We start from the raw sequence: 47,461 nt of genomic DNA, 5'->3' as shown, positions 1-47,461 counted from the left end.
GGAGACGTCGAGCAAAGACGGTGGTATTCCGAAAACAACAAACCCCGGCTAAATAACCGGGGTTTGTCAGCAGTCTGGGCTCCCTGGTGGGAGCCCCTTTTTTGTATGGCGGTGGGCCAGGGATTCGAACCCCGGGAGGATCTCTCCTCAACGGTTTTCAAGAACAACGGCAGACACCACTATATGACACTATGCACTATAAATACAGGGTTTTTCGTCGATGCGGTCCGTGTCAGTTTTGCCCATTTTGTGCATTGGTGAGGGGTGTTGTGTGCCCAGACTGTGCCATGCCATGCCATGCCATGCCATGCCGACGGTGCTAAATACCGTCGACGTACCTTGTGCGTCTGTTGCATAAAGTGTAAGACGGGGTTATTGTAATTCTCACGCGCCGTTCATGGTGCGTCAGACAGCCCCATCGTCAAACCTTCAAAACAGCCAGGCCGTATGCCATACAAGCCAACTGAACTTGCTTCAGGCGGCCTCGGCATCGGCAGATAGCACTGAGGTCCTCTGAAGTCATTGAGGACCGAAAAATGGAATCAGCACCTCATGCAGACAACCAGGCTCTGGCCGGCGTTGTGCTGCAACTCGTCCGGGCCCTGGGCCTGAACCCCTCCGAACTGGCTGAAGCGGCCAATGATCCGCTGGCCAACGTTCCAGACGTCACATTCGTTTCAGTTTCTGAAGCCCTGGCGGTGCACCCGGATGTTTATAAGAACATGAATTCCCTACGGTGGCAGCTACGAAACCGTGAGCACAATGGCTTGCTGGCTTGCGGGGCGGTCACGGAACACTACAACCGGGCTCCCCGTCGAAAAGTGAAAGGCGACCGCCGGCCTACGCTGCACATTCATCACCGCCAGTGGGTAGCCCACCAGCGCGGACTGACCGGCAAATAAAAAAGGCGACTCGTGATTACGCACGAAGTCGCCTTATAGGAGGACACCAGTTGAGGAAGCTGGATTTCTCCGGAATGTAAACGACCTGTGCGTGTCGCGCCAGTCGCCTCCAGAGAGGAATTTGGAGGCAACACCATGCAATACAAAACTACCGACGAAGTCGGCGACCACCTGATTGACGTCATTTGGTACAACCCCTGCGCCCTCTGGGTGGAAATCACGTTTAGCGGTAGCGGGGAGGTCCGCTGGTGCGCTATACACGAGCAAGAGGGCCTAGCCTACGTCTACCACGAAACGGGTGGCCCAGAGGGCGGGACTTCCGTTACCCCAGTTCCTGTTATCGCCCTGCTGAACGGACCAGACGGAGAACTGTACCGCACGATGCTGGAATTCTACCGCCGGGTAGAGGCAGACCGGCTCGAGTCAGATCGGGGGGCTGCGTAATGAATCAACCAGAAAAGACCCGCGCCGACATCGAGCGCGACGTTGCCGAGTACCTAGCTGGAGGAGGGCGGGTCACCCCTGTCGCCCCTGGCGTCACTGGCGAGGACTTCTCCCGGCACCTGACCCAGGCCGAGCGCCGGCAGAAGCAGAAGCGGCGCACTACCGCGACCATGGAGTCACGGAGGGCCGGCAAATGACTGACCGGCAAATTGAGACAGTCGGCGACTTCCTGGGGTATATCAGACCAGTCGGAGGTATCCATGTCTGCAGTATCGATCCCGCTGGGGGCTCACCTCGCGGGAGGGTGTTCGATATGCCCCGGCATGCCGCTAACGCAGCCAGGTGGGTAGAGAAGGAGAATAACCGGGGGCGGAATTGTTACTACACCCTGAACGAAGTGAAGGCGAACAACGCACCCTATGACCTCGCTAAGCCAGACAAGGGCGACATTGTTGCCCTAGCTGGTTTCCATACAGATGTGGACCCGGTCGGGGAGGGGGACTATAACGCCCGCAGGGCGCGTCTGCTGAACGGCACTCGGGACAGGGTGCTTGCGACCGAGCCCACCCTGGTGGTGGACTCGGGGAACGGGCTCCAACCAGTTTATCTATTGGACAAACCATGGCCGATAGATCGCCTCGACGAGGTCGAGTCACAGAACCGCGGTTTGTTGGATCGGTTCGAGGGTGATGTCGGCACCTGGGCTGCAGATCGGTTGCTCCGTGTCCCCTTCACTGTCAACTACAGCAGCCCCAAGAAGGTCCAGAAAGGCTATCCAGAGCAGACTCAGGCCACAGTAGTGCATGTGGGCGCCAGGCGGGCCGATGCTACTGGGCTGCCCCCACCTAAAGCGCAGAAGCCGGATAAACAGCACGACACGGTCAAGGCACCAAAGGAGATTCCCGAGGCGAAACAGGCCAAGCTGCTGGAGCGGTTCAACGACTACGCCCTGGTAGGAAACGCCCAGCTGCGGGACCGGTATGAGTACGCCGCCGAAGATGGCCTGGCGGACACCAGTCGCTCGGGGTTCGACCGGTCTATCGCCCTGATGTTGAAGGCGGAGGGCTTTACCTACAACGAGTTCTGTTTTCTGGTGCAGGAGCAACCGCCAGAGGTTTCAGCATTCCCGGACAAGGCTGCAGACGGTGACTGGCGGTATTTCCATCGAGCGTACTATCGCGATGTCGACGAAACGATGGAGCCTTCGGACCAGCCTGGGCTCAAGGTCACCGCTTGGGACAGTGTCCCCGACATCGAGCCGCCCCTCGTGCTGGTTGAGTCCACCCTGACGGTGCCCGCCACCTCCCTGTTGATAGCCGAGCCGAACACCGGTAAGTCAGCTATGGCGCTGGACATGGCCGTAGCGATTGCGTCCGGGGCCGACTGGAACCGAAAGCGGGTTATGCAGGCTGGGGTGCTGTACGTCGCGGTGGAGGCCGAGGCGTCGATTGTGCAGCGTATACGGCCATACCAGGCCGAGCTCAAGGGCCTGCCGTTCCATGTAGTGGGGGCCCAGAGTTTCGACCTCTCCACGGCTGCGGGGCGGGAGCAGGTTCTGGGGCTGGTTCTGGCCGCGGTCGAGCCCTTGCCCGACCCTGTCCGGTTTATCGTGATCGATACGTTGTCAGATGCGGCTCCTGCGGTCGACGAGAACGCCCCGGAATTCGGCGCGGTGGTGCAGTGGGGGCGTCGACTGGCGGAGCAGCTCGACTGCCATGTGATGTTCGCACACCACAAGGCCAAACACTCCCAGGGGAGTCGTGGTCACACCTCAGTACCTGCCAAGGCTGACACTATTATCGAGCTGTACATGGACAACAGCGGCGTTGCTACCGCGACCTACACCAAGCAGCGCGACCTGCCGAGCCGGGGGCTCACATTCAAATTCGGGTTTGATTCAGTCGATACAGGCCAGCTCGATAACCTGGGCCACCCGGTCACTGTTCCGAGGATCCACTACAACGAGATGGACCTGGCACCGGGTGGGCCCGACCCGGTCGAAGAGGCCGAGCAGACACGCTTCGCAATACTCGACGAATTCGAAAAGGCGGGCCGGCACATCGGCCGTGACAAGGCCATGAAGCGGTTGAAGCGTGACGGGCTCCCGACATTCCGCGCAGAGGATTACTCGCCGCGCCTGGAAGCCTATGCAGCCGAGGGCTGGCTGGAAGGGAAACCCGGTCAATTCCAGATCACGGAGATGGGCACCCAGTGGTTGGGGAAAAACCGCGACAGACTCGAGTTCGACCTGTTCCGGTAGACCTGTTCCGGGGAACAGGTGACCTGTTCCGCCCATGATCCAGAGTACCCCGAGACCTGACCTGTTCCCCTTAGCGTCTGACTAAGGGGGAACAGGTCGGTCCCTCTCCAAATTGGGAACAGTTTTTCGGAACAGGTCGGCGCGGCTGGGCCGTGGATTCCGCCCCGTGGGCGCTGGCTGCGGCCGCCAGTTTCTACTAGACAACTAGCTGCGGTGGGTTTACATACGGGGAGCCAGGAGGAGTTGACCCATGCCTGGCGATCCCGCAACTGTACAACGCGCACCTGATGGCAAGCTGCTACCCGGCAGCAAGCTCGGTGGTGGTCGGCCCAAAGGTGCCCGCGCCCAGTTCACCGAGCAGTTCATCGCCGACTTCCGTGACGTCTGGCAGCAGCATGGCCTGGACGCCCTCAAGAAGGTGGCGAAGAAGCAGCCCCTGCAGCTGATCAAGGCCGCCGTGGCCCTCCAACCCAAGAATATCGACCTCGAGGTCAGCCCGTCCGAGGGCGGCCTGGTGATCAACCTGATGGGCATGCGCCACCCGCTCCAGACCCCGCTGGAGGGTGAATATTCAGAGGTAACGGTTGATCAAACCGTTGAGACCGACCCGTCAGCACTGGAAAAACATGAGTCTGAGGCCCTGTATTGGCACATTCCGGGCACAAACAGCCCTGAAAAGGTGTCGGCGGACACGTCCGGACACGTCCAGGCGGACACCCCGCCGAAGCCCACTAAACCCCGCGCCCGGGCGAGGAAACCGCAATGACCTGGACCGTGAAAACGGATCTCGGCTTCTGGCGCAACTTCAAGATCTGCGTGGATGGCACCAACTACTTCTTGGCCTGGAGCCGAGCCGGGCGCCGGTTCGCGGTGAACCACGACTTGCGCAGGCTGCAGCGTGACCACGCCGCCATTCTCGCCCAGTTGGGCAAGCGGCTACTCGCCGACCCCGACGCCCCCGTGGGCCCCGACTACAAACCCGACCCTCGGCCCCGTAGGCCCAAACGTATCCGCAAGCCACGGACACGACCGGACGCGTCTGTGGACGCGGCGGAGGAGCTATACCTATGACCCACCACAACGACCTACACTTCAAGGCCAACACAGGCTGCCCCTATTGCGCCAGGTCCTCACGCGCCGGCGGGGCGCCTGGTGGTGATCCCCACCAGGCTGTCCTGGTGGTTCCTTACGTTCAATTTCTAATGAGCTTGACGCGCGTCTTAATAGAGCAAATTGAAGCTATGACGAGCAGGCACACCGGCAACATACAAAATCTCATCTGGTACACCTCTGGAACGGGACGTTGGGTTATCTGGTCAGCCAATGGACTATTTCGATTGGAAGACATATCGGGAGTTGCGTACTTAGGCTGTGGCCGATGGAGCGGACGGCGGAGTTGGGGGCCGCGGTGATAGACTTACCATAGGTGTTCCATGAATTAGCCCAGTAAACACGCCTCTCGAGGTCTCGTACCTAATTTTCTTTCGCTCACTTGTAGTGAAGTTGAAGTGGTCTGGCCTATCGAAAAATTTCAAGTTTCGTCAGGGCCCTTAACCACAACGGTGTGGTCCTGCCCGCATGCCTCACACCGGTATGTGGCCTCCATGTCCAGGAGAACGCCCCGCTGCACTCGGGCGCCCACCACCTCGATCTCCTCCCCGAGGCAGGGGTTGTACAGGGTCAGCACTTCCGGTTCAGACTCCTTTGTTTTCGACATGATTTTTTCCCCAATTCAGATCGAGCGGTAATAAACTTGTTTAAGTTCAGACGTTTCTAATTGTCAGTGAAAATTACCCCGATTCATGTGCCCCTCAGTATGGTTAAACTCGAGCTCAAAGAGGGTGACGCCGCGAAGGCGTTCAGGCCCCGGGAGATTCCGTAGGCTCCAGACTGCCCAAGCTGATCAGGTCATCGACCAGCGAAACCGGCAACCCCGCGTTTTCGGTAAATTCCCGCAGCTCGTCCTCGGGGAACGAGTCAACATCCATTGATGCCAGCGACTGGAACAAGTCCCAACCGGGGTGGTTGGAAGGCGGTGTGGAAGCCAGTATGTACTCGGTCATTTTCTCCACTATTGCGTCACAGGCCCAGCAGCTCGGCGGCGGAAAACTCACTGACGTCGACCTCGGCGCCACACTGCTGGCACCGGATCTCGATGATGTCGAAACCAATGTCCGAATCCTTATTCGGAGCCACCTTGGCCTTCATCTTACCTGGGCACTCCTGGCAATCGAACTCGACCTGTTTCGCCTCGAAAATGTTCACGGAATTTCCCCCAAACTGAACCTCATGTTCACACAGATCGACCTGATGTAAGCCGAGCAGTGCTGTTCATCGCGATTTCGCGGAAGGGTTGCCCGTTCGAATCCAATTTTGATACATGCCCAGTGACTCTTCGTAGAGGATAATTATGGCCTCGGTAATTCGCGCATTGAGATGGTCGTGGCCGCCATCTTGATCGTGGCTTGAAAAATTTCCGAAGAGCTGTAGAGATTCGAGGCAAAGTTTAAACACATCTGGGACATTACTATCTTTGACTGGTTTCATTAGGTCGTTCAGGAGCATTTTGTTTGCGGGCTTGCCTCGTTCTTCCAAGCCGACAGTTCGATAGAGGTGCTTTCCTAATGCCTCCGCACCCCTGCGCATACTTGCTATGGCGGTAACATTATCACTCTGAGCGAGGTAATTCCGTGCTCTATCCAGCTCCATAGCGGCGTTTCGAATTTCCGGCAAATGCTCGATGCTTTGATCTTGAGATTTGTTTCCAGAAACAGGGTTTTTAGGTGGGCTTTCTCCGCGATTTTTAACCTCAACTATTGCATCGGCGATAAGTTGTACAAATTCCTTTCTGGCTCCAAATTCCGCTGTTGCAAGGAAAGCCTCGATGGATCCTGGTGTAGCTGCGTCCACAGCGTCAGAAATCGCTTTCTTTGTCTGTACTGTAGTGGCGTTGTCAAAAAGGATCGCTTCCAAGGTCGGAAGTGCTTCGAGTGACCCGACATCACGTACGGCTTCTGCTATGTGGACTCTTCTGGGTTCTCCGTCCGTATTAGAGTATTTATACAAGTCCTCAAGTAACCTAACCTCTATTTCTGGATCAGGATATCGCGATCTATAGAGGTCAACTAATTCCCACATACTAGATAGAATCTCGTCTCTTTTGAGTTCGTACAGTGACGGAGATTGAGTATGACTTAACAACTGTACAACGTACTTCAATACGATATGCTCTCCCTTCTTGATTTTCTCCTCAACAATAATTTCGACGTCGTGAATGATGGAATTATGCGCGAAAACTTTGTCCCAGATGTCCGGGAGGTAAAGCTCTTGGCTATTCCTGAACTTAAAGAGGATTGAATTCTCTTCAGGTGTTTTTTGCATAAATTGAGCCTCCTAACCGTGGTTTATGTGAGGGATAGAGTGTGAGCTAGTGATGTAGTCGTGGATTGTATGCGAGCCTACGCAACACGGCCAATTTACGGCGTTTCTACTACCGCAGGTTAGAGCTGAAAAAATCACATTCTCAAAAAATTGGCGCCGAGGGCCTCCTGCACGGGGATGAGACCATCAGTAGAACGTTTAAATCCGCAGCAGAAGTGAATATAAGATTCATAATCTTCTGTCGTGACTTAGGTGATTATGACGCCATCTGCCACAGATCCTGAAAAGGACCGCCCACCAGGCTGATCGTTTTTTGTACAATTTTGAGGATGACGTCCTTGATAGCATAATAGCGCCACCCTCAATGATGAATTGATCACTTACGCTATTCACAAGGTAGACCTGTAGCCCATGTTTGAGCAAACCTTCAAAGCCATCGACGACGTCCTCCGGAAAGACGCCGGCTGCTCCAGCGAACTCGACTACGCCGAGCAGACAAGCTGGATGCTGTTCCTGAAATACCTCGACGACCTGGAGCACGAACGCAGCCTCGAAGCCGAACTGATGGATGAGGACTACCAGTACATAATCGATCCTGAACATCGCTGGAGTGCCTGGGCTGCCCCGAAGGACGAGAGCGGCAACTTTGACCACAACAATGCCCTAACTGGCTCCGACCTGATCGATTATGTCGATGGCGAACTGTTCCCCTACCTGAAGAACTTCAAAAAGGCCGCCGAAAGCCCGGACACCATCGAATACAAAATCGGTGAAATCTTCGGCGAAATCAAAAACAAGATCCAGAGCGGCTACTCCCTGCGCGACGCCTTGGAAAAGGTCGACGAACTGCGCTTTCGTTCCCAGGAAGAGAAGCACGAACTCAGCCACCTATACGAGACCAAAATTAAGAACATGGGCAACGCCGGGCGCAATGGTGGCGAATACTACACTCCCCGGCCCCTGATCCGCGCCATGATCGACGTCATCCAGCCCAAAATCGGCGAGACCATCTACGACGGCGCCGCAGGCTCAGCCGGTTTCCTCTGCGAAGCCTATGACTACCTCAGGCAGGGCGGCAGACAGAAGAAGCAACTCTCCACCAAGGATCTCAAAACCCTGCAGGAGCGCACCTTCTACGCCAAGGAGAAGAAATCCCTGGCCTACGTCATCGCCATCATGAACATGATCCTGCATGGTATCGAGACCCCCAACGTCATCCACACCAACACTCTGGCGGAAAACCTGCAGGACATACAGCCCAGCAACCAGCACGACATCATCCTGGCCAATCCCCCCTTTGGCGGCAAAGAACGCAAAGAGGTGCAGCAGAACTTCCCCATTAGAACTGGGGAAACCGCCTTCCTGTTTCTGCAGCACTTCATGAAGACTCTCAAACCTGGTGGTCGCGCCGCCATCGTTATCAAGAATACCTTTTTAAGTAATGCAGACACCGCCGCCATTGCCCTCAGAAAAGAGTTACTGCAGAACCACAACCTGCACACAGTTCTCGACTGCCCCGCCAAAACCTTCCTTGGTGCGGGGGTAAAGACAGTGGTGCTGTTCTTTACCAAAGGCGAGCCGACGCACAAGGTCTGGTACTACCAGCTCGACCCCGGCCGCAGCTTGGGTAAAACCAATGCGCTCAATGACAACGACCTTCAAGAATTTGTCGAGCTGCAGAAAGGCTTTAAGGAATCCGACAAATCCTGGTCGCTCAATGTGGCGGATCTGGATCAGGCCACTTGGGATCTGTCGGTGAAAAATCCTAATGCCAAGGAAGAGACTGAGCTTCGCGAGCCGAAAGACATCATTGCTGAAATTATTGCGCTGGATAAAGAAAGTGAGTCGATTCTGGCTAAGGTTCAGGAGCTGGTGTGATGTTTGGATGGCGCACTGAAAAGCTCACCAATATCACTACAAAAATTGGAAGTGGAGCTACCCCTAAAGGCGGAAAGAAAAGCTATAAGTCTGAGGGAATATCGTTAATAAGAAGCATGAACGTCCATGATGGTGTATTTAAATATGACGATTTGGCGCGCATTGATGATGATCAGGCGGACAAGCTCTCAAATGTGGTTGTTGAGCCGCACGATGTGCTGCTCAACATCACGGGAGCATCAATCGCACGATGTTGTGTAGTTCCCGACGAAACTTTGCCAGCTCGAGTGAATCAACATGTCTCCATTTTGAGACCTGATCCAGATCTTATCGATAGCAAGTTTCTTGGGTACATACTCATATCGCCGATATACAAAAAGCAGCTGTTGACCTCAGGAGATAAAGCTGGCGCTACGCGAGAGGCTTTGACCAAAACACAGCTTCAGAATTTCGAAATCTCATTTCCCTCAATACAAGAACAAAAACACATCGTCACCATCCTCGACCAGGCCTTTGCCGACATCGACAGAGCCCGCGCCTTAACCGAAAAAAACCTCAAAAACGCCCGCGAATTGTTCGAAAGCTATTTGCAGCAGGTGTTTGGCCAGAGCGGGGAGGGTTGGAACACATCAAAATTGAAGTCAATTACTTCCAAAATTGGTAGCGGTGCGACACCCAAAGGAGGAAAAGCTGCTTATAAAGTAGAGGGGATTTCGCTTATTCGAAGCATGAACGTTTATGATCGACGATTTTTGGAGAAGGACTTGGCCTTTATCGATGATGACCAGGCGGAAAAGCTTAGCAATGTTATCGTTGAAAAAAATGATGTTCTATTGAATATCACAGGTGCCTCTGTAGCTCGTTGTGCGTTGGCGCCCGAGGAGTTCCTTCCAGCTAGAGTAAATCAACATGTATCTATCATTCGTGTTAACCAAGAAGAGCTATTGCCTGCTTTTTTAAATTACGCATTAACGTCAAAATTTTATAAAGATCAGTTGTTAGGAATTGGTGAGTCGGGCTCAACGCGGCAGGCGATTACTAAAAAGCAAATAGAGGAATTTGAAGTCTCATATCCATTATCCCTAGATCAACAAACTAGGTTCATACAGCAGTTAGAGCTCTTAGAGAGCCACGTAAAAGAAGTACAGTGTATCTACGAGAAGAAGCTACATTCGTTGGATGAGCTGAAAAAGTCGATTCTTCAAATGGCTTTTATTGGTGAGCTGACAAAGGATAGCAAAGAGGCAGCTGCCTAATGACGCAGGGAAGCCGCAACGAAGCCGATACCCGCGCCGAACTGATTGACCCCAAGTTGATTGGAGCGGGCTGGGGCAAGGTGGAAAACAGCTATATCCGACGCGAGGTCAGTATTACCCAGGGCAGGATTATTGGCGGCGGCAAACGCGCTTCGGCATTGAGCAGCGACTATGTGCTGGAATATCAGGGCCGTAAGCTGGCGGCGATTGAGGCCAAAAAAGAGAGCCTGAGTTATACCGAGGGGGTGCGTCAGGCCAAGGATTACGCTCAGCGCCTGCAGTGCCGTTTCGGCTACGCCACCAACGGCCATGACATCTACCAGGTGGATATGCTCACCGGCGAGGAAAAGCTGGTCGAGCAGTTTCTTAGTCCGGATCAACTCTGGCAACTGACCTTTGATCTCACCCAGAAGTCCGGCGGTGAACGACCCGAGCCCGACTTTGCGGCTGTCTGGCGCGAGCGTTTCGCCCAGATCCCTTTTGAGTGCAAAGGAGACTGGCAGCCGCGCTACTATCAGGAAAACGCCATCAACAATGCCCTGGAGGCCATCGCACAGGGCAAGCAGCGTATTCTGTTAACCTTGGCCACCGGCACAGGCAAAACCTGTATCGCCTTTCAGACCGCCTGGAAGCTGTTCCACAGCCGCTGGAGCTTGAGCGCACAGAAAGAGCCATCCGCTGCGAAAAAACGCCCGCGCACCCTGTTCCTAGCCGACCGCAACGTCTTGGCCAATCAGGCCTTTAACGACTTCGGCCCCTTCGGTGAAGATGCCATCGTGCGCTTAGAGCCCGGGGAGATCAAAAAGAAAGGCGCCGTGCCCAAGAATGCCAGCGTCTTCTTTACCATCTTCCAGACCTTCATGTCCGGCACCGATGAAGCCGGAAACCCCTCGCCATACTTCGGCGATTACCCCGAAGATTTCTTCGACTTTATCGTAATCGACGAATGCCACCGGGGCGGCGCCAACGACGAAAGCGCCTGGCGGGATATTCTCAACTACTTCTCCCCGGCCGTACAGCTGGGTCTGACCGCCACCCCCAAGCGCACTGTCAACGCAGACACCTATTCCTACTTCGGCGAACCGGTCTACAGTTACGCGCTCAAAGACGGCATCAACGACGGCTTTCTAACACCGTTCAAGGTGCTGCCAATCGTCGGCACTATGGATGAATACATCTACACCCCTGGTGATGGAGTGGTCGTCAAAGGCGAACCCGAGCAGGGCCGCGTCTACAAGGAGGGCGACTTCAACCGCATCATAACCATCCCCGAGCGCGAAAAAATGCGGGTGCGCTATTGGATGGATCTATTTAACCCCAAAGAAAAGACTCTAGTGTTCTGTGCTACCCAGGAGCACGCGGGCACAGTTCGGGACTTTATCAACCAGTATGCGGTGGAGAAGGGCTGGACTGCTAACCCTAGTTACTGCGTTCGGGTTACCGCCAATGATGGCGTTGGCGGCGAGAACGACCTGAAGACCTTTCAGGACAACGAAAAGACCATACCCACCATCCTTACTACCTCCCGCAAGCTCTCTACCGGTGTGGATGCCCGCAACGTACGGAACATCGTCCTAATGCGTCCCTGCAACAACATGATCGAGTTCAAACAGATCATCGGACGCGGCACTCGTATGTACGACGGCAAGGATTATTTCACCATCTACGATTTCGTCAAAGCCCACTACAACTTTGCCGACCCCGAATGGGATGGTGAGCCTCTGGAGCCCCAGGTTTGTGAGAAGTGTGGCAATACCCCCTGTAGCTGTGAAAAAGGTGGAGGCGCAGAACCCGGCATCTGTGGGTTATGTGGCCATAATCCCTGCACGTGTGAGAGACCCGAACCGGAGCCCTGTACCGAATGTGGGCAGCGCCCCTGTGTATGCGAGAAAAAGGTTGTTATTACCTTGTCTGATGGCAGGGCTCGCCAGATCAAGCACATTTCTTCAGCGATGTACTGGAGCCCAGAAGGAAAGCCAATCACCGCTAAGGAGTTCGTGGAGCGCATGTTCGACGACCTGCCGCACTTTTTTGCTGACGAGGAGCAACTTAGACAGATATGGAGTGATCCCACCACGCGTGAAAGGCTTCTCGAAGATCTCGCAGAGGCAGGCTATGACAACGAAAAGTTGGACAGCATGAAAGACCTGATTGACGCAAAAGAGAGCGATGTATATGACGTCCTCGCGTTTGTGGCCTATGCGGCAAAAACCTGTACCAGGAAAGAACGAGTGGAAAGGGCACATCCTAGTTTGGCGGTAGGCTACCCCGACTATAAGCAACGAGAGTTTATCGATTTTATTCTAGAGAGGTATCTTGAAGACGGTGTGCAGGAACTGGCCGCGGGAAAACTGATAAGCCTAATAGAGCTGAAATACAACACAATAAGTGATGCTGCCACTGAATTAGGTCCTCCTTCAGCAATCAGGGAAACGTTCGTTGGCTTTCAGAGATACTTGTACGAACCACTATAGGTACCTACTCTGACATGAAGCTTATAGTCGGATTGAAGGAGTGTTCGTGACAACAAAAGACTTTTTCTTTGGGTATTGGTGGCACCCTGCCCACCGATTAAACCGGTTATCCTATGCACTCAAGATTTGGCCACTCCTGATTTTTTTTAGTCGTTCTGATTTTGACCTTTGAGGCTGCGTTGTTAAAGCTTGATGGCGTAGTTTCAGCGCTTATAGCATCTATGTCAGCCTTTGCTTTCTTATTGCTGCTTATACTCAGTTGGAGGATCAGTTTTTGGCGCTGCAAAGATATGAATCCGGGCTGGGAAACCACATCATTTGGTTTTTGGTAGTTGCGTTGCAAGCAGTGTCTTCAGTAATTCCTGGCGCTGGATATCTCATAATGCAGCTTTGGCCCCCAGGCTCCGTCAAAATGACAGAAGACCTGGAATCCCGGGCCCAAGAAAATGGCTAGTTAGTAGGCGAGGGCTCCCATACTATACGGCCTAGATTCAGGGCTGTAGCGTGGAAATCAGAACGCAGTACATTTACCTCTACCTTAATTCATTGGATGAATGTTATATTCATGTTGAATTCGTTGAGTGAATTTTGATGGCTGCAGTCCGCATCAACTATCAGGCCCAAGGATGCCAGATCCTCCGCTTCCACGAATCCAGCGCCTTCTTCCGCACCATCATCGGTCCGCTGGGCTCTGGTAAGACCCACAGCTGCATCATCGAGGTACTGCTGCAGGTCTTGCACCAGACACCCGACCGTAACCGCGTGAGGCGCTCCCGGGTGGCGGTGGTCAGGAATACCTACATCGACCTGATGAACACGATCACGAAGGACTTCCGCGAGATCGTGGAGCAGGCTGATCTCGGCACCTTCAAAGCCTCAACACCTCCCAGCTGGTCCGCCATCTTCCCCCTGGACGACGGCACCACCGTGGACGCCGAGGTGATCTTCATGGCATTCGATGGCCCGGAGGATCAACGCAAGGCCCGGGGTCTGCAATTGTCCGGCCTTTACGCCAATGAGCTGAAGGAACTGTCGAAGGACAACCTGGACCTACTGCTCTCCCGTGTTGGGCGCTACCCGGCACCGGCCCAGGTGCCCAACGCCAAGCACTTTGTAATCGCCGACTCCAACGCCCCCGACCGCGACCACTGGCTGGCAAAGCTGGTTTTCGACGAGAAGCCGAAGGACTACGCTTTCTTCATCCAGCCCCCGGCGGTGCGGAAAGTAAACGGCGCGTGGCAGGCATGCCCCGATGCCGAGAATGTGCACAACTTGCCCCACGGCTACTACGACCGCCTGACCCAGGCGAAGAAGGACAGCTGGATCAGGCAGAACCTCGCTAACGAGTTCGTCTTCCACTCCGACGGCAGGCCAGTCCATCCGGACTTTAGCGAGCACACCCACGTTGGGGAGTTCACCTTGGACCCACGCCTGCCGTTGTCGGTGGGCATCGACTTTGGACGCACACCCGCGGCGACCCTCGGCCAGAAGCAGCACAACGGCCGCTGGCTGATCTGGCAGGAGCTGGTGACCGAGAACATGAGTGCCTTGCGGTTCGGTGAGCTGCTCAAAAAGATGATCGGCGGGGACGAGCTGCTCAGGAATTACCAGGTGGAATTTACCGGCGACCCCGCTGGCAACCAGCAGGCCCAGACCCGCGACGAGACCCCGTTCGACATGCTGCGGGCTAGCGGCATCTATGCGATCCCCGCGCCCTCGAACGACTTCGAGCAGCGAACCACGGCGCTCGATGTACAGCTGACGAAGCTGGTGGCCGGTGACCCTGCCATCCTGATCCATCCGCGCTGTAAGACCCTGATCAAGGGCCTATCGGGTGCGTATCAGTTCAAGCGGGTGAAGGTGGCGGGTGACGAACGTTACCAGGATAAGCCCGACAAGGGCCCCACCTCACACGTCTGTGAGTCCCTGCACTACATGCTGACCGGGGCGGGGGAGGGCTGGCTCCACGATCCCGCCATGGTGGCGGAGATGGAGCAGATAGCGTCGGACTTGGAGTCTGGGCGACTGGGGATCCCGGCGCACTGTTTCGAGTAGGCTTGCCCTATAGTACCTCTCAACGAACCAGCTTGATTTAGTTACAGACAAAAATCGAGTACTTTGCCCGAAGTTGCTACCCCGGTAAGATGCAGTCATGCCAAGGCGAGCCAACAACCCTAAATCTGCCGGTTTCAACCCTTCCATGCTCCAGTGGGCGCGTGAATGGCGGGGTATCTCTGTAGATGAGATTGCCGCAAAACTCAATAAGCCGCCCGCTATGATACTTGATTGGGAGTCACCGGAAGGCGACTTTGAACCGACAGTGAATCAAGCACGTAAGATGGCCGAGTTATACCAAAGGCCATTTTTAGAATTTTTCCTCCCAGAGCCCCCCAGCGTCTACCGCCCCAAACTGGTGCCTGATTTTCGGCTATATCAAGGGGCGCCGGACCCCACTGAAAATAGAGACTTCATTGATATTCAGGGCTGGGCGGAATCTCTTCGAATAAATGCCCTAGATCTCTACGAAGAGATCGGAGAGGCCCCGCCTGAGTTTCCTAAAGAACTTCGCGCCAGCATTAAATCGGACCCGGAAGAGTACGCGGCTTTGGCAAGAGAGTGGACGAAATTTACTCTGGACGAACAACTTGGTATGAGGCCCAGCGAATGGTACCTACTTCCTGATATTGTACGCCGTCATATTGAGTCGCTCGGCGTCATCGTGGCCAAATCTGGTGGGTTGAAAGCGCACCAAGCCAGAGGCTTGTGCCTTTTTGAACAGCTCCTCCCAGTCATCGTATATACACAGGAGTACCCGGGGGCCCAGGCGTTCACGCTGGCCCATGAGCTTGCACACTTAATGGTTGGCGAAAGCGGTATTATCGGGCCATACGTGAGAAAAGGAGGGGGCGCAGCCCAATCGATTGAGGACTGGTGTGACAATTTTGCAGGCGCCTACCTCATGCCTAAATCCGCAGTTATGGACAGCATGGCTTGGGCAACGGGGCAACTGCACGAGATTTCCGACGATGCCTTAGAGGCAGTTGCCCGTACATATTGTGTAAGCCCCCACGCAGCACTCGTTAGGCTTGTAAAGCTAGGCAAGGTAGATCCGAAGTTCTACTGGAACAAGAAGCGCGAAGAGTTTCTAAAGGCCGAGGACGAGTACAAATCCTTCGCTCGCCCAAAATACTATGCGACGCGTTATAAAAATAAGGTTGGGGAAGCCTATACAGGACTAGTGTTGGAGGCATGGAAGCTCGGACGTATCAGTAATCATAACGCCGCTGAATACCTCGGAATTAAAAAGCTCCAATACCTGAATGATATTAGCGCAGGTTTTGGGGCGTAGGTGAAAGATTACTGCATTGATACTAGTGGTTTGACCGAGCCTCTCCAAAGGACACCTGAGGATTTGTACCCCTCGTTGTGGGCCCCAGTTAAGAACATCTTGGCGTCTGGACGTATCGCAGTGACGAAGGAAATATTCGACGAGATGGTAGTGATTGACGGCACTCTGGGGAGCTTTATCGAGTCACATAAAAACGAAATGCTTCTGGAGATTGGTGGTGACTGGAGCTTCCACGACTACATCAATACTTCTGTCTACCTGCAGGAGCAGTACCGCGATTTTATTTCAGAGAATAACGGAAATATAAAAGGCACCGTTGGCATGAACGATATGTCTATCATTGCCCTGGCCAAGACGTTGGGACTCCCGCTGGTGAACATGGAAGGAACGGCGAATACCTCACCTAAAAGGAAGCGTATCCCGGATGTGTGTGCTGAGATCGGGGTGCAGTCCCTCACCTTTAACGAGTTTTTGCGCGCCGAATCTATAACAGTGTAGCTCCAGCTATGGTTCAACTGGAGCTACCCGCTAGGTCTTACCCTTACGCTTGGCGTGAGCGGCCTTTGCCGACTCCCTCGACCTCTTAGTGTACTTCAATACCGTCGCCGCGCTCCGGTGGCCTGTCACCTCCATGATTTCATGCAGGGTAGCGCCCGCGGCGCCCATCTCCGTTGCCGCGGTGTGGCGCAGGGTGTGAAGCACGGGCATCTCGTCGCGCATGTCGGGTTCGAAGTTCGCCCTCATCGCCGACCTGATCAGTTCATCGAAGCGCCCGATGGGCGCGTCCTGCTTCCGGCCGGCGAAGACGTACGGACACCCGGGCCGGCAGAAGGCCTCGCGGTGCTGCTCCAGCCGCTCGACCATGTCGTCATCGATCAGCGCCTCCTGATCCTCGCCGGTCTTGGTGTCGAGTAGGTAGAGCACATTGTCATCGAGGTCGACGCAGTCCCATGTCAGCTTGAGTAGCTCCCCCCGCCGGCGGCCAGTGTCGTACGCCAGCCGCAGGAACAGGGGGAACTGCTTCTCGATATAGGTGGCCTCTTTTTTGTCGGCTTGCTCGTCGACGTAGGCCAACAGCTTCTTCCACTCGCGGGGTTTCAAGACCCGCTGGCGGGGAGGGTTCTTTTTGTACTTCTTCACCAGCCGGCAGGGGTTGGTCTGGATCCAGCTGTGCGGCGTCTGGCTGATGTAGGTCAGGCACCCACCCAGCGCCCCGATGTATCGATTCTTGGTCGGGCCCTCGCAGGTCAGGGGGTCGACCTGCGAGGCGATCATGGTGGGCGTGAGAGCGCCCAGAGCGACCCTGCCCACGCGATCCTTCCACCAGGTGCATAGTCGCTTGATGTCCTTGAAGGACTTCTTCCGCTGGGTTTCGGGGTCTTCGAGGTAGGTCTCTATAGCGTGGCCGACGGTGCGGCGCTCGCCCAAGGCGCGGGGATCGACCCGGCGGTCGCGTATGTCTCGCTCGAGGTCGTAGGCCCAGTCCTTGGCCGCGTTCTCCGAGTCGAAGGTTTTCCGCTGGTCGCGGTAGCCCTGGCGGCGGACGATGGCCTGGTAACTGATCTCACCATCCGCCCGTACCCGTTTCCTGATCGTGGCCATACATCAGTCCTCCGCGCCGGAGAGCATGGACGCCACCTCGGTCGCCTGCATGACCTGCCACTCTTCACAGAGGTACTGGCCGATGGAGCACAACCGGCGGGAGATCTCGGGATTGTCGGAATTGGCGGCCGCGTGGAAGAGGGCGCCTAAATCACCCAGCTGGGATGAGGTGAGAAGGTGGTTATCTTCCAGCTGAGTACTGGAGATAGAGGTGCTGCGGGTGTTGGTTGGTCGATTCATGATCAAGACTCCTTAAACACAAGATTGAGTGTAGCCAAAATTGTGCCAATGTTCTTGATCGGGGTTGGCAGCAAGGAACCGGCATTACCCGTAACTCCTTGTTTTTCCTGCCTTTTATGGCGGTGGGCCAGGGATTCGAACCCCGGGAGGATCTCTCCTCAACGGTTTTCAAGACCGCCGCTTTCGACCACTCAGCCAGCCCACCGAAAAACCGTATTGTCTGTCTTCACAGCGCGCTGCGAAGAAGGCGAGATTATACAGTCCTTTGATGCAGGCACAAGAGCCTTGGCGACTCTTGTGCCTATAAAACAGGTGTTTTATCCCTGGTTGGCCGCCTCCGCGTAAGGAGCCGCGGTTTCCACGCTGGCGACTGCCGGCAGCGGGCCGCGCGGATCGTTGCTGGCACGCGGCACAACACGTCCGCTGGGCTGAACCGCTGGTGCGACGAAGTCGGAGAACAGCACCGGATGAGCGGTAGTGATCTCGATCGCGGCCACCGGTTGCGGGGCAACGCGGGGGTCGTTCACGGCGCGGCCGGACTCGGTCAGGCCGGTTGTGGCGGCCGGCTCGACGGAAGCAACTTCTTCCCGCACAGGCTCCTGCACTGGCTCCGGAATTGTTTCCGGTGCTTCGGCGACGACAGGTTCTGGCTCCGCGACGACGGGCGTCTCGGCCTCTGCCACTGCAGGCGCGGTTTCCTCGACGACTTCAGCGACAGCTGGCGTCTCGGGTTCTACCTCGACCTGTACTTCGGCAGCGGGCTCAGCGACGGCGGCAGCCTGGGGTGCCTCCACCTCAACGCTCGAGGCCGGTTCTGCTTCCGCCTGGGCGGCTACAGGCGCTGTCTCTGGCGCGGGCTGTTGCTGCGGTGCTGCGGGCTTCTCGGCAACTTCGCTCGCTACCGCATCTGCATTAGCTGCATCTGCGCCAGCTTCGGCCTCCGGGCGCGGGCCGCGGTTGCGACGACGGCGACGGGGTTCGCCGCGCTTGTCGGACGGACGCTTGCGGGGTTTGTTCTGGCCGCCCTCGTCGTCGCGTACCTCTTCCTCGGCAGCAACGGCATCAACTGCATCCAGCTTGGCTGCGTCATCCTGCTCGGGACGACGGCGACGCTGGTTGCGGCCGCGGTTGTCGTCATCGCGACGCTGACGACGGGGCTGCTGCTCGTCGCGGCTGCTGTCGCCATCGGCGCTGCGCGCAGTCTGGGGCTGTTGCTGGTTCTGGCCCTGTACGTCGCGGTTTTCACCGTTGTTGCGGTTGCGGTTGCGGCCGCCACGGCGACGATTGCGGTTGCGGTTGTTCTGGGACTTGCCGCCGCTGCGCTCGTCGCGCTGGCTGCGCTCCTTGTCCTTCTCGCCGGCACTCTTGCCTTTGGGCTTCTCGGACTTGCGCTCGGTAGAGGGTTTTTCTTCGCTGCCGAACAGCGCGGCCGCCAGGCGTGCGAAGAAGCCCTGCTTGGCTTTCTTCTTGTGCTTGCCCTTGTGGTGGTGCTTGCCGTCTTTGCCCTTGTGCGGCTTCTTGTGCTGCTTGGGCTTGTCCTCTTCAGCCGGCTTCTCCTTCGCCTCGGGGGCGGGAGTGGTGCGCTGTACACCCTGTACCAGGGCTTCCTGCTGGGGCAGGGCGGCGCTGTGGCTGTCGGAGATGGTCTCGGTATCCGGAACCGTAATGTCGACCTTGTAGCTGACGGCCTCGCCGTCCACTTCGTCGTCGCGCAGACGCTTGACTTCGTAGTGGGGCGTTTCCAGGTTCGGGTTGGGGATAACGAGGATGCGCGAGCGGCTGATCTGTTCGATTTCGGACAGGGCCTGGCGCTTCTCGTTGAGCAGGTAGGCGGCGACGTCCACCGGCACTATGCCGCGGATCTCGGCGCTGCGCTCCTTGATGGCCTCTTCTTCCAGCAGGCGCAGGATCGACAGGGCCAGTGACTTGGTGTCGCGGATGGTGCCCTGGCCGGTACAGCGGGGGCACACAATGGCGCTGGTCTCACCCAGGGAGGGGCGCAGGCGCTGGCGGGACATCTCCAGCAGGCCGAAGCGGGAAATGCGGCCCACCTGGACCCGGGCGCGGTCGATGGCCAGGGCGTCGCGCATGCGGTTTTCTACCGCGCGCTGGTTGCGTGCCGCCAGCATGTCGATGAAGTCGATGACCACCAGGCCACCCATGTCGCGCAGGCGCAGCTGGCGGGCGATCTCGTCGGCCGCCTCGAGGTTGGTCTGCAGGGCAGTGTCTTCGATGTCGGAGCCCTTGGTGGCGCGGGCCGAGTTGATGTCGATGGACACCAGCGCCTCGGTGGGGTCGATCACGATGGAGCCGCCAGAGGGCAGGCGCACTTCCCGCTGGAAGGCGGTCTCGATCTGGCTTTCCACCTGGAAGCGGTTGAACAGGGGGATCGAGTCTTCGTAGCGCTTGATGCGGTTCTTGTACTGGGGCATCACCATGCTGACGAAATCAGTCGCCTGCTGGTGGGCTTCATTGGAGTCGATCAGGACCTGGTCCACGTCATCGCGCAGGTAGTCGCGGATGGCGCGGATGATGACATTGCTCTCCTGGTACAGCAGTACCGGGGCTTTCGCGGTGCTGCTGGCGTCACTGATGGACTGCCACAGCTGCAGCAGGTAATTGAGGTCCCATTGCAGTTCTTCGCCGGTGCGGCCCACGGCGGCTGTGCGGGTGATCACGCCCATGCCGTTGGGGATGTCCAGGGTGTTCAGGGCCTCGCGAAGCTCGGTGCGGTCGTCGCCTTCGATACGGCGGGAGATGCCGCCGGCGCGGGGGTTGTTGGGCATCAGGACGATGTAGCGTCCGGCCAGGCTGATAAAGGTGGTGAGGGCGGCGCCTTTGTTGCCGCGCTCTTCTTTGTCTACCTGGACGATGATCTCGGTACCTTCCTTGACCACATCCTTGATTTTCATCCGGCCTTCTACGGAGCCTGGATCACGGTAGAAGTATTCGCGGGCAATTTCCTTCAGCGGCAAAAAGCCGTGGCGCTCGGCGCCGAAATCAACGAAGGCGGCTTCCAGGCTGGGTTCAACCCGGGTGATTTTACCTTTGTAGACGTTGGATTTTTTTTGCAGGCGGGTACGGTTTTCGATGTCCAGATCGTAGAGACGTTGGCCGTCAACCAGCGCAACGCGCAACTCTTCTGGCTGAGTTGCGTTGATAAGCATTTTCTTCATAGTGCCATATACCTGTTTCGCACAGGCCTGGCGGGGCAGTCATCAGTGGCGGGCCGGCAGGGTGCCGGGCATATGGAGGGCCAGGGTAGGGCGGGCTGACTTGTGTTGTGCGCGCCCGTCCAGTGGCTCTGCGCAATACGTTCAGGTGTTCCAGTATCATTGTCCCGGCGCGCAAGCGCGGTGCCGGTTAGCGTCCTTGGCCTTGGGCGGGTAGCGCCCGGGCGGCCTTTTTGTTAGTGTCGCAGCACCTGAATCCTGCGACCACGCCGTGATATTCCGTAAACTGATTCTGTATCCCGGCAGGTTACCTGCGCGGTTAATGTTGTGTCGTCGCGCTACGCTCCAGGGCAGTGTTGTTGCCGCTCAGTGGGGGCGCGTCGACACCCTTTACAGACGTGTGGTTTTCTCTGACGGAGCCATGCAATTTCTTCGGCAGGCCCTACCTTCGCCAGGCGACTTCGCAGCGCCGGTGTCGAGTTTGGTTATGACACGGACGGCCACACGGCCGCGACTATAGCAGCAAAGACCCAGTGCTTCAATTGGCAATAGAACCCTGATATGGCCCCAACGGAACAGCCCCAGACCGGCACAGCTGTGCAATTTCTGACCATCGACGCCGATGACGCCGGCCAGCGCCTCGACAACTACCTGCTGCGGATCCTGCGCGGGGTCCCCAAGACCCGCATCTATCGGGGGCTGCGCAAGGGTGAATTCCGGGTGAACAAGGGGCGGGTGAAGGCGGACTACCGGCTCAAGGCGGGGGATGTGCTGCGGGTGCCCCCGGTGCGCCAGGCCGAAGCCGGCACACCGGCGCCGGTACCGGGCTACTGGGTGGACGAACTCAGCCGGCGGATCGTCTACGAGGACGAGGGGCTGCTGATCATCGACAAACCCTCCGGGCTGGCGGTGCACGGCGGTTCAGGCCTCAACTTCGGGCTGATCGAGTGCCTGCGCCAGATGAGGCCCCAGGACCGGCGCCTGGAACTGGTCCATCGCCTGGACCGGGACACCTCGGGCCTGGTGATGGTGGCCCGCAAGCCGGCGGTGTTGCGGGAGCTGCACCAGCTGCTGCGCAGTGACAAGGTCGACAAGCGCTACCTGGCGCTGGTGGTGGGCAAGTGGCCCCGGCGGATGTCGGTGGTGGATGCCCCCCTGGAAAAGAATGTCGTGCAATCCGGTGAGCGCATGGTGCGCGTCGGCAAGGAAGGCAAGCGTTCGGTGACCGAATTTGCCGCCGTGGAGCGCTTCCCCCGGGCCACCCTTATCGAAGCCAAGCCGGTGACCGGGCGCACCCACCAGATTCGGGTGCATGCCCAGCATGCGGGGCACCCGCTATTGGGTGATCCGAAGTACAGTGACCCCCGCAGCGAGGCGCTCACCGTTGAGCTGGGCCTGAAGCGGCTGTTCCTGCACGCCAGGGCGCTGAGCTTCAATCTGTCCGGCGCGGGCCGGATCGCCGTCGAAGCGCCTCTCGAGCGGGCTCTCGAAGAAACTTTAGAAAAATTACGTAAGCCTCTGTAAATGATCGTTATATTTGACTGGGATGGAACCCTCTGTGACTCCGTAGACGGTATTGTCCGCGCGATGCGAGCGGCCGCTGAAGAGCTCGCCATGGCCCTGCCGGCAGAGCAGGCGGTACGCGATATCGTTGGCCTGGGGCTGCCCCAGGCGGTGGCTCGGTTGTTCCCGGATGTGTCCGAAGTGGGGCGCGCTGCGGTCGCCGAGGCCTACTCCCGGCAATATATAGCCGCTACTAGTAGTGGCCCGCCGCCATTGTTCGCAGGCGCCCGGGAGTTGCTGGGCGCATTGCGCAGCGCGGGCTTCGAGCTGGCCGTCGCCACCGGCAAGAGCCGTCGCGGGTTGAACCGGGTGCTGGCCGGTGCGGGCATGGAGGACTATTTCGATGCCACCCGCTGCGCCGACGAAACGGCCTCCAAGCCGGATCCGCTCATGCTCCGGCAAATTCTCGACCAGCGGGGCCGGCTGCCCGGGCAGGCCGTGATGGTGGGGGACAGCGAATATGACCTGGCCATGGCCGCCAGTGCAGGGATGGCGTCCATCGGGGTGAGTTTCGGGGTGCACGCCCCGAAGCGCCTGCAACAGCACGCGCCCCTGGGTATTGTCGATCAGCTTTCGGAATTGCTGCCGCTGCTCGAGGGTGTTTTCGACAGGACCGGGTGACCGCTCTCCGCCAGCAGGCGGCACAGGGCGATTAGCGGGAGCCCCTCCAGGCTGGTCGGGTCGTTGCCGGTCAGGCGCTCGAACAGGGCGACTCCCAGGCTCTCCCACTTGAAACTGCCGGCGCAGTCGTAGGGCGTATCCTTGCGCAGGTAGTTTTCGATCTCCTCCCTTTCCAGCGCGCGAAAATCCACGGTGAAGGGTTCGGTGTGGGTTTTGTCGATCCCGGGGCCCAGCAGGCACACGGCCGTATAGAAATGCAGGGTCTTGCCGCTGCAGGCCTCCAGTTGCGCCACCGCCTGCAGATGGCTGCCGGGCTTGCCCAGCAGGGCGCCTTCCAGGGAGGCCACCTGGTCGCTGCCGATCACCAGGGCCTCCGGGTGCCGGGCAGCCACGGCGGCGGCCTTGGCCTGAGCCAGGCGGGCGGCGAGCGGGGCCGGGGCCTCCCCTGGCAGGGGGGTCTCGTCGGTATTTGGCGACTCGCAGCGGAAGGGAATCTGCAGGCGTTCCAGCAGGCGCTGGCGGTACGGTGAAGTTGAGGCGAGAATAAGGTCCATCGGGCAATTTTCCGCGATTGGCTGCTGATTGTGAATAAGTACGCGAAGCCTCTGTATTTAAAAGATTTTTTTGACAAGGGGCTAATCCGCCCCTATGATGCGCGCCTATGTTGACCGAGCCCCTCCCGACGACGCTGGATGTCCGTAAGGCAGCCACGCGCGGCGTAAGCATCAGTGGGGCGCTAAAACCGCTTGAATTACAGCGTTTCCGAGGCCTTCTGGCCTCGGACGACGGTGATATTCAGGCGCGTTTGGCGTTCTCCCGGGACGAGGAAGGCCGCTATCTGGTGACGGTGGAAGTACAGGCAACCGTGTCTGTTACCTGCCAGCGTTGCCTGGAGCCGATGTCGACCACCGTGGAATCCAGCAATACGCTGGCCATCGTGTGGACCGACGATCAGGCCCGGCACCTTCCGAAGCACCTGGATCCGCTGATCCTGACGGAGGAGGCCTGCGTGCTGCGGGAACTGGTGGAGGACGAGCTGATGCTCAGCCTGCCCCCCTACAGTTACCACGAGCAGGCAGATTGTAATGAAGAATTGGTGGGTCTGGCCGCTTCCGAGCCCGAGCAGGAGCAGCGTGAGGAAAAGCCCAACCCGTTTGAAGTGCTGGCGCAATTGAAGCCCGGCGAAAAACACTAGGAGTTAGTCATGGCTGTTCAGCAGAACAAGAAAACCCGTTCGCGTCGCGGCATGCGCCGTTCGCACGATTCCCTCGGTGGTTCCACCCTGAGCGTGGATCAAACCTCCGGTGAAACCCACCGTCGCCACCACGTGAGCGCCGATGGTTTCTACCGTGGCAAGAAAGTCGTCGACACCGGCGCCGAAGACTAAGCACACCGCTTAGGATCTCCGGTTTGCGCCGAACGGCTTTCGCTGCCGTTTGCCAGACCCGCGGGGGCACAGGCCCCCGCACTTTCTCTCCCCCGGCGCTGCGAGCGCTGTCAACATCCCCTTTTTCGATACCGTTTTCACCCGTCACAGCCTATGCTGATGGGCGGCCGTCTTGCGCGCTGCGCCTGCGGCTGGTTCACTGCGGGTAACTCTACCGTTAAGGACGTTATTTCATGGCACTAGCAAACACTGCCTTTGTATTTCCCGGCCAGGGCTCACAGAAAGTGGGCATGCTGGCCGCCGCGCACGCCGAATACGCCGCTGTGCGCGACACTTTCACCGAAGCCTCCGAGGCCCTCGGCTACGACATGTGGGACCTGATCCAGAACGGCGAGCAGGAAGCCCTCAACCTCACCGCGACTACCCAGCCGGTGCTGCTGACCTCCAGTGTTGCGCTGTGGCGCGCCTGGCTGGAGCAGGGCGGCGAAGGCCCCGCGGTCATGGCCGGGCACAGCCTGGGCGAATTCAGTGCCCTGGTGTGCGCTGGCGCGCTGGGTTTTGCCGATGCCGTGCGCCTGGTGCGTCAGCGCGGTGAATTCATGCAAACCGCGGTGCCGGTGGGCGAGGGCGCCATGGCCGCTATCATCGGCCTGGATGACCAGGCCATCGTGGACATCTGTGCCGACATTGCCGGGCGCGGGGAAGGCGAGGTTGCCGCGGTCAATTTCAATTCACCGGGGCAGGTGGTCATTGCCGGTCATACCGGCTCCGTCGATGTGGCCATTGCGGCCCTCAAGGAAGCGGGGGCCAAGCGCGCCATGCCGCTGCCCGTCAGCGCACCTTTCCATACGGTATTGATGAAGCCCGCCGGCGAGCGCCTGGCCGAGGCGATGGCCCAGATCAGCATCCAGGCGCCTTCGGTACCCGTGATTCACAACGTGCACTGCCAGGCCGAGAACGATCCCGAACGCATCCGCGAACTGCTGGTGCAGCAGATCTACAGCCCGGTACAGTGGACCGGCTGCGTGCAGGCCATGGTCGAGCGCGGCGTCGGCGAGGTGGTCGAGTGCGGGCCCGGCAAGGTGCTGAGTGGCCTCAACCGCCGTATCGATAAATCGCTCAACAGCCACTCGCTGGAAGAGCCGGAAGCCTTACAAGCCACACTGGCGGCGCTCGCTGGCGCTGCCTGAATCGGACAACAGGGGAACAGTCCACTATGAGTGACAAGAAAGTAGCGCTGGTGACCGGCGCCAGCCGGGGTATCGGTCGAGCCATTGCGGAAAAGCTGGCCGCGGACGGATATACCGTGGTCGGTACGGCCACCAGCGAATCCGGTGCGGAAGCGATCAGTGCCTACCTGCAGGAAGCCGGAAACGACGGCTGTGGCATGGCTCTGGATGTGGGCAGCGACGACAGCGTGGAGACGGTGATGAAAGCTGTCGCCGAGCGTTACGCGGCACCGCTGGTGCTGGTCAATAACGCCGGTATCACCCGCGACAACATTCTGATGCGTATGAAAGCGGATGAGTGGAGCGATGTCATCAATACCAACCTCAATGCCCTGTACCGGGTGAGCAAGGCCTGCCTGCGTGGCATGACCAAGGCGCGCTGGGGGCGTATCGTCAACATCACTTCGGTGGTGGGTTCCATGGGTAATATGGGGCAGAGTAACTACGCTGCCACCAAGGCCGGGGCTGAGGGTTTCTCCCGCGCGCTGGCCCGTGAGCTGGGTTCGCGCTCAGTGACCGTGAACAGCGTGGCTCCCGGATTTATCGACACCGATATGACCCGCGAGTTGAGCGACGACCAGCGCGACCTGATGCTCGGCCAGATTCCGCTCGGCCGCCTGGGGCAGCCCGAGGAAATTGCCGCGCTAGTCAGTTTTTTGTGCAGCGACGTGGCCGGTTATATCACCGGGGAAACGCTGCATATCAATGGCGGCATGTATATGGCGTGAGCCAGTGAACCTTTGTACAATTGGCCACGCGGCCATAAAAGCGTTCGGCGCCTCGCGCCGTGCGACAAAAAAAACTTCTTACCGGCTGAAAAATCAGAGTAAAATGCTCGCTTCAGGCCGGTTCGATGGTTTGATTCAGCACTAAACTCAGGAGTGACCCGATATCATGAGCAGCATTGAAGAACGCGTTAAGAAGATCGTTGCAGAACAACTTGGCGTGAAAGAAGAAGAAGTACAGACCGAGGCCTCCTTCGTTGAAGACCTGGGTGCCGATTCTCTGGATACCGTCGAACTGGTTATGGCGCTGGAAGAGGAATTCGAAACTGAAATTCCTGATGAAGAAGCCGAAAAAATTACCACAGTGAAACTGGCGATCGATTACATCAACGAAAACCTCGCCTGATTTTTACCTCACTGTACCGAAAAGCCGTTTCTATTTAACATAGAGCGGCTTTTTCTCTTTCTGGTTTCCCAATAATTTCCCGCAGTTAAGGAGTTAGCGCCGTGAAAGGCAGAAGAGTCGTTGTTACCGGTCTCGGTATGATCAGCCCGGTCGGTCTCACCGTCGCCGAGACCTGGGAAAATATTCTTGCCGGCAAGAGTGGTGCTGCGCCCATCGAGTTTTTCGATGTCTCTGCCTACTCGACTACCTTCAGTGCCAGCGTCAAGAACTTTGACCCCTCACCCTACATGCCTGCCAAGGACGCCCGTAAAATGGACGTGTTTGTGCAGTACGGCATGGCCGCCGGCATCCAGGCCATGGAAGATTCCGGCTTCGAGGTGACCGACGCCAATGCGGGCCGGGTGGGTTGCTCCATCGGCTCCGGTATCGGCGGCATCGGCCAGATCGAAAAGAATACCGAGATCGTCCGCGTCTCCGGGCCGCGCAAGATTTCGCCGTTTTTTGTACCCGGTTCGATCATTAACATGATCGCCGGCAACCTGTCGGTTAAATACAACCTGCAGGGGCCCAACCTGGCGACCGTCACCGCCTGCACCAGCGGTACTCACAACATCGGCCTTGGCGCGCGCCTGATAGCCTCCGGCGATGCCGACGCCATGCTGGTTGGTGGCGCCGAAATGGCCACCACCCCGGTGGGCCTGGGTGGCTTCGCCGCAGCTCGTGCACTGTCTACCCGCAACGACGACCCGACCGCGGCCTCACGCCCCTGGGATCGCGATCGCGACGGCTTCGTTCTCGGCGATGGTGCCGGGGTCATGATGCTGGAAGAGTACGAGTCTGCCAAAGCCCGCGGCGCAAAAATCTACGCTGAACTCACCGGCTTTGGTATGAGTGGCGACGCCTACCACATGACTTCGCCGCCGGAGGATGGCCGCGGTGCCGCTGCCTCCATGCGCAACGCCGTGCAGGACGCTGAATTGCCGGTGGCAGAACTCGACTACATCAACGCCCATGGCACCTCCACCAATGCTGGCGATGTCGCCGAAACCCGTGCGGTCAAGACCGTCATGGGCTCCGCGGCGAACCAGGTGGCGGTGAGTTCCACCAAGTCCATGATCGGCCACCTGCTCGGCGCTGCCGGCGCGGTGGAGGCCATTTTCTCGGTGCTCGCCATACGCGACCAGGTCGCACCGCCGACCATCAATATCGACAACCCCGACGAGGGCTGCGACCTCAATTATGTGCCGCACACGGCCCAGCAGCGGGAGATCCGCAATGTGCTGTCCAACTCCTTCGGTTTTGGCGGTACCAACGGCTCCCTGATTTTCCGCCGCCTCGACTGACCGGGTCGCGGTGACGGCGGATCTCTGCTGGGTCGACGGGGTACTGTCGGACAGCCTGCCATTGCCCGATCGTGGCTTCGCCTTTGGCGACGGCCTGTTCGAAACCCTGTTGCTGGTGGATGGCAGGGCGGTACTGGCGGAATTTCACCAGCAACGCCTGGCGCGGGGGCTCGAAGTGCTCGGTTTCCCGGTTCCTGCGCTTTCGCTGGACGCTGTCATCGCTCAGGCTGCGGCCGCGGCTCCCGCCGGAGCTGCGGCATTGCGGGTCACCGTCACCCGTGGAAGTGGCCCCCGCGGTTACGCGCCGCCTCTCCCTGTTACTCCCCGGGTGGTCGCCCAGCTGACGCCTCTCGCTGTGGAACCGGCCCATTGGCAGGTGCCGGCGCGCCTCGGGGTTTCGGCCACGGTTTGCCCCTCACGCCCCGCGCTCGCTGGGCTGAAACACCTCAACCGCCTCGAGCAGGTACTGGCCGCGGCGGAGTGCCAGCGCGAGCGTTGGGATGAGGCTGTGATGCTGGACGCCGACGGTGCTGCTGTCTCGGTGATTGCCGGCAACCTGTTTGCAGTGGTCGAAGGCAAGCTGATGACTCCGGACGTGGCTGACTGCGGTGTGGCAGGAACCCGCCGGCGGGCGGTCATCGAGCGCTGGGCACCCGCGTTGAATCTCAGCGTGGCGCAGGCCCGGCTATCCGTGGCCGAACTGGAGGCGGTGGACGAAGTGTTCTATTGCAACAGCCTGCAGGGTATTCGCGCGGTAGCGCAGATCGGCACACGTAGCTGGGGCGATACGCCGGTGGCCCGCGCGCTGCACAACCTGCATTGCCGCGAACTCACTGCGGTCGGGCCGGCATGAAGCGGCTGCTCTGGCTGTTGCCCCTGCTGCTGATCGGCGCACTGCTGCTGGCGGGGCTGGAACTCCAGCGGCGCTGGGAGCAGCCGCTCAATATTGCTGCCCGGGGTGTCGTATTCGAGGTTGAGCAGGGTGACTCCCTGCGCCGCATCGCCGTGCGTCTGGCAGAGGAGGGGATACTCAGTGAGCCGCAGCTGCTCATTGCCTACGGGCGCTATACCGGGGTGGATTCGCGCCTGAAGCACGGGGAGTACCGCCTGCAGCCCGGCACTACCGCCGAGGGCCTGTTGCAGCTGCTCGAGCGTGGCGAGGTGATTCAATACCAGGTGACCCTGCCGGAAGGCCTCACCCTGGCCCAGGCGCTGGCGCTTCTGGCGGCCGACCCGGTGCTCGATCAGCGCCTGGCGGCAGTCGACGACGAGCGCATCGCTGCGCTCACCGCCGACTACCCCGGTCCAGAGGGCTTGTTCCTGCCGGAGACCTACCGCTTTGCCCGGGGCGACAGCGACTGGGACATTCTGCAGCGCGCTTTTGCTGCCATGGAAGCGGTGCTGGCCGAGGAGTGGGCGGTCCGGGCTGCCGATCTGCCCCTGGCATCACCCTACGAGGCCCTGATTCTGGCCTCGATTGTCGAGCGCGAGACCGGTGTGCCCGCAGAGCGGGGGGAAATAGCCGGGGTGTTCATCCGGCGCTTGCACAAAAACATGCGCCTGCAGACCGACCCGACCATCATTTACGGGCTCGGCGACGCCTTTGACGGTGACCTCCGGCGCTCGCACTTGCGCGACGAGGCAAACCCCTACAACACCTACCGTCACGGCGGGTTGCCGCCCACGCCCATCGCCTTGCCAGGCCGCGCGGCCATTCATGCCGCCCTGAATCCGGCCCCCGGAGAGACGCTGTTTTTTGTCGCCCGGGGGGATGGCAGCCATGAATTCAGCGTCACCCTTGAAGCCCACGAGCGCGCTGTGCGTAAATACCAGCTGCGTCGGCGTGCCGACTATCGCTCCAACCCGGGAAAACCCTAGTGCAAGATTCTTCCTCCAGAGGCCTGTTCATTACCGTTGAAGGTGGTGAGGGCGTCGGCAAGTCCACCAATATCGATTATCTCCAGGACTACCTGCGCAGCCGCGGCGTGGACCTCCTGCTGACCCGGGAGCCCGGCGGTACCGGTCTCGCGGAGCAAATCCGCGAATTGCTGGTGGCCCGGCGGGAGGAGGGCGTCGACCCCTTGGCCGAGTTGCTGTTGGTATTTGCCGCACGGGCCCAGCATTTAGCGAAAGTCATCGAGCCCGCGCTTGCCGCCGGCCAGTGGGTACTGTGCGACCGCTTTACCGACGCCACCTATGCCTACCAGGCGGGGGGCAGGGGGCTTTCCGCCGATCTCGTCAGGCGCCTCGAGGTACTGGTGCAGGGGGAACTGCGCCCGGATTTCACCCTGCTGTTCGACGCGCCCGTCGAGGTGGGTATGGAGCGCGCCCGGGAGCGCGGCAGCCTGGATCGCTTCGAGGAGGAGGAGATCGCGTTCTTCGAGCGGGTGCGACAAACCTACCTGCGTCTGGCCCGGGAAAGCAGCGGTCGTTTTCGGGTGATCGACGCCGCCCAGCCCCTGGAAGCGGTGCGCGAACAACTCCACAGTGTCTGCGGCGAACTGTTCGATTGCTGGGGAGTGCGTCACTGATGCAACTCGAGGGCCTGCCCGCCGTCAGTGTGCCGCTGCCCTGGCAGGCGGAAGACTGGCAGCGTCTCGAGCAACAGGTGTCGGAAGGGCGTTTTCCCCATGCCCTGTTGCTGGCGGGCATGCCGGCCATCGGCAAGGAGCGCCTGGCGCTGGCCCTGGCGCGGCTGCTGCTATGCCACCGCCCCAGTGCTGGCCACAACTGTGGCGAGTGCCAGGCCTGCGAATTGAGTCGCAGCGGTGCACACGGCGATTTCCTGTGGCTGCAACCGCAGGAAAAGAGCCGGGTGATCAAGATCGACCAGGTGCGCGAGGCGGTCAATTTTGCCCACTGGACGGCGGGGTTTGGCGAGCGCAAGGTGCTGGTGATCGCACCGGCCGACGCCATGAATACCAATGCCGCCAATGCCCTGCTCAAATCCCTTGAGGAGCCCGCGGATAACACCCATATCCTGCTGGTTTGTTCGCGTCTGCACGGTGTGCCGGCCACCATCCGCTCGCGCTGCCAGTTATTGAAGCTGGCGCCTCCCGACACCGGGGCGAGCCTCGGCTGGCTGGACAACCTGACCGGCGAACGCGCTACCAGCCAGAGCCTGCTGGACCTGGCGAACGGCAGGCCCCTGCTGGCGGAACAGATGTACCGGGAGTCTTCCGCCGACACCCTGCTGGCCCAGCGAGCCGCCCTCGGCGCGGTGATCCGCGGTGAAGCCAGGGCCGTGGAAACGGCGGCGGCATTGTCCGACCTGGACGCAGGTGAGTTCCTGGTACTGGTGACAGACTTTATCGAGCAGCACCTGCGGGACCTCGACGGCTCACAACTTGCCGCCAGCGGACCTGGTGCTTTCGTTTTGCTCGATGATTTGCGCGGCACCCAGCGGGCGATGGCCGGCGGATCGAACCCCAATCCCCAGTTGTTGAAGGAATCAGTGCTCGAACAGCTCTCTCGGCAGTTGGGCGCACCGGCAGCCGGTGCTAAGATGCTGGCATAAGCGCACCAGGGGCACCCAAAGGCGGGGATCATGAACGATCAGGCACACAACAGTCGCAATGGCATTCTTTCACTGACCATCAAGGACCGTGCGGTACTGTACTCGGCCTACATGCCCTTTCTGACCCACGGTGGCCTGTTCGTGCCCACCAACAAGGCCTACCAGGTGGGCGACGAGGTGTTCATGCTGCTCACCCTGATGGACGAGCCGGAGAAAATCCCCATCGCCGGCAAGGTGGTCTGGGTGACACCGCGGGGCGCCCAGGGCAACCGCACAGCGGGTATCGGGGTGCAGTTCTCCGAGCAGGACACTGCAGCCAACGCCAAGATCGAAAACCACCTGGCGGGGTCACTCAATTCCGACCGGCCGACCCATACGATGTGAGCCACAGGGTGATGCCCACTTTTGTGAGACCTGAACACATTTTTCTGGAAAGATTTGAGAAAGTCGTTCTAACTCATTGTTTTTACTTTTCTAGTGGCAAAAAAAATGGGTCCCATTTGGGACCCAATAAGACCATTAGGAGTGAAACATAAAGGAATTGCTTCCCTGAAGGAGCATTGGGTGTGCTCCCCGTGACCACCCGTTTGAACTAGGGGATAGGCGGTCACACTCTTAGTATCGCTCAAATATGGCAATTTTCCACAACCCGAATACGGCATTTTTAGCTTATTTTGAAATATTGAAATAACGCTAAATTATATTTGGATATAAGCTACAGGAATGACTGGCACCGAGACCGACCCTCCCGCACCCTCCGGGACCGCTCCCCGCTGGCCCGCAACCGCCTTCCTGACGGGCATTGTCGAGGGCTATTACGGCCGGACCTGGAGCCAGGCCGACCGCCTCGCCTATGCTCGCCTCATGCCGGCCATGGGGCTCAATGCCTACCTTTATTGCCCCAAGGCCGACCCATTCCTGCGCCGGCAGTGGCAGCAGCACTGGCCGGCCCGGCAATGGGCGGAGCTGCAGGACCTGGCCGCGCAGTTTGCGACGGCCGGTGTCGAGTTCGGCGTCGGGTTGTCGCCCTTTGCCCTGTATCAGCGATACGGGGCCGCCGAGCGCCGGCAATTAAAGGAGAAGCTGGCGCGGATCGCGGAGCTGGACGCGCCGCTATTGGCGGTGCTGTTCGATGACATGCCCGGGGACGTACCCGATCTCGCTGAGCGGCAGGCTGAAATTCTCGCGGATGTGCAGCGCTGCTTACCGGGCGTCCGTTTGCTCATGTGCCCGACGTACTACTCCAGTGACCCGGTACTGCAAAAACACTTTGGCCCCATGCCCGCGAACTACTGGGAGCGGCTGGGTGAGTTCCTGGCGCCGGAGATCGACATCTTCTGGACCGGGGAGCGAGTCTGTGCCGACACCATCGCCCGGGCCGAGGTCGAAGACCTGCAGGAAGCTTTCCGGCGCCCGCTGACCCTGTGGGACAACTACCCGGTCAACGACGGTGCCCTGCGCAGCCGTCATTTATACCTGGAGCCGCTGCCGGGGCGTGAGGCCGGCCTGGGGCAGGCCCTGCGGGGGCATTTCTGCAACCCCATGAACCAGCCCTGGCTGTCGCTCCCGGCGCTGGCCGGGCTGGGCGCCCTGCACGGCGCCCCGGCGTTACCCGCCGACTGGATGGCTGACAAGCTCGGCCGGGAAGTCTGGGAAAAACTGCAGGCTGACGCGGGACGTTTCCGCGACCCGGGTCTCGACGGGCTCGCTGCGCAGGAGAGGGAAGAGCTGGCGGCGGAGTACGCCGCACTGCCCGGGGCAGCCGCTGCGGAGGTGGTGGCCTGGCTGCGCGATGAATATGCCTTTGACCCCGCCTGCCTCACCGATTGACCCCCGCGGCGCCTGAGCCGCCTCCCGGGCCGCCCGGTTTCGCAGCCGGGCCGGCCTCGCCGCGGGTGGTGCCTGCAGCGGGCAGTTGAACCGGTATTGTCTTTGTGGCAGAATCTGCGCCCTTGTAACTGCCCCCAGTTGCAGTGTTGCCGGCCTATTATTTGTTATAAATCAATAGCATAGCGTGCTTAACTTAAAGCGCGTTGAGGTTGTTGGCGGCCTCCGGGAGGGCGTTGCGATACGCGGAAGTGGTGGAATTGGTAGACACGCCAGATTTAGGTTCTGGTGCAGCAATGTGTGGGGGTTCAAGTCCCCCCTTCCGCACCAGTTATTCTCCGGCCGGTGACTTCCGCTCACCGCCGGCTCATTACAGTGGCGCCAGGCGCCCAACGATTTCAGGATTGTGAGGAACTACCATGCAGGTATCGATTGAAACGACTTCAAAGCTGGAGCGTCGTTTAACCGTCGGGGTACCCGCCGAGCGTGTCGACAGCGAAGTGGATTCACGGCTGCAGAAGGCGGCCGGCAATGTTCGCCTGCCGGGCTTCCGCCCCGGCAAGGTGCCGATGAAGGTTATGCGCCAGCGCTTTGGTGCCGGTGTGCGCCAGGAAGTGCTGGGCGAGGTGATGAGCAAGTCCTTCCAGGAAGCCGTGGTGCAGGAAAACCTGCGTCCCGCCGGTCAGCCCAGCATCGAGCCGAAGAACCTCGAGGCAGGTCGCGACCTGGAGTACATCGCCACTTTCGAGGTGTTCCCGGAAGTCGAGCTGGTGGACATGAAAGACTTCGCCATCGAGAAGCCGGTGGCCTCCGTGACCGATGAAGATGTGACCAACATCATCGAAGTGTTCCGCAAGCAGCAGGGCAGCTGGGACGAAGTCGAGCGTGGCGCCGAAGAAGGTGACAAGGTCAACCTCGACTACGCTGGCACCAAAGACGGCGAAGCTTTTGACGGTGGCAGCGCCGAAGGTTCCGAGCTGGAGCTGGGTTCTGGCCGCATGATCCCGGGTTTTGAAGACGGTATCGTCGGCATGAAAGCGGGCGAGGAAAAAACCCTGTCCCTGACTTTCCCCGAGGACTACCACAACGAAGACCTCAAGGGTGCCGCCGTCGAGTTTGCCGTCAAGGTGAACAGCGTGACGGCACTGACTCCCGCTGAGCTGAACGAGGACCTGTTCAAGCTCTACGGCGTGGAAGAGGGCGGCGAAGAGCAGTTCCGCAAGGAAGTGGCCGACAACATGAGCCGCGAGCTGAAAAACGCCGTCGAGGGCAAGGTCAAGCAGCAGGTGATGGACGCCGTTGTCGAGGCGCACAGCGCCCTGGAAGTGCCCAAGTCGCTGATCAGCCAGGAAGTGGACGTGCTGCGCAACCAGATGTTCCAGCAGTTCGGCGGCGCCGCCGGCCAGAACCTGGACCTGAAATCCCTGCTGCCGGACGACATGTTCAGCGAAAATGCCGAGCGCCGGGTCAAACTGGGCCTGATCCTGTCAGAGCTCATCACCAAGCTGGAACTGAAGGCCGATGCCGACAAGGTGCGCAGCACCATCGAGGAAATGGCCTCTACCTACCAGGAGCCGGAAGAGGTGGTGAACTGGTATTACAGCAACCCTGAGCAACTTTCTTCAGTAGAATCCAAGGTACTTGAGGACGAAGTGGTTGAAAAACTGCTGGAGAGTGCCCAAATTACGGAGAAGGAGTGCAGCTACCAGGAGGCCATCGGACAGGCACAGTCCCAGGCCTGACGCCGCGCTCCCCGGGGCAGCCCGCAAGGCTGCCCCAGTACAGCCATAATCCATAGACGGGGACGCGTACATGCCTTACCAGCCACACGGCACCAACCAGAACACCATTTCCAACCTGGGTCTTATCCCCATGGTGGTCGAGCAGACCTCTCGGGGCGAGCGTTCTTACGACATCTATTCCCGCCTGCTCAAAGAGCGGGTGATCTTCGCGGTCGGTCCGGTCGAGGACCACATGGCCAACCTGATCGTGGCGCAGCTGTTGTTCCTGGAGTCGGAAAACCCCGACAAGGATATCCACCTCTACATCAACTCGCCCGGCGGCTCGGTCACGGCCGGTCTCTCCATCTACGACACCATGCAGTTCATCAAGCCGGATGTGAGCACCATGTGCATCGGCCAGGCGGCCTCCATGGGTGCCTTCCTGCTCTGTGGCGGGGCCAAGGGCAAGCGCTATTGCCTGCCCAATGCCCGCACCATGATCCACCAGCCCAGCGGTGGCGCCCAGGGCCAGGCGACAGACATCGAGATCCACGCCAAGGAAATCCTGATCATCCGCCAGCGCCTGAACCAGCTGATGGCAGAGCACACCGGGCAGGACCTTGCCACGATCGAGCGCGACACCGAGCGCGATCGCTTTATGAACGCCCACGAAAGCAAGGAATACGGCCTGATCGACGAAGTGGTGGTCAGCCGGCAGGGCCCCGCGGCCTAAGTCCCTGCCCCGCAGGGGGTTTTTCCGGGCTTGCAATGCGCGGGAAAAACCCCCATCTTTAGAAGCGCTACCAGCGCGTATACTCGATTTGAAGTACATAGGTCGATTGAATGAGTGACGAAACCACCAAATCCGGCGACGATGGCGGCAAGCTGCTGTATTGCTCGTTCTGTGGCAAAAGCCAGCACGAAGTCCGCAAGCTGATTGCCGGACCGTCGGTGTTCATCTGCGACGAATGCGTCGATCTCTGCAACGACATCATTCGTGAAGAGGTGCAAGAGAGCGGCTCTGACACGCAGCACGATCGCCTGCCAGTCCCCCAGGAAATCAAAGCCATCCTGGATGAATACGTTATCGGCCAGCAGCGTGCCAAAAAGGTCCTGTCTGTTGCCGTCTACAACCACTACAAGCGCCTGCGCCACGGCCAGTCTTCCACCCGCGGCGACGACGTCGAACTCGGCAAGAGCAATATCCTGCTGGTGGGCCCCACCGGTAGCGGCAAAACCCTGCTCGCGGAGACCCTGGCGCGCCTGCTGGACGTTCCCTTCACCATCGCTGACGCCACCACCCTCACCGAGGCGGGTTATGTGGGCGAGGACGTGGAAAACATCATCCAGAAACTGCTGCAGAAGTGTGACTACGACGTGGAGAAGGCCCAGGTGGGCATTGTCTACATCGACGAGATCGACAAGATCTCGCGCAAGTCGGACAACCCTTCGATTACCCGCGACGTGTCGGGCGAGGGGGTACAGCAGGCTCTGTTGAAGCTGATCGAGGGCACCGTGGCCTCGGTACCGCCCCAGGGCGGGCGTAAGCATCCGCAGCAGGAGTTCCTGCAGGTCGACACGTCCAACATCCTGTTTATCTGTGGCGGCGCCTTTGCCGGCCTCGACAAGGTTATCCGCAACCGTTCCGAAAAGGGCGGTATCGGCTTTGGCGCCGAGGTGAAGAGCAAGGACGAGAAGCGCAACGTCGGCGAATTGCTGTCCGATCTGGAGCCCGAGGACCTGGTCCAGTACGGCCTGATTCCGGAGTTTGTCGGCCGTTTGCCGGTGATCGCTACGCTTGAGGAGCTGGATGTGCCTGCGCTGGTGAAAATTCTCACCGAGCCCAAGAACTCCCTCACCAAGCAGTACAGCAAACTGTTCGAAATGGAAGGTGTGGAAGTGGACTTCCGCGAGGACGGCCTGCGTGCCGTGGCCGAGCGCGCCATGGAGCGCAAGACCGGCGCCCGGGGCCTGCGCTCCATCCTCGAGGGCATCCTGCTGGATTCCATGTACAACATCCCCTCCCGGGATGATGTCAGCAAAGTGGTCATTGACGAGTCTGTGATCCGCGGTGATTCCGAGCCCCTGCTGGTGTACCAGAACAGCGAACCGGCTCCGCGCGCAGCTTCCACTGACGAATAGTGCCTTAAGGCCCGGCTCTGCCGGGCCCCGGGCTTCGGCCCGCAGCCCCTTGTATCGGGGCCACTGGTCCCCATATAAGGCTGTAAGCCTCAGATTCCCCCACCCGGAGATAACTATGGGTTCCTCTTCTGTCATCGAACTTCCCCTGCTGCCCCTGCGCGATGTGGTGGTTTACCCCCACATGGTGCTGCCGCTGTTTGTCGGGCGGGAAAAGTCCATCGAGGCACTCGAAGACGCCATGGCCAGCGATAAGCAGGTGCTGCTGGTCGCCCAACGCGACGCGTCTGACGACAATCCAGGGGCCGACGATATCTACCAGGTCGGCACCGTCTCCAATATCCTGCAACTGCTGAAACTGCCCGACGGCACCATCAAAGTGCTGGTCGAGGGCGGCTACCGGGCTGTGATTGACAGTGTGGACGACGACAGCCGCTTTGCCGTCGCGGGCGTGCGCGAGATCGTCAGTGACGAGATTCCCGAAGACGAGGCCGAGGGGCTGCTGCGCTCCACCGTCAGCCAGTTCGAGAAATACGTCAACCTGAGCAAGAAAGTGCCGGCGGAGGTGCTGACCTCCCTGACCGGTATCGATGAGCCCGGCCGTCTGGCGGATACCATTGCCGCGCACATGAGCGTGGACCTCGAGGAAAAGCAGAAGATCCTCGAGATGTCGAACATCCGCACCCGCCTGGAACACCTGATGGGCCTGATGGAAGCAGAGATCGACCTGTTCCAGGTCGAGAAACGCATCCGCGGCCGCGTCAAGAAACAGATGGAAAAGAGCCAGCGCGAGTACTACCTCAACGAGCAGATGAAGGCGATCCAGAAAGAACTGGGCGAGATGGACGAGGCGCCCAGCGAACTGGACGAACTGCAGGCCCGTATCGACGAGGCCAAAATGCCGGAGGAGGCCAGGGAGAAGGCCGAGGCAGAACTCGGCAAGCTCAAGATGATGTCGCCCATGTCGGCGGAAGCCTCCGTGGTGCGCAGCTACATCGACTGGATGGTGAGCGTACCCTGGGCCAAGCGCAGCAAGGTCAAGCACGACCTCAAGCGCGCATCTGAAATTCTCAACGCCGACCACTACGGCCTGGAAGAGGTGAAGGAGCGCATTCTGGAGTACCTTGCCGTGCAGAAGCGCGTGCGTAAGGTGAAAGGGCCGGTCCTGTGCCTGGTGGGTCCTCCCGGGGTGGGTAAAACCTCCCTTGGTGAATCCCTGGCCCGTGCCACCAACCGCAAGTTCGTGCGCATGGCGCTGGGCGGGGTGCGCGACGAAGCGGAAATCCGTGGCCACCGCCGCACCTACATCGGCTCCATGCCCGGCAAACTGCTGCAGAAAATGTCCAAGGCCGGCGTGCGCAACCCCCTGTTCCTGCTCGATGAAATCGACAAGATGGGCATGGACCATCGCGGCGATCCCGCCTCCGCGCTACTCGAAGTGCTGGACCCGGAACAGAATCACGCCTTCAACGATCATTACCTCGAGGTCGATTACGACCTGTCCGACGTCATGTTCGTGTGCACCTCGAACACCATGAACATTCCCGGGCCGCTGCTGGACCGGATGGAAGTCATCCGCATTCCCGGTTACACCGAGGATGAGAAGGTCAACATCGCCCAGCGCTACCTGTTGCCGAAGCAGATCAAGCAGAACGGTCTCAAGAAGGGTGAGATCGAGGTGCCCGAAGCGACCCTGCTGGACATTATTCGCTACTACACCCGCGAAGCAGGTGTGCGTGCCCTCGAGCGCGAGATCGCCAAGCTCTGCCGCAAGATCGTCAAGGCCATTGCCCTGGAAGAGGAGCAGGGCGGTGACGGCGTGGTTACCCAGGAATTGCTGCCCGACCTGCTCGGCGTGCGCAAATACAACTACGGCATTGCCGAGGAAGAGAACAAGATTGGTCAGGTCACCGGTCTGGCGTGGACCTCAGTGGGCGGCGAATTGCTGACCATCGAAGCGGTATCGGTAGCGGGTAAGGGACGCCATGTTAAAACCGGCTCCCTCGGTGACGTGATGCAGGAGTCTATCCAGGCCGCCACCACCGTGGTGCGCAGCCGCTCGCAGATGCTGGGGATCAACGCCAGCTACCACGAAAAACACGATGTGCACATTCACGTACCCGAAGGCGCCACGCCCAAGGATGGCCCCAGCGCCGGTATCGCCATGTGTACCGCACTGGTGTCGGTGTGTACCGGCATCCCGGTACGGGCGGATGTCGCCATGACCGGCGAGATTACCCTGCGCGGTGAAGTACTGCCGATCGGTGGCCTGAAGGAAAAACTGCTGGCCGCACGTCGCGGTGGTATCAAGACGGTGATCATTCCCAAAGAGAATGAACGCGACCTGAAGGAGGTGCCTGACAACATCAAGGCGCACCTGGAAATTCGCGCGGTGAAATGGATCGACGAAGTGCTGACCATCGCCCTGGAGTCCATGCCTGAACCGCTCAGCGACGAAGAGTACCTGGCCGGCAGTATTTCAACCGGCAAGGATGACGAACAGAGCGAACAAAACCGCATAAATACGCATTAATACGGGGCTCCCGGTTGACCCAATTCCAAGCTCTGGTATAAAGTCAGCCGTCTGAACCGGTAGCCATCCATGGTGGCTCCAAGCCTCATATAAACAGGGTTTTCAGCCGCTGTTCTGTTATCAAGATGATCAGCCGATACAGCCGAAACAAATGATCGATATGCCCGCGGTGGGTCGCGGGCTCATTCAAAAACTCCACTTATAAATTCCAAGGGGAAAAGTGTGAACAAGACCGAACTCATTGACGCCATCGCCGCCGCCGCCGACCTGCCCAAAGCTTCTGCTGGTCGTGCCCTGGACGCCGTGGTAGACAGCATCACCGAAGCACTGGCCAAGGGTGAGCAGGTTTCCCTGGTTGGCTTTGGCACCTTTGCCGTCAAGCCGCGCGCAGCCCGTGAAGGCCGCAACCCGCAGACCGGTGCAACCATCCAGATCGCCGCTTCCAACGTTCCCGGCTTCAAGGCTGGCAAGGCACTGAAAGACGCGGTAAACGCCTGATAAGGGTGTTCCCCGGCTCAGGCTGAGAGGAACCCCCGACTCGGGGAAAGAAAAGAAAAAGCGCACTTAACCGTGCGCTTTTTTGTATATAAACCCGGACCCGGGCGAGCGACACGCCATCCGGCCGATACTGCCCCGGCAGTTTCAAACGTTGCATTCCAACGGACTACTATTCCATGCTCCAAGATATTCGCCAGAACGTACAGGGCACTGCGGCCAAGGTCGTAGTGTGGGTTATTGTTGTTTCATTTGCGCTGTTTGGCATCGAGTCGATATTGCTCGGTGGCGGCAGCACGGGTGTCGCCGAAGTGAACGGCGAAGAAATCAGCCCGCTCGAAGTTCAGCAGATGGTGAACACCCAGCAGCGCCAGTTGATGGCCATGTTCGGGGAAAACATCGACCCGGCCATGCTCGACGAACAGCGCCTCAGCAGCCAGGCCCTGCAGAGTATCATCGGCCGGCGCCTGCTGACCCAGTCCGCCGGTGAGCTGAACCTCTCTGTTTCCGAGGCGGAAATCGGTCGCATCATCAGCGGTATGGAACAGTTCGAGATGAACGGCCAGTTCTCTCCCGACCTGTACAAGAGTACGCTCGCCCAGGCAGGCTATACGCCCGGCTCGTTCAAACAGGCACTGAAACAGGATGTGGTGGTCAACCAGTTGCGTAGCGGCCTGGCCGGCAGTGAGTTTGCCACTCCCGCGGAACGCGACCTCGCCGCCCGTATCTTTGCGGAACAGCGCGACGTGCGCTATCTGACCATTCCCCTGACCACTGTCGAGGAGAGCGTGGACATCTCCGACGCCGAGGTAGCCGAGTTCTACCAGGCCAACGAAGCCAACTTCTACAGCCCGGAGAGCGTGACCCTGGACTACGTGGAGCTTCGCGCCGAGGACTTTGCCGCCGAGGTTGACGAAGAAGAACTGCTGGCGATGTACGACCAGGAGAAGAACAGCTACCAGTACCAGACCGAGAATCGTGTCTCCCATATTCTCCTGACCCAGGGTGATGACGAGAGCGACGAGGCCTACGCCCAGCGTATTACCGAGGTGGAAGCGGCGCTGGCGGAAGGGCAGGACTTTGCCAGCCTTGCGGAAACCTACTCCGACGACATTGGTTCCGCCAGTAGTGGTGGTGACCTCGGCTACAGTGCTGGTGATGCTTTCCCCGAAGCCATGGAAACGGCGATCGCCGAACTGGCTGTCGACGCGGTATCGGCAGCGGTGGAAACCGATGCCGGCACCCACTTTATCCTGGTCACGGAGCGCCGGGACGGCGAGGCACCCACCTTCGCAGAAATGCGTCCGGAACTGGAACAGCGAGTCCAGGAACGCGAGGCGCAGGCCACCCTGCTCAGCAAGGTTGAGGAGCTGCGTGACCTCGCTTTCAACGCCCCCAACCTGAAAGCTCCCGCCGGCGAGCTCGGCCTGGAAATTGCCACCAGTGATCCGGTGACCCGCAGCCAGGTGGAGGGCCTGTTTGCCAACCCGTCTCTGCTCGCGGCGGTCTTTTCGGAGGACGTGCTGGAACTGGGGCACAACAGTGAAGTCATCGAGCTGGCTCCCGACCATTTTGTGGCGGTACACCTGAATACCCATCAGGCACCTGAGCTGCAGCCCCTGGACGCGGTACGCGACCAGATCGTGGTGGCGCTGCGTGAACAACACGCACGGGAATCCGTGGCGGTCACCGCCGAGCAGGCCGTTGCCCAGCTGCGCGCTGGCGCCACTGTTGAAGAGGTTGCCGGACAGCTGGGCTACGAGTGGCAGGTAGAGATTGGTGCCCAACGCGATTCAGCCATGCTCGACCCGGCTCTCACCGAGGCTGCCTTCAGCCTGCGCGCGCCCGAATCCGGGGCAAGTGTTTCCGACTACACCATGACGGCTGGCGGCGATGCAATCGTGTTCGACGTATCCCGTGTGGCGCCGGGCCAGTACGCATCGCTGCCGCCCGGGCGCAAGTCCCAGATCAGCCAGCTGATTGGCGGCGAGCGCGGGACCCTGGTGCAGAACGAATACCAGCGCTCACTGCGTCAGCGGGCCGATATTACGGTGTACTGACAGAGCAACGCTAAAAGCAAACCATAACAAACAGCAGACAGGGAACTCTCCAGATGGCCAAGCGAATCCTTACCCTCAACCAGATATCGGTACTTGGCCTGGAGCGGTTCCCCCGCGATACCTATGAAATTGCCAGCGAGTTCGCACACCCCGATGCGATCCTGCTGCGCAGCCACAAACTGCAGGCCACTGATATCCCCGATACGGTACTGGGCATTGCCCGCGCCGGTGCCGGGGTCAACAACATACCGGTCGATGAATGTACCCGTCGGGGCATTCCCGTGTTCAACACCCCGGGGGCCAATGCCAACGCGGTAAAGGAGCTGGTTGCAGCGGGGCTGTTGCTCGGCTCCCGCGGCATCATCGAGGGCAACGATTACGTCGATACCCTGGCGGGAATGGATGACAAGGCCGAGCTGAACCGGACCCTGGAAGCGCAGAAGAAGCAATTCAAGGGCAGCGAACTCTACGGTAAACGGCTCGGCGTGGTCGGCCTTGGAGCTATTGGCTCGCTGGTCGCAGAGATGGCGCTCACCCTCGGCATGGAGGTTATGGGCTATGACCCGGCCCTGTCGGTGGACGCCGCCTGGCGCCTGCCCAGCGAAGTACGCAAGGCCGACACGCTCTCAGCCCTGTTTTCCCGCTGCGATTACATCTCCCTGCACCTGCCGGTGCTGGACACCACCCGCAATCTCATTAACGCCGAGCTGTTCGGCGTCATGCCACGCCATGCCTGCCTGCTCAATTTTGCCCGTCAGGAAATTATCGACGAGGCTGCACTGGTGGAGGCGCTGGACAAAAAGCAGCTGCGCAAGTACATCGCCGACTTTCCCACGCCCGCGCTGATCGGTCGCAAGGATGTGATCCTCACGCCGCACATTGGCGCAAGTACCGATGAAGCGGAAGACAACTGTGCCGTAATGGCGGTGGAACAGCTGCGGGACTTCCTCGAGAACGGCAACATCCGCAATGCTGTCAATTTTCCCACCCTCCAGCTGGAGCGGGTCGGCGGTTGTCGCCTGGCGGTGACCAATACCAACGTACCCAAAATCCTCGGCAGCGTCCTGGCGCTGCTGGCGGACCAGAACATCAACGTGATCGATATGCTCAACAAGAGCCGCGACGAAGTGGCCTACAACCTGATCGATATCGACACCACCCCGCCCGATGAACTCCTGCAGCACATGCGTCAGCTCGATGGCGTCACCAGTGTACGGCTGATCGGCGACTGTTCCTGATCGCCAGTTGGGTCAGGCGTCCTCGGCTGTGGGGGCTGCCGGCTCCTGCTCGGCAATTGACACATACATCAGGCGTTCATCCTCGTTAAGCTCGCCGGCGCCGCTCCAGGGGAGCAGGCGCTGGTCGCTGTAGGTGTGAAAGTCCAGGAAGGGATACTTGATGATGTCGAAGTAGGGTGAGTAGTCGAAGTCGCTCGGAGTGCACAGCTTCGGGTTGCGCATGAACAGCTTGTAGCGATCCCCCTCCAGCCGTTTCACCAGCGGCAGTATCGGGAACTGAATGCTGCCAAAGGCCTCGGCAATCATGGTGGAGCACACCGTGTGGGTGTTTTGCCCGGGGTGGCTCTTGAACAGGCTGGAGCGCCAGCGCCGGGGCAGTACCCACCAGGGGAACAGAAAGCGCGCGAGGTCGAAGATCTGGCGTACGTCGTAGGCGGTACCCAGGCGGCCAATGGCGTAGGCGATCACCTGCTGGCTGTCGTGATAGCCCAGGTTACGCGGGCGGCAGATGCGCAGGTGCTCAAGCTCGTAGGTGGTCAGCGGGCGTACCACCGTCCCCATACCCAGCTCGCTTTCGATCAATAGCTGTTTGTCGGCAGTCCCGATGTAGTGCTGACGAAGGAAGTCCTTAAGTAAGGGGTTTTCCAGGTCGTGAAGCCGGCCAATGTAGAGCGCCGCATGGGACCAGCTACTCTGGGTAATGAGCTTGATGACCTCACTGACCCGCGAGCGACCTTCCACCAGGATCACATCACAGGGTTTGAGCTCGTGACGGATACGCTCAAAATCACTCAGCGGTGTACTGGGCAATGGACGCTTGTGTTGCAGCCACTTGATAACGGCTTTGCGAAACCAGCTGATCATACGGTCCTTCGTTTCTCGCTATACTCTCTCGCTGTACTCTGTCCTTATATCGCAGCAGGAGTATGTATGCCAGCTTCGGAATCATCCGATAGCCCCCTGGACGCGCTGCAGGCGCAGCTGTCGGAAAAACGAAACTTCGATAATCCGCCACTGGAGAAGTGGCACCCCGCGCTCAGCGGTAACATTGATATCCTGATCACCGCCGACGGTCACTGGTGGCATGAGGGTTCGCCGATCGAACGCCCCGAGATTGTGCGCCTGTTTGCCAGTATCCTGCGGCGGGAGGAGGACGGTGGGTATTACCTGGTGACGCCCGGTGAAAAATGGCGCTTGCAGGTGGAGGCGCACGCGCTGTTGATCACTGAGATCGACCGCCAGGGCGATAACCTTGTCGCCACGCTCAATACGGGAAAACAGGTGGTGCTGGACGGGGAGCATGGGCTGTTTCTGGATAAAGAGCGGGATGGTGTGGCGGGGATGTACCTGGACCATGGGCTGACGGCGCTTTGCAGTCGGGCGGCGTGGTATCGGTTGGTGGATATGGCCGAGGGGAAAGATCTGCTGCTCCGAAGTGGAGATGCGAGTTGGAGTTTGGTGGGTAAAGCCTTTATGGGCCTAACGGTAGAGTAGTTCCCGCTTCGTAGTGTTCTTGGTGGCGGCTCGCGGAAGGGCTACCCCAACCGTAACCCGCCACCGGTCTGCAAAACGAAGCTGACTCAAAATACCACCCAGATACAAAAAAGCCTGCAAAAGCAGGCTTGGGTGGAGCAGGGTGGGGCACAGAGCCCCAGGCAGACCTTACATATTCGGGTAGTTCGGTCCCCCGAAGCCTTCCGGCGTAACCCAGGTAATATTCTGCGCCGGGTCCTTGATATCGCAGGTCTTACAGTGCACACAGTTCTGGCCGTTGATCTGGAAACGCTGGCCTTTCTCGTCTTCCACAATCTCGTACACGCCCGCCGGGCAGTAACGCTGGGCCGGTTCGTCATACATCGGCAGATTCTGGGTCAGCGGAACGTCTGCGTCCTTCAGCGTCAGGTGGCAAGGCTGGTCTTCCTCGTGATTGGTGTTCGACAGGAACACCGAGGACAGGCGATCGAAGCTGATCGTGTTGTCCGGCTTCGGATACTCCGGCTTCTTGCTCTGCGCGGCAGGCTTCAGCGTGGCGTAGTCCGGCACCGTGTCATGTAGGGTGAAGGGGAGCTTGCCACCGAAGATATTCTGGTCGATCCACACCATGGCGGAGCCCATCAGGGTACCGAGTTTGTGCATGAAGCCCGAGAAATTGCGCGAGCTGTGGAGCTCCTCGTGCAGCCAGGAGCCCTCGATCTTGTCGGCGTAGCTCGACAGGTCCTTCGCCGCGCTTTCACCCTGGGCAATCGCTTCCACCACAGCTTCGGCAGCGAGCATGCCGCTCTTCATCGCGGTGTGGTTACCCTTGATTTTCACACTGTTCAGGGTGCCGGCGTCACAGCCGATCAGCAGGCCGCCGGGGAAGTGCATCTTGGGCAGGGAGTTCAGGCCGCCCTTGGCCAGGGCGCGGGCGCCGTAGGTGAGGCGGGTGCCGCCCTCGAGGAATTTGACGGTCTCGGGGTGGTGCTTCCAGCGCTGGAACTCCTGGAAGGGGCTCATGTGCGGGTTGGAGTAGTTCAGGTCCGCAATCAGGCCCAGGTACACCTGGTTGTTGTCGGCGTGATAGAGGAAGGCGCCGCCGCTGGAGCCGGTGTCGCTCAGGGGCCAGCCGAGGCCGTGTACTACCAGGCCGGGCTGGTGTTTATCGGCGGGAATTTCCCAGATTTCCTTCAGGCCAATGCCGTAGTGCTGGGGGTCCTTGCCTTCGCTGAGGCCGAATTTCTCGATCAGCTGCTTGCCCAGGTGGCCGCGGCAACCTTCCGCGAACAGGGTGTACTTGGCGTGCAGCTCCATGCCGGGCATGTAGCTGTCCTTGTGCTCGCCACTGGCGCTGATGCCCATATCGCCGGTGGCGATACCCTTGACGCTGCCGTCTTCGTGGTAGAGCACTTCCGCCGCGGCAAAGCCGGGGTAGACTTCCACACCCAGGCCCTCGGCCTGTTCTGCCAGCCAGCGGCACACATTACCCATGGAGACGATGTAGTTACCATCGTTGTGGGTGGGCTTGGGGATAAAGAAGTTGGGCAGCTTGATGGCGCTCTTCCCGCTGGTATAGAAGAAGAAACGATCTTCGCTGACCGCAGTGGTCAGGGGTGCGCCCATTTCCTGCCAGTTGGGGAACAGCTCGTTCATCGCGCGGGGTTCCAGCACGGCACCGGACAGGATGTGGGCACCGACCTCGGACCCTTTTTCCACCACGCAAACGGTGATTTCCTGCTCTTTCTCCTGAGCCAGTTGCATGATGCGGCAGGCAGCGGAAAGCCCGGCGGGGCCTGCCCCTACCACTACCACGTCGAATTCCATGCTCTCTCTATCCACAACCCGGTCCTCTTTGTCGTTTTTTGGCAGTCGGCGCGCAAGGGGCCGACAGGTAAAAGGTGCGCAAGTATATAATTTCTAACGATTAATGGCCATAAAGCCGGTGAATGGTACGTATAGCTAAATTGACCGTTTGCGTTAACTTTGGTGTCGTCTACGGGTATTGACCTGCTCTGGCTTTGGCGGCAACATGTTCGGCCGTTGAAACGCGGGGGCCCTGACTCCGGCCGCTTTCCAGCTGTCTTACAATGCCCTTAAATCCACATAAATACGTCTTACTCTGTTGGAGAATCCATGAAGGTTCTTGTTGCTGTAAAGCGCGTTGTTGACTACAACGTCAAGGTTCGCGCCAAAGCCGATGGCAGTGATGTTGATCTTAACAA

The 47,461-nt window shown here is 59.3% G+C and carries 44 protein-coding genes, 2 tRNA genes and 1 pseudogene; 36 read left to right on the top strand and 11 right to left on the bottom strand.

The features are described from left to right. Positions 1–536: 536 nt before the first annotated feature. The 6 genes from FV139_RS20605 to FV139_RS20580 all read left to right on the top strand — a co-directional run bounded on the left by FV139_RS20605 (position 537) and on the right by FV139_RS20580 (position 4,677). Positions 537–902, top strand: coding sequence for a hypothetical protein (locus tag FV139_RS20605; RefSeq protein WP_148070382.1), 366 nt, complete (start codon positions 537–539; stop codon positions 900–902). 135 nt (positions 903–1,037) lie between these two features. Then, complete coding sequence (locus FV139_RS20600) at positions 1,038–1,346, top strand: hypothetical protein (RefSeq protein WP_148070381.1); 309 nt, start codon at positions 1,038–1,040, stop codon at positions 1,344–1,346. After that, positions 1,346–1,543 (top strand): hypothetical protein, encoded by a 198-nt coding sequence (locus FV139_RS20595; RefSeq protein WP_148070380.1) that lies wholly within the window; start codon positions 1,346–1,348, stop codon positions 1,541–1,543. Before FV139_RS20600 ends, FV139_RS20595 begins: the two co-directional genes overlap by 1 nt. A gap of 116 nt (positions 1,544–1,659) precedes the next feature. Continuing rightward, complete coding sequence (locus FV139_RS20590) at positions 1,660–3,606, top strand: AAA family ATPase (protein ID WP_187276668.1); 1,947 nt, start codon at positions 1,660–1,662, stop codon at positions 3,604–3,606. A 250-nt stretch (positions 3,607–3,856) separates the two neighbouring features. Further along, positions 3,857–4,372: a hypothetical protein gene (locus FV139_RS20585; protein ID WP_148070378.1), complete on the top strand. Its 516-nt coding sequence runs from the start codon at positions 3,857–3,859 to the stop codon at positions 4,370–4,372. Beyond that, entirely contained in the window at positions 4,369–4,677 is a 309-nt protein-coding gene (locus FV139_RS20580) for a hypothetical protein (protein ID WP_148070377.1), read from the top strand. Before FV139_RS20585 ends, FV139_RS20580 begins: the two co-directional genes overlap by 4 nt. 460 nt (positions 4,678–5,137) lie before the next feature. On the opposite strand, the gene FV139_RS20575 is transcribed toward FV139_RS20580, so the two are convergent. From FV139_RS20575 to FV139_RS20560, 4 genes are all read right to left on the bottom strand, one after another. After that, on the bottom strand, positions 5,138–5,323 hold the full coding sequence (locus FV139_RS20575) for a hypothetical protein (protein ID WP_148070376.1): 186 nt from the start codon (positions 5,321–5,323) through the stop codon (positions 5,138–5,140). 142 nt (positions 5,324–5,465) lie between these two features. Next, positions 5,466–5,669, bottom strand: coding sequence for a hypothetical protein (locus tag FV139_RS20570; protein ID WP_148070375.1), 204 nt, complete (start codon positions 5,667–5,669; stop codon positions 5,466–5,468). A 16-nt stretch (positions 5,670–5,685) separates the two neighbouring features. Continuing rightward, positions 5,686–5,871 carry a hypothetical protein gene (locus tag FV139_RS20565; RefSeq protein WP_148070374.1) on the bottom strand — a complete coding sequence of 62 codons (186 nt, stop codon included), beginning with the start codon at positions 5,869–5,871 and terminating at the stop codon, positions 5,686–5,688. 66 nt (positions 5,872–5,937) lie between these two features. Next, complete coding sequence (locus tag FV139_RS20560) at positions 5,938–6,987, bottom strand: hypothetical protein (protein WP_148070373.1); 1,050 nt, start codon at positions 6,985–6,987, stop codon at positions 5,938–5,940. A 411-nt stretch (positions 6,988–7,398) separates the two neighbouring features. Here FV139_RS20560 and FV139_RS20555 point away from each other — a divergent pair, with 411 nt between their 5' ends. The 6 genes from FV139_RS20555 (at position 7,399) to FV139_RS20530 (ending at position 16,442) form a co-directional block, all read left to right on the top strand. Next, on the top strand, positions 7,399–8,865 hold the full coding sequence (locus FV139_RS20555) for a class I SAM-dependent DNA methyltransferase (RefSeq protein ID WP_148070372.1): 1,467 nt from the start codon (positions 7,399–7,401) through the stop codon (positions 8,863–8,865). After that, the gene (locus tag FV139_RS21115) at positions 8,865–10,121 is read left to right on the top strand and encodes a restriction endonuclease subunit S (RefSeq protein ID WP_235898750.1); all 1,257 of its coding nucleotides are present in this window, start codon (positions 8,865–8,867) and stop codon (positions 10,119–10,121) included. The genes FV139_RS20555 and FV139_RS21115 overlap by 1 nt, the downstream gene beginning before the upstream one ends. Next, positions 10,121–12,595, top strand: a complete 2,475-nt coding sequence (hsdR, locus tag FV139_RS20545; RefSeq protein WP_148070371.1) for an EcoAI/FtnUII family type I restriction enzme subunit R — start codon at positions 10,121–10,123, stop codon at positions 12,593–12,595. The genes FV139_RS21115 and hsdR overlap by 1 nt, the downstream gene beginning before the upstream one ends. Positions 12,596–13,186: 591 nt before the next feature. Then, positions 13,187–14,650 (top strand): TerL, encoded by a 1,464-nt coding sequence (locus tag FV139_RS20540; protein WP_148070370.1) that lies wholly within the window; start codon positions 13,187–13,189, stop codon positions 14,648–14,650. A 97-nt stretch (positions 14,651–14,747) separates the two neighbouring features. Continuing rightward, on the top strand, positions 14,748–15,944 hold the full coding sequence (locus tag FV139_RS20535) for an XRE family transcriptional regulator (RefSeq protein ID WP_148070369.1): 1,197 nt from the start codon (positions 14,748–14,750) through the stop codon (positions 15,942–15,944). Further along, complete coding sequence (locus FV139_RS20530; RefSeq protein ID WP_148070368.1) at positions 15,945–16,442, top strand: DUF4411 family protein; 498 nt, start codon at positions 15,945–15,947, stop codon at positions 16,440–16,442. It begins immediately after the preceding gene. 30 nt (positions 16,443–16,472) lie between these two features. Here the strand turns inward: FV139_RS20530 and FV139_RS20525 are convergent, their stop codons facing one another. From FV139_RS20525 to rne, 4 genes are all read right to left on the bottom strand, one after another. Further along, entirely contained in the window at positions 16,473–17,546 is a 1,074-nt protein-coding gene (locus tag FV139_RS20525) for a tyrosine-type recombinase/integrase (protein WP_148070367.1), read from the bottom strand. Between the two features lie 3 nt (positions 17,547–17,549). Then, on the bottom strand, positions 17,550–17,786 hold the full coding sequence (locus FV139_RS20520) for a hypothetical protein (RefSeq protein ID WP_148070366.1): 237 nt from the start codon (positions 17,784–17,786) through the stop codon (positions 17,550–17,552). Between the two features lie 117 nt (positions 17,787–17,903). Beyond that, a tRNA-Ser gene (locus FV139_RS20515) sits at positions 17,904–17,991 on the bottom strand. Between the two features lie 112 nt (positions 17,992–18,103). Then, positions 18,104–20,962: a ribonuclease E gene (rne, locus tag FV139_RS20510; protein WP_148070365.1), complete on the bottom strand. Its 2,859-nt coding sequence runs from the start codon at positions 20,960–20,962 to the stop codon at positions 18,104–18,106. 558 nt (positions 20,963–21,520) lie between these two features. Here rne and rluC point away from each other — a divergent pair. Together rluC and FV139_RS20500 are read left to right on the top strand one after the other, a co-directional pair. After that, entirely contained in the window at positions 21,521–22,483 is a 963-nt protein-coding gene (gene rluC, locus FV139_RS20505) for a 23S rRNA pseudouridine(955/2504/2580) synthase RluC (protein ID WP_148070364.1), read from the top strand. Further along, complete coding sequence (locus FV139_RS20500; RefSeq protein WP_148070363.1) at positions 22,484–23,143, top strand: HAD-IA family hydrolase; 660 nt, start codon at positions 22,484–22,486, stop codon at positions 23,141–23,143. On the opposite strand, the gene FV139_RS20495 is transcribed toward FV139_RS20500, so the two are convergent. Further along, positions 23,089–23,697: a Maf family protein gene (locus tag FV139_RS20495; protein WP_148070362.1), complete on the bottom strand. Its 609-nt coding sequence runs from the start codon at positions 23,695–23,697 to the stop codon at positions 23,089–23,091. The two genes, FV139_RS20500 and FV139_RS20495, sit on opposite strands and share 55 nt — an antisense overlap. 107 nt (positions 23,698–23,804) lie before the next feature. On the opposite strand from FV139_RS20495, the gene FV139_RS20490 reads away from it, so the two are divergent. The 20 genes from FV139_RS20490 to FV139_RS20395 all read left to right on the top strand — a co-directional run bounded on the left by FV139_RS20490 (position 23,805) and on the right by FV139_RS20395 (position 43,763). After that, complete coding sequence (locus tag FV139_RS20490; RefSeq protein WP_148070361.1) at positions 23,805–24,338, top strand: YceD family protein; 534 nt, start codon at positions 23,805–23,807, stop codon at positions 24,336–24,338. A gap of 9 nt (positions 24,339–24,347) precedes the next feature. After that, the gene (gene rpmF, locus FV139_RS20485) at positions 24,348–24,530 is read left to right on the top strand and encodes a 50S ribosomal protein L32 (protein ID WP_148070360.1); all 183 of its coding nucleotides are present in this window, start codon (positions 24,348–24,350) and stop codon (positions 24,528–24,530) included. 233 nt (positions 24,531–24,763) lie between these two features. After that, a complete protein-coding gene (gene fabD / locus FV139_RS20480; RefSeq protein ID WP_148070359.1) occupies positions 24,764–25,720 on the top strand; it encodes an ACP S-malonyltransferase in 957 nt (318 codons plus the stop codon). A gap of 26 nt (positions 25,721–25,746) precedes the next feature. Next, a complete protein-coding gene (gene fabG, locus FV139_RS20475; protein ID WP_148070358.1) occupies positions 25,747–26,487 on the top strand; it encodes a 3-oxoacyl-ACP reductase FabG in 741 nt (246 codons plus the stop codon). 166 nt (positions 26,488–26,653) lie between these two features. Further along, positions 26,654–26,890, top strand: coding sequence for an acyl carrier protein (acpP, locus tag FV139_RS20470; RefSeq protein WP_066056577.1), 237 nt, complete (start codon positions 26,654–26,656; stop codon positions 26,888–26,890). A gap of 101 nt (positions 26,891–26,991) precedes the next feature. Continuing rightward, positions 26,992–28,233 carry a beta-ketoacyl-ACP synthase II gene (fabF, locus tag FV139_RS20465; protein ID WP_148070357.1) on the top strand — a complete coding sequence of 414 codons (1,242 nt, stop codon included), beginning with the start codon at positions 26,992–26,994 and terminating at the stop codon, positions 28,231–28,233. 10 nt (positions 28,234–28,243) lie between these two features. Next, positions 28,244–29,086 (top strand): aminodeoxychorismate lyase, encoded by an 843-nt coding sequence (pabC, locus tag FV139_RS20460; protein WP_148070356.1) that lies wholly within the window; start codon positions 28,244–28,246, stop codon positions 29,084–29,086. After that, on the top strand, positions 29,083–30,111 hold the full coding sequence (mltG, locus tag FV139_RS20455; RefSeq protein WP_148070355.1) for an endolytic transglycosylase MltG: 1,029 nt from the start codon (positions 29,083–29,085) through the stop codon (positions 30,109–30,111). Before pabC ends, mltG begins: the two co-directional genes overlap by 4 nt. After that, positions 30,111–30,764, top strand: coding sequence for a dTMP kinase (gene tmk, locus FV139_RS20450; protein WP_235898749.1), 654 nt, complete (start codon positions 30,111–30,113; stop codon positions 30,762–30,764). Before mltG ends, tmk begins: the two co-directional genes overlap by 1 nt. Then, positions 30,764–31,750, top strand: coding sequence for a DNA polymerase III subunit delta' (gene holB / locus FV139_RS20445; RefSeq protein ID WP_148070354.1), 987 nt, complete (start codon positions 30,764–30,766; stop codon positions 31,748–31,750). Before tmk ends, holB begins: the two co-directional genes overlap by 1 nt. Positions 31,751–31,780: 30 nt before the next feature. After that, the gene (locus FV139_RS20440; protein ID WP_148070353.1) at positions 31,781–32,134 is read left to right on the top strand and encodes a PilZ domain-containing protein; all 354 of its coding nucleotides are present in this window, start codon (positions 31,781–31,783) and stop codon (positions 32,132–32,134) included. Positions 32,135–32,473: 339 nt separating this feature from the next. Further along, positions 32,474–33,580 carry a beta-N-acetylglucosaminidase domain-containing protein gene (locus FV139_RS20435; RefSeq protein ID WP_148070352.1) on the top strand — a complete coding sequence of 369 codons (1,107 nt, stop codon included), beginning with the start codon at positions 32,474–32,476 and terminating at the stop codon, positions 33,578–33,580. A gap of 242 nt (positions 33,581–33,822) precedes the next feature. Further along, positions 33,823–33,907: transfer RNA gene (locus FV139_RS20430), tRNA-Leu, on the top strand. Between the two features lie 89 nt (positions 33,908–33,996). Continuing rightward, positions 33,997–35,319 carry a trigger factor gene (gene tig / locus FV139_RS20425; RefSeq protein ID WP_148070351.1) on the top strand — a complete coding sequence of 441 codons (1,323 nt, stop codon included), beginning with the start codon at positions 33,997–33,999 and terminating at the stop codon, positions 35,317–35,319. A gap of 70 nt (positions 35,320–35,389) precedes the next feature. After that, entirely contained in the window at positions 35,390–36,031 is a 642-nt protein-coding gene (gene clpP / locus FV139_RS20420; RefSeq protein WP_148070350.1) for an ATP-dependent Clp endopeptidase proteolytic subunit ClpP, read from the top strand. Positions 36,032–36,141: 110 nt separating this feature from the next. Next, entirely contained in the window at positions 36,142–37,440 is a 1,299-nt protein-coding gene (clpX, locus tag FV139_RS20415) for an ATP-dependent Clp protease ATP-binding subunit ClpX (RefSeq protein ID WP_148070349.1), read from the top strand. A gap of 115 nt (positions 37,441–37,555) precedes the next feature. After that, a complete protein-coding gene (lon, locus tag FV139_RS20410) occupies positions 37,556–39,970 on the top strand; it encodes an endopeptidase La (protein WP_148070348.1) in 2,415 nt (804 codons plus the stop codon). Positions 39,971–40,192: 222 nt separating this feature from the next. Beyond that, the gene (locus FV139_RS20405; protein ID WP_116364149.1) at positions 40,193–40,468 is read left to right on the top strand and encodes an HU family DNA-binding protein; all 276 of its coding nucleotides are present in this window, start codon (positions 40,193–40,195) and stop codon (positions 40,466–40,468) included. 176 nt (positions 40,469–40,644) lie between these two features. Then, on the top strand, positions 40,645–42,525 hold the full coding sequence (locus tag FV139_RS20400) for a SurA N-terminal domain-containing protein (protein ID WP_148070347.1): 1,881 nt from the start codon (positions 40,645–40,647) through the stop codon (positions 42,523–42,525). A gap of 53 nt (positions 42,526–42,578) precedes the next feature. Then, positions 42,579–43,763, top strand: a complete 1,185-nt coding sequence (locus tag FV139_RS20395) for a phosphoglycerate dehydrogenase (RefSeq protein WP_148070346.1) — start codon at positions 42,579–42,581, stop codon at positions 43,761–43,763. Between the two features lie 12 nt (positions 43,764–43,775). Here FV139_RS20395 and FV139_RS20390 read toward each other — a convergent pair whose 3' ends face one another. After that, on the bottom strand, positions 43,776–44,627 hold the full coding sequence (locus tag FV139_RS20390) for a hypothetical protein (protein WP_148070345.1): 852 nt from the start codon (positions 44,625–44,627) through the stop codon (positions 43,776–43,778). Positions 44,628–44,693: 66 nt separating this feature from the next. Here FV139_RS20390 and FV139_RS20385 point away from each other — a divergent pair, with 66 nt between their 5' ends. Continuing rightward, complete coding sequence (locus tag FV139_RS20385; RefSeq protein WP_235898748.1) at positions 44,694–45,257, top strand: DUF1285 domain-containing protein; 564 nt, start codon at positions 44,694–44,696, stop codon at positions 45,255–45,257. 168 nt (positions 45,258–45,425) lie between these two features. Here the strand turns inward: FV139_RS20385 and FV139_RS20380 are convergent, their stop codons facing one another. Further along, entirely contained in the window at positions 45,426–47,078 is a 1,653-nt protein-coding gene (locus FV139_RS20380) for an electron transfer flavoprotein-ubiquinone oxidoreductase (protein WP_148070344.1), read from the bottom strand. Between the two features lie 294 nt (positions 47,079–47,372). On the opposite strand from FV139_RS20380, the pseudogene FV139_RS21280 reads away from it, so the two are divergent. Further along, a pseudogene (locus FV139_RS21280) lies at positions 47,373–47,461 on the top strand (electron transfer flavoprotein subunit beta/FixA family protein); the annotation flags it as partial.

Origin of the sequence: Parahaliea maris (genome assembly GCF_008064665.1) — a bacterium.
Lineage (GTDB): Bacteria > Pseudomonadota > Gammaproteobacteria > Pseudomonadales > Halieaceae > Parahaliea > Parahaliea maris.
This window is presented reverse-complemented; position numbering and strand designations above follow the sequence as displayed.

Bases quoted from the DNA above. Each gene is read 5' to 3' on its own strand.
- FV139_RS20400 (WP_148070347.1), top strand. From the start codon at position 40,645: ATGCTCCAAGATATTCGCCAGAACGTACAGGGCACTGCGGCCAAGGTC.
- FV139_RS20560 (WP_148070373.1), bottom strand. From the start codon at position 6,987: ATGCAAAAAACACCTGAAGAGAATTCAATCCTCTTTAAGTTCAGGAAT.
- FV139_RS20520 (WP_148070366.1), bottom strand. From the start codon at position 17,786: ATGAATCGACCAACCAACACCCGCAGCACCTCTATCTCCAGTACTCAG.
- acpP (WP_066056577.1), top strand. From the start codon at position 26,654: ATGAGCAGCATTGAAGAACGCGTTAAGAAGATCGTTGCAGAACAACTT.
- FV139_RS21115 (WP_235898750.1), top strand. From the start codon at position 8,865: ATGTTTGGATGGCGCACTGAAAAGCTCACCAATATCACTACAAAAATT.
- FV139_RS20500 (WP_148070363.1), top strand. From the start codon at position 22,484: ATGATCGTTATATTTGACTGGGATGGAACCCTCTGTGACTCCGTAGAC.
- FV139_RS20525 (WP_148070367.1), bottom strand. From the start codon at position 17,546: ATGGCCACGATCAGGAAACGGGTACGGGCGGATGGTGAGATCAGTTAC.
- FV139_RS20540 (WP_148070370.1), top strand. From the start codon at position 13,187: ATGGCTGCAGTCCGCATCAACTATCAGGCCCAAGGATGCCAGATCCTC.
- FV139_RS20395 (WP_148070346.1), top strand. From the start codon at position 42,579: ATGGCCAAGCGAATCCTTACCCTCAACCAGATATCGGTACTTGGCCTG.
- FV139_RS20600 (WP_148070381.1), top strand. From the start codon at position 1,038: ATGCAATACAAAACTACCGACGAAGTCGGCGACCACCTGATTGACGTC.
- fabG (WP_148070358.1), top strand. From the start codon at position 25,747: ATGAGTGACAAGAAAGTAGCGCTGGTGACCGGCGCCAGCCGGGGTATC.
- clpP (WP_148070350.1), top strand. From the start codon at position 35,390: ATGCCTTACCAGCCACACGGCACCAACCAGAACACCATTTCCAACCTG.
- FV139_RS20575 (WP_148070376.1), bottom strand. From the start codon at position 5,323: ATGTCGAAAACAAAGGAGTCTGAACCGGAAGTGCTGACCCTGTACAAC.
- FV139_RS20490 (WP_148070361.1), top strand. From the start codon at position 23,805: ATGTTGACCGAGCCCCTCCCGACGACGCTGGATGTCCGTAAGGCAGCC.
- rpmF (WP_148070360.1), top strand. From the start codon at position 24,348: ATGGCTGTTCAGCAGAACAAGAAAACCCGTTCGCGTCGCGGCATGCGC.
- FV139_RS20385 (WP_235898748.1), top strand. From the start codon at position 44,694: ATGCCAGCTTCGGAATCATCCGATAGCCCCCTGGACGCGCTGCAGGCG.
- FV139_RS20555 (WP_148070372.1), top strand. From the start codon at position 7,399: ATGTTTGAGCAAACCTTCAAAGCCATCGACGACGTCCTCCGGAAAGAC.
- lon (WP_148070348.1), top strand. From the start codon at position 37,556: ATGGGTTCCTCTTCTGTCATCGAACTTCCCCTGCTGCCCCTGCGCGAT.
- rne (WP_148070365.1), bottom strand. From the start codon at position 20,962: ATGAAGAAAATGCTTATCAACGCAACTCAGCCAGAAGAGTTGCGCGTT.
- mltG (WP_148070355.1), top strand. From the start codon at position 29,083: ATGAAGCGGCTGCTCTGGCTGTTGCCCCTGCTGCTGATCGGCGCACTG.
- FV139_RS20590 (WP_187276668.1), top strand. From the start codon at position 1,660: ATGCCCCGGCATGCCGCTAACGCAGCCAGGTGGGTAGAGAAGGAGAAT.
- FV139_RS20570 (WP_148070375.1), bottom strand. From the start codon at position 5,669: ATGACCGAGTACATACTGGCTTCCACACCGCCTTCCAACCACCCCGGT.
- FV139_RS20495 (WP_148070362.1), bottom strand. From the start codon at position 23,697: ATGGACCTTATTCTCGCCTCAACTTCACCGTACCGCCAGCGCCTGCTG.
- clpX (WP_148070349.1), top strand. From the start codon at position 36,142: ATGAGTGACGAAACCACCAAATCCGGCGACGATGGCGGCAAGCTGCTG.
- FV139_RS20440 (WP_148070353.1), top strand. From the start codon at position 31,781: ATGAACGATCAGGCACACAACAGTCGCAATGGCATTCTTTCACTGACC.
- hsdR (WP_148070371.1), top strand. From the start codon at position 10,121: ATGACGCAGGGAAGCCGCAACGAAGCCGATACCCGCGCCGAACTGATT.
- FV139_RS20580 (WP_148070377.1), top strand. From the start codon at position 4,369: ATGACCTGGACCGTGAAAACGGATCTCGGCTTCTGGCGCAACTTCAAG.
- tig (WP_148070351.1), top strand. From the start codon at position 33,997: ATGCAGGTATCGATTGAAACGACTTCAAAGCTGGAGCGTCGTTTAACC.
- FV139_RS20585 (WP_148070378.1), top strand. From the start codon at position 3,857: ATGCCTGGCGATCCCGCAACTGTACAACGCGCACCTGATGGCAAGCTG.
- FV139_RS20595 (WP_148070380.1), top strand. From the start codon at position 1,346: ATGAATCAACCAGAAAAGACCCGCGCCGACATCGAGCGCGACGTTGCC.
- FV139_RS20390 (WP_148070345.1), bottom strand. From the start codon at position 44,627: ATGATCAGCTGGTTTCGCAAAGCCGTTATCAAGTGGCTGCAACACAAG.
- FV139_RS20535 (WP_148070369.1), top strand. From the start codon at position 14,748: ATGCCAAGGCGAGCCAACAACCCTAAATCTGCCGGTTTCAACCCTTCC.
- rluC (WP_148070364.1), top strand. From the start codon at position 21,521: ATGGCCCCAACGGAACAGCCCCAGACCGGCACAGCTGTGCAATTTCTG.
- fabD (WP_148070359.1), top strand. From the start codon at position 24,764: ATGGCACTAGCAAACACTGCCTTTGTATTTCCCGGCCAGGGCTCACAG.
- FV139_RS20605 (WP_148070382.1), top strand. From the start codon at position 537: ATGGAATCAGCACCTCATGCAGACAACCAGGCTCTGGCCGGCGTTGTG.
- FV139_RS20435 (WP_148070352.1), top strand. From the start codon at position 32,474: ATGACTGGCACCGAGACCGACCCTCCCGCACCCTCCGGGACCGCTCCC.
- holB (WP_148070354.1), top strand. From the start codon at position 30,764: ATGCAACTCGAGGGCCTGCCCGCCGTCAGTGTGCCGCTGCCCTGGCAG.